We start from the raw sequence: 54,909 nt of genomic DNA, 5'->3' as shown, positions 1-54,909 counted from the left end.
GTATCACGAGGGGTGCGCGGCTGACCGCCGTCGCAGCCGCTCTTGTGGCCGCCTCCGCGCTTGCGGCCCCCAGCGCCGTGGCCGAACCCCACGACGGCGCCCGGGCGACCACCGCCCAGCTGGCCCAGGTGAGCGACGCCGTCCTGGACGCCAATGTGCCCGGCACCGCCTGGTACACGGACGCGAAGACCGGCAAGCTGGTCGTCACGGCCGACTCCACCGTGTCGGCGGCAGAGCTCGCCCGGATCAAGGAGGCCGCGGGCAGCCGCGCCGACGCCCTTGAGGTCAAGCGCACGCCGGGCCGGTTCAACAAGCTCATCGCGGGCGGCCAGGCCATCTACGCGGGCGGCGGCCGCTGCTCTCTGGGCTTCAACGTCCGCAGCGGCAGCACGTACTACGCCCTTACGGCCGGGCACTGCACCAACATCGGCAGCACCTGGTACACCAACTCGGCCAACACCACCCTGCTCGGCACCCGGACGGGGTCCAGCTTCCCGGGCAACGACTACGGCATCATCCGCCACTCCAACGCCTCGGCGGCGGACGGCCGCGTGTACCTGTACAACGGCAGCTACCGTGACATCACGGCCGCCGGCAACGCGTACGTCGGCCAGTCCGTCCAGCGCAGCGGCAGCACGACGGGCCTGCGTGGCGGCTCGGTCACCGGTCTGAACGCGACGGTCAACTATGGCAACGGCGATGTCGTCTACGGCCTGATCCAGACCAACGTCTGCGCCGAGCCGGGCGACAGCGGTGGCGCCATGTTCTCGGGCAGCACCGCGCTGGGCCTCACCTCCGGCGGCAGCGGCAACTGCTCCAGTGGCGGCACCACGTTCTTCCAGCCCGTCACGGAGGCGCTGAGCGCCTATGGCGTGAGCGTCTTCTAGACGCGCTCGCCCCGCCGGTTATCCGGCATCCGGGACCGGCGGTCCGCCTCGCGGCGGGCCGCCGGTTTTCGCGTGCGCACCGCCGGATCGGGGCACTGCGGCGGCTCGTCGGCCGTGCGGGCGCCGGCCGGCAGGAAATCAATGCGGGAAATCGATGCCGGAATCGGGGCCGGAGTCAATCTCGCAGTCGATGACCGGGCGTCCTGTCGGGAGAATTTCGCATTTCGGGGCATCGCTGCGGCCACGGCGGTCAGACGTAGACGTATGGCAGTGGATTCCGAACGCAACGATGACATGCGCGGCAAGGACGCACTGGTCGGCATCAAGCCCCGCGTCCAGGTCGAAGGGGCGTACCGGCGGCTGGAGCACGCGGTCGCCGCCCCCGGCCTGCGGACGCCCTTCTCCATGGGCGCCCTGGCGGCCTACGGCTGGGCGCTGGGGCGGGTCACCGAGGCCCCGGTGACGGGAGCCGTCGGCACGGGGCGCGTACCGTCCAGCCACCTGCTCACGGCCGAGCTGGACGCGGCCGTGGTGCAGCTGGCGGACCCGACCGAGAGCCTGGAGCGCGTGGACCACGTCCGCGGGGTGCACGACGCGCTGGCGTGGGTGTGCGGGCTCGTCGACGAACAGCCGTGACCGCCCGCGCGCCACGCCCCGGTCATATGGAGGCCGTGGGCGGGAAGGCCATGCCCGAGTACGCCGATGGCCCGCCCGCGCCCCGGAAGTCCATGGCCCGTGTCACCTGCCTGAGGGTCTCCTCGGCCGTCCGGCGGACGTCGGCGGGAACATCGCCGCGCTCTTCGATGAGGCTGTCGTAGATCGGCGCGTCGCCTCGCACAGCGGAGTCCATGTCGAAATACCTTTCCGAAGACGTCTGTTGATCGCTCACCGCCGCTGCGGGCAGCGGTGGACGAGTGTACGGGTCATGATCGGATGAAGTGCGCGCAGCCCGTCCCTGCGGCCCTCGAAGTGGTCATGGGTGCCATCGTGGCAGGCGCCACTGACAACGCGGACCCGGCGCCCGGCTAGCAGGCGCCGCCCCATGGCGCAATCCCCTCGCCTCCGCCCGGAGCGGGCCGGAGTGTGGTGCTCACGGCCATTCCGGCCGGTATCCCGGCGGCTCTACGGTGCGCTCACCGCCACCGCATGCCACCGAGGAGCCGCCATGCCCGCGCCATTCCCCTGCCGTACGGCAGCCAGGACCCGAACCGGTACCAGCACAGGTACCGGCACCGGCACCGGTACCGCAGCCACCGCGTCGGGACGGTGGCGTCAGGCGCCGCTCCCCGCCCTGGCCGTCCTCGCCCTCACGGCCGGCACCGCCCTGACCGCGCCCACGCCGACCGCGCACGCAGGGGCCGCGCCCGCACAGGCCGCGCCCGCAACCGCCGCGCACGAGCGGCCGCCGGAAAGCCGCTGCTCCGCCTCGTCCGGCGCCCTGCCCCGGGTTCCGGGAGCGGCGTACCAGCGGGCCGTGTGCCTGGACGAGCTGACCACCGCCGGGACCGTGGCCTCCGGCCATACCGATCCGGCGGACTGGGCGGGCCTGACGCCGAAGGGCCTGGCCACCCCGAGCGGCGTGCCCGGCGTCCAGATCGACGGCTACTTCCCCGACACCTCCGCCACCAACACCAACCACGGCTGGAAACACGACTCCCAGTTCGTCATCCGGCTGCCCGATCGGTGGAACGGCGGCCTGGTCGTCTCCGGCACACCGGGCAACCGGGAGCAGTACGCCAACGACCGCGCCATCGGCGACTGGGTGCTCTCCCGGGGGTACGCGTTCGCCGCCACCGACAAGGGCAACACGGGTACCGCGTTCCACCGCGACGGGAAACGGCCCGGGGACGCCATCGCCGAGTGGAACACCCGCCTGACCCAGCTCACCCGCGCCGCCCGCGCGGTGGCCGCCCGGCACTACCACCGGCCACCAGCCCGTACCCTCGCCACCGGCATGTCCAACGGCGGTTACCTCGTGCGCTGGCAGCTGGAGAACCATCCGGAGCTGTACGACGGCGGTGTCGACTGGGAGGGCACGCTGTGGCGCCCGGACGGGCCGAACCTCCTGACCTTCCTGCCGCCGGCGCTGCGCCACTACCCGGCCGTGGCCTCGGGCGGCCCCGCGGCGGGGCCCGCCCGCGCCGCGCTGCACGCCGCGGGTTATCCGGCCGGTTCGGAGTTCCTGTGGCCGTACCATCACACGTACTACTGGGACCTCACGCAGCGCATCTACCGCGAGGAACTGGACCCCGGCTTCGACGGGGCGAGGGAGGCGGGCACGCCGTACTGCGCTCCGGGCACCGCCGCCTGTGACGCCGACTACGACTACGGGGCCCGGCCCGCCGAGGTACGCCGGGCCGTGGAGCGCATCGCCCTGACGGGCCGGATCGGCAAACCGCTGATCACCGTGCACGGCACCCTCGATGTCCTGCTGCCCATCGGCCAGGACTCCGATGTCTACGCCGACATGGTGCGCGACGCCGGACGAGGCGGCCTGCACCGCTACTACCGCATCGAGGGCGCCACTCACACCGATGCCCTGGCCGATGCCTTTCCCGACCGGCTCCGCCCCCTGGTGCCGTGCCACCGCTCGGCCTTCACAGCCCTGGAGGACTGGCTCACCCACGGCCACCGGCCGCCGGCCGGCCGCACCGTGCCGATGCCGCGCGGGGCCGATCCGGCCACCCTCCTGACGAGTTGCCGCCTCTGACGCCGACGGCGTACGCCAACCACATGATTACCGGGCAGTAGCTGGAACGTCTCGTTCCGTCCATCATTGAGCAGGAGCATGCCAACATCTTGATCGGATCCCTTCTTCCCCACAGGGAGTGAGCCCCCCATGCACGCAGCTCGATGGAGAACACGCGTGGCGATGACCATGGCCACCGTCGCCGTCACCACGGCCACCTCGGCGACCACCGCCACCGCCGCCACCGAAGCCCCGGCCGCCCCGTCCGCCCCGTCCGCCCCGGCGGCCACCGCCGCCACCGCTGCCGCGAGCGCCACGACCACGGCCGCCCCGGCACCCGTGGACTACGGCGCCTGGCAGCGTGATGTGGCGGCCGTCATCGCCCAGGCCCGCCCCTACATCGAGCAGCGCACCTCCTCCCCCGCCGGCCAGAGCCCCGCCGGGGAGCGGATGGCGATCGTCCTCGACATCGACAACACGTCGCTGGAGACCGACTTCCACTACTTCTGGGAGTACCCGACCCCGGCTGTCGGGCCCGTCCGTGACCTGGCCCGGTACGCGGACTCCCGCGGCGTGGACGTCTTCTTCGTCACCGCGCGGCCCGGCATCCTCCACGCGCCCACCTCGTACAACCTCACCCGGGCCGGCTACCCCGTCGACGGTCTGTACGTACGCGACCTCCCGGACCTGTTCGACGAGGTGAGCGCGTACAAGACCGCCAAGCGCGGCGAGATCGAGGCGAAGGGGTACACGATCATCGCCAACATCGGCAACAGGGCCACGGACCTGGTCGGCGGCCACGCCGAGAAGACGTTCAAGCTGCCGGACTACGACGGCCGCCTGTCCTGACCCGTGCCCGGCAGGCCGCGGACACCTCGGCCGGGGGGAGGCGTCCGGCCGAGGCGTCCGGCCGAGGCGTCCGGCCGAGGCGTCCATTCGGGCCCTCCCCCGCTCCGGCCCGAACCCCGGCGCCCGCCGCCGGGTATGCGAGGTGCATGTCCCAGAAGTCTCCCGGTGCCGAGGGCGGGGCCCGCGCATGGTGGTTCGGGCGGCTGCACGGCGCCTTTCACGGCTCGGCCGCCGGGCGCGGCTGGCGGCGGGGCACCGACCTGGAACTGATGCACCGCTCGATGGGGTTCGCCGCGCTCGGGCTGCTGACGCTGGTGCCGCTGCTGATCGTGGTGGCGGCGGCGGACCCGGCGGGCGGGCAGGGGTTCGCGCAGTGGCTCTCGGACGGTCTCGGGGTCGCGGAGGCCTCGACGGACGAGGTGGAGCGGCTGTTCGCGCCACCGGGCGCGGCGCTGGAGTCCACCACCGGCTTCGGTATCGCCGCGCTGGCGGCGTTCGGTCTGACCTTCGGCGGCGTGGTCCAGACGGGCTACGAGAAGGTGTGGGAACTGCCCGCCGCCCGCTGGCACACCATGTGGCGCCACCTGGTCTGGCTCGCGCTGCTCATCGGCTTCCTCCTGCTGTCGGCGGACGTCGCCTCCCAGCCGGCGGCCGGCGGTGACCTGGTCTGGCGCATGGTGGTCGGCGTACTGAGCACGGTGGTGTTCTTCTGGTGGTCGCAGCGGCTGCTGCTGGGGGGACGGCTGCCCTGGCGCGCCCTGCTGCCGGGCGCGGTGGTGACCGTGATCGGGCTGGCCGGACTGCGGGGCTTCTCGCGCCTGGTCTTCTCCCCGCTGATCGCCTCCAACGCCGTGGCGTACGGCCCGGTCGGCACGATGCTGGTCGTCCAGTCCTGGCTCGTCGGCGTCGGCTTCGTCGTCTTCGGTGGCGCGCTGGTGGGCCGGCTGCTGTACGAGGAGCGCTGGCACCTGGCCCGGATGCTGCGGCGAGCACGCGGTCGGCTGCGGGGGCGACTGCGCGGGCGGCTGCGCCTGCGCCCGCCACGGCGGCGCCCATGAGCCGGACGGGTCCGGACGCAGGACTCGCCTCCGTAAAGAGTGCGAGGATGGACACCGGGCAAACGGGACAGAGAACCACCTGCGGCACATCCGCATCACTGGTGACACCGGGACGGTTTTGCACATGAACAGGAAGCCGACAGCGACCTCGGAGTCGGGGCAGGCCCAGGAGGCGGGACAGACGTCCACCGGGACGGTGTACGGCGCCCCCTGCTGGGTCAGCCTGATGACCCGCGATCTCCACGCCGCGCAGGACTTCTACGGTGCGGTGATGGGGTGGGAGTTCCGCCCGGCGCGGCTGGGCAAGGAATTCAGCGTCGCCCTCGCCGACGGCAAGCCCGTCGCCGGAATCGGCGCCCTGGCGTCGGCCCTCCAGGTGGCCGTCGCGTGGACTCCGTACTTCGCCGTCCAGAACGCCGACGAGACCGCCGCCCGTATCCGCGAGCGCAGCGGCACGGTGGCCGTCGGGCCGGTCGCGTTCGTGCTGGGGCGGGGCGCCCTGGCGGCGGACCGGGACGGCGCGGTGTTCGGCATCTGGGAGGGCCAGTTGCTCTCCGGCTGGGAGACGTGGCGTGCGGCGGCCCCCGCCTGGATCAGGCTCCAGACGCGGGACGCGTTCGAGGCCGCGATCTTCTACGGGGAAGTCTTCGACTGGGCGTGCGGGCGCCCCGGCTGCTGCGACGTCGTGTACGAGGAGGACGAGGTGGTCCTGCTCAGCGGCGGTCATGTGGCCGCCCGGCTCAGTTCCGGCGCCCTCGAAGCCGCGCCCGATCCCATGGTCCGGCCCCGCTGGCAGGTGCACTTCGTGGTCGGCGACGTCGACGCGTGCGTGGAGGCGGCGCGGCGGCACGGCGGCAGCATCGTCCACCATGACCCGGGCGCCCAGGCCACCCTCCGCGACCCCGACGGGGGGCTGTTCACCGTTACCACCCGCACGTCGGCGGAATGACTTTTTCCGATCTCGTGTACGCCGGTCTGGGCGTCGGCGCGCTGGCGGCCGCCGTCCTGCCGAGGGTGGTCTTCACCCGCCCGGTCTCGATGCCGATGGTGTTCCTCGCCGCGGGGGTCATCGCCCACCTGCTGCCCTTGCCGGCGGCGCCGGTCGATCCGGTGGGCGACCGGCTGTGGGCGGAACACCTCACCGAGGCCTGCGTGATCGTGTCCCTGATGGGTGCGGGACTGGCGATCAACCGGCCGATGGGACTGCGCTCGTGGGCGGGCACCTGGCGGCTGCTGGGCATCACCATGCCGCTGACCATCGCGGTGACGGCACTGCTCGCCTGGACGCTGCTGGACTGGCCGCCCGCCGCGGCCCTGCTGCTGGGTGCGGTCCTGGCGCCCACGGATCCGGTGCTGGCCTCCGAGGTGCGGGTGGGGGAGCCGACCGATTCCGAGGACGACGAGGACGAGGTGCGCTTCACGCTCACCAGCGAGGCGGGCCTCAACGACGGGCTCGCCTTCCCCTTCGTCCTCGCGGCCGTGGCGCTGGCCGCCTCGGCGGGGGCGGGCTGGTCGGCGGGGTGGATCGGCGAGTGGGCCCTGAGCGACGTCCTGGGAAAGGTGGCGGTCGGGCTGGTGGCGGGCGTGGCGGTGGGCCGGCTGCTCGGGTGGATGTTCTTCCGCGCCAGGCCGGCGGCGCTGCGGCTGTCGGAGCACATGGAGGGCTTCGTGGCCCTGGGCGCCACCTTCCTGGCGTACGGGGTCACCGAACTGCTGCACGGCTACGGCTTCCTGGCGGTGTTCGTCACCGCCTGCACCCTGCGCGCCGCCGAACGCAGCCACGGGTACCACAAGGTGCTCCACGAGTTCACCGAACAGGTCGAGCGGCTGCTCACCGCCTTCCTGCTGTTCCTGCTCGGCGCGTACGTCGCCGCCGGCGGGCTCGCGGCCCTGACGTGGCAGGCGGCGGCCGTCGCCCTGCTGCTGGTGCTCGTCGTCCGCCCGGTCACCGGGTGGCTGGCGCAGCTGGGCTTCGGTGCGGGGCCGCGCGAGCGGGTGGTCACGGCGGTGTTCGGGCTGCGCGGCATCGGGTCGCTGTACTACCTCGCGTACGCCCTCGGGCACGACGACTTCGGCGGGCTGGAGCGGCAGTTGTGGGCCGCTGTGGCGTTCACCGTCCTCGCCTCCGTCGTCCTGCACGGGGTGGCGGCGACACCGGTCATCGGCCGCCTCGACCGCATGCGGGCCAGGGCGGCACCCGGCGATCCGCCCTGAGGCTACGGACGGAAGCGCTCCAGCAGGACGCGGCGCTCGGCCTCCTCGCGTTCGAGGACGTCGGCCAGGACGGCGGTGTCGCGGCTGCCGCTGATCGCGTCACGTACCAGCGTCGCCAGCGCGTCCGGCGGCAACGCCTCGGCCTGGGTGGTGGACGTGCCGGGGAAGGAGCGCCGGTCGCCGGCCTTCACAGGGGCCGTGGGCAGGCCGAGTTCGGCGACCTGGCGCTCGGTGACGGCCAGGCGGTCGAACTCCATCGTCACGTCGGGGGCGTCGAGCGCGGCGAAGGCCGTGATGTCCTCGGCCAGTGCCGTGAACAGGTGCAGTCCACCCGGGTCCCAGTCGTTGATCACCAAGATGCGTACGGTGGCGTGGCCGCCCACGGCCGCCCGCCGGGCGGCGGCGCGCTTGCCGGACAGCCCGCCGGCGCCCGCGTACACCGGCACGCCCCACGGGTCGGTGACGGCGGCCAGCTGCGGCACCAGGCCCGCCGTGTCGCACCACACCTCCAGCCTGGCCTCCTGGCCCGCCTGGCGGTCGAGCCGGAAGCCGCGGGCGGCGTCGAGCTGCGCCCGGCGGAACCCGTCGGGGCCGTCGTAGGCGACGGGTTCCACGGCGGCTTCCGTGTCGTCGCGGATCGCCAGCCATGAGATACGGCCGGAGCGGCGGGCCATGCCGAGGAGCTCGACGAGGCGTTTGTAGGTCCGCTCCTGTTTCGCGAGCACACCGCCGACGACGGCCGCATACCATATCTGACGTATCGTCAGAGGTAAGTGTGCGGCGTATCTGCCGAGGATCAGCTCGACGGCCGTCAGCAACTCCAGCGTCGCGGGGCGTGGTTGCCAGTCCGGCTGGTATCCGCGAGGACGTCTGTCCGGCACCGCTGCCCCCTTCACACCGATCATGCGCGGCGGGACGCTTAGGCGTCCCGCGCCCTCCTTCCTTTCGGTCTGCCCAGGAGCGGCCGCCTCGTCACCCCGTGACCGTGCGGGATCGAAGCAGCTCCGGACCGTGTCACCCGTGTGGGTGGCGACCGGCGAGCCATCGCCTGCGGGGGCGCTCCGGCACGACGGGCCGGTGATGATGCGGCGGTGATCCCCGTACGCGCCACCCGGCCCACCGCACCCGCCCCACGGGCCCCGATGGTCCTGCCCGCCCCCCTCGTCCCGCCCGTCCCGCTCGTCGTGCTTCTCCTGCTCCTCCTGCTGTCGGCGCTGCTGCCGGGGGCCGCACCGGCCACCGCCCGTCCGGCCACCGCCCGTCCGGCCCCGGGCCTCGCGGCCCACGGGACCCCCGAGGCACGGCAGCGCGAGACGACCGCCGACGAGCGGCGCGTCGCGCGGGAGCTGACGGCGCTGCGGGCGCGGCCCGGCGCGCTGCGCGCGTTCTTCCGGGCCCTGCCCAAGGGCGGTGACCTGCACAACCACCTGTTCGGGGCCGCCTCCACCGAGTTCCTGATCGAGCTCGCGGGGCGGGACGGGCTGTGCGTCGAGCTGCGGACGATGACGGCCCGCCAGCCGCCGTGCGCTCCGGGTACGCGGCCGGCGGCGGACGCGCGCGGGGACGCCCGGTTCCGGTCGCGCATCGTCCGGGCGTGGTCGATGCAGGACTTCCCCCGGGGCACACCGGGGCACGACCACTTTTTCGCCACGTTCGGCAGGTTCGCGGAGGTGGCGCGGCGGGGCCATGGGCGGGTGCTGGCCGAGGTGGCGGGCTCCGTGGCCCGCCAGGGTCAGGTGTACCTGGAGACGATGGTGTCGCCGGTCGCCGGGGAGGCGGAACGGCTCGCCGACGAGGTCGGATTCGACCCGGACCTGGGCCGGCTGCACCGCGAGCTGCTGGCCGGCGGGCGGATGGACCGGCTGGTGCGGCTGGCCCGCGCGGAGGCCGACGCGGGTGACGCGCAGTTCCGCGAGGCGGCGCGCTGCGGGACGTCGCGGCCGGGCCCCGGCTGCGGCCTGGCCGTGCGGTTCATCTCCCAGGCGTACCGCGAAAGCCCGCCGGAGCGGGTGTTCACGCAGCTGGTCCTCGGGATGGAACTCGCGGAGCGGGACGCCCGGTTCGTCGCGGTGAACCTGGTCCAGCCGGAGGACGGCGAGCGGGCGCTGCGCGACTACCGGCTGCACATGTCGATGCTGAACCTGCTGCACCGCCGCTACCCGCGGGCCCACATCACGCTCCACGCGGGTGAGCTGGTGCCGGGCCTGGTGAAGCCGCACGAGCTGACCTTCCACATCGGGGAGGCGGTACGCACGGGCCGGGCCGAGCGGATCGGGCACGGGGTGTCCCTGTGGTACGAGGCCGGCCGGTCGGGGCTGCTGCGCACCATGCGGGAGCGGCGCGTCGCCGTCGAGACGCCCCTCACCAGCAACGAGCAGATCCTCGGCGTACGGGGCGCGGAGCACCCCTTCCTGACCTACCGGCGCCACGGCGTCCCGGTGGTCCTGGCGACCGACGACCCGGGGGTGTCGCGTACCGACATCAGCCGCGAGTACCAGCGGGCGGCGGTGACGTACGGGCTCGGGTATCCGGAGCTGAAGGACCTCGCGCGTGACTCGCTGGAGTACGCGTTCCTGCCGGGGCGCAGCCTGTGGCGGACCGTCACCGGCCGGCACGCCTACACACCCGTACCCGCCTGCGCGCCCGCCCGGCCCGGCGCCGCGGCTCCCGGGCCGGGATGCGCGCGGTTCCTGCGGCAGAGCCCGAAGGCGGCCGTGCAGTGGCGCCAGGAGGCGGCGTTCGCCGCGTTCGAGCGACGTTCCTGGAAACCTGTCCCCCGCTGATCAGCTCGCCTTGCGGCCCGCGAGGGGCGCGGTCTGCATGCCCGCGCCGCGCCGCATGCCGCGCAGCATGTCCCCGATCGCCTCCAGTGCGGTGCGCTGGGGGTTCCAGCCCAGTTCCTCGCGGGCGCGGGTGCTGTCCAGCAGCGGCAGGCGCAGCACGGCGTCGAAGAGCTGCGGGGAGGCCGGGATCAGGTGCAGGCCCCACCCCGCGGCGAGCGCGGCGCGGGCGGCCGGGCGCGGCAGCCGTACGACACGGGCGTCGAGGAGCCGGGCGAGCGCGCCGGCGTCGATGACCGGCTCGGCGGCCAGGTTGAAGGCGCCGCTGACCTCCTTGGTGACGGCGAGCCGGTAGGCCTGGGCCGCGTCGTCGGTGTGCAGCGCCTGGAACCGCAGCCCGGGGATGTCCGGTACGACGGGGATGGTCCTGGGCCCGGCCAGCGGTCCGGGCACGAACCGGCCCGCGAAGATCCGCCGCTGCTCGCTCCCGGACTCCTCCTTGAACAGGAACGCCGGGCGCATCCGGACCACCCGCACACCGGGGTTGCGGGGCTCGAAGGCGTCGAGGACCCGTTCCAGATAGGCCTTCTCGCGACAGTACGCGGCCTCCGGCCAGCCGTGCGTGGGCCAGGACTCGTCGACCGCGCCGACCTTCGGGCCCGGCGAGTACGCGCCCACGGACGAGGCGTGGACCAGCACGGGTACGCCCGCGGCGGCGACGTCCCGGAACACCTGGAGGCTGCCGTGCACATTGGTCCGCCAGGTCGCCGCGGGGTTGTGCGTCGGCTGGAAGGCCCAGGCCAGGTGGATCACGGCGTCGGCGCCCTCGAAGTGCCTGACGAGGTCGGTCTCCTCGCGGAGGTCGACCGGTGCCCAGTCGGTCTTCGGCGGCGACCAGCCGGGCAGCCGGCGGGCCAGCCCGAGGATGGAGGAGATCTGCGGGTCGTCCGCGAGGGCCGCCACGACGCTGGTACCGACATTTCCGGTGGCTCCGGTGACGACGACCCTCTTGCCGGCGTTCATACTCACGGTTCCTGCCCTCCGACGGTTCGGCGTGGTCCCGGCCGGCGTGCCGGGGAGGTCCGGGTACCCGCTGCGCGGCGGTCCACGTCGCGGGCCTACCGGCGCATGACGGCGGCGACGGAAGGGCACCATGGGACGCGGGGGCAGGCACGCGAGAAGGGAAGCCTTGGCGGATGCGAGTGAACCTCACGGGCAGAACGGCACTGGTGACCGGCTCCACCCAGGGCATCGGCGCGGCGATCACCACCGCCCTGGCGCGCTCCGGGGCGACGGTGGCGGTCAACGGGCGTACGTCGGACACGGTCACCGCCGCGGTGAAGCGGCTGCGGGCGGAGGTCCCCGATGCCGAGGTGGTGCCGGTGGCCGCGGACATCGCGACCGACGAGGGCGCGGAACTGGCCGTGGAGTTGCTGCCCGAGGTGGACATCCTGGTCAACAACCTGGGCATCTTCGAGCCGCGGCCCGCCCTGGAGATCACGGACGAGGAGTGGCGGCGGTACTTCGAGGTGAACGTGCTCGCGGCGGTGCGGCTGACCCGTGCGTACCTGCCGGGCATGAAGAGCCGCGGCTGGGGCCGGGTGCAGTACATCGCCAGCGACTCCGCGGTGGTGATCCCGGCCGAGATGATCCACTACGGCATGTCGAAGACGGCGCTGCTCGCGGTGAGCCGCGGTTTCGCCAAGGAGGCAGCCGGGACGGGCGTCACGGTCAACTCGGTCATCGCGGGACCCACCCATACGGGTGGTGTCGAGGACTTCGTGTACGAGCTGGTGGACCGGGCCCTGCCGTGGGACGAGGCGCAGCGCGTGTTCATGCGCGAGCACCGGCCGCAGTCCCTGCTCCAGCGGCTGATCGAGCCGGAGGAGATCGCGCACATGGTGGTGTACCTGAGCTCCCCGCAGGCGTCGGCGACCACCGGCGGAGCGGTCCGCGTGGACGGCGGCTACGTGGACTCCATCCTGCCGTGATCGCGCGACGGCACAGGCGGGCGCGGAGCGGGGCTCCGAACGGTTGCCCGGGCGGACATCCGGCCGGGTTGGCCGGTTCTCGCCGGGCCTTTGGCATATGCCATGAGCACCACCGTATCGAGTGTTGCCAAACCACTTACAGCCCGTCTTCGCCTGTGCGACAGTCGTTATCGGTCCTTACTTTCAGACCCTGGCCGCCGCGCCCGTATCGGAGTACGACATGCCGTCCCATCTGTTCGCGGACCGTCCCGCCCCCCAGCCGCCCGAGCGGGGCACGGTGGACGCCCTCATCTCGCAGACCCGCCGGCTGCGCGGAGACGTCGATGCCGTACGCCGGGACGCCGTGGCGGACGAGGACGACCCGCAGGGCCGCTGGCAGCGCGCGCTGTGCGACCTCGCCGTCCACCAACTCGACGACCTCGGCGCTCAGTTGGGGCAGCTCAAGGCAGGTCTGCCCGATGGCGCCGAAGAGCCGGCGGAGCCTTACGGGGCCGTGGACACCGATGACGTCCGCGACGACCTCCATGAGGAGCGGCCGCCCACGGGCTCGCTGCTCAGCCGGGTCGGCAGTGCGGAGTGGAATCTGCTGACCGACGAGGTGAGCTGGTCCGACGAGCTCTACGTGATCTTCGGCCGCTCACCCGAGTCCGGCCCGATGACCCTGGACGAGCTTCCCTCCATGGTGTTCGCCGAGGACCAGGGGCTGCTCACCGCGATGGTGACGGACTGTCTGATCGACGGGAAGCCGATCGACGGCGAGTTCCGGATCGTCCGTGCCGACGGGCGCGTGCGCACGCTCCACATGATGGGCGAGCCCGTCCTCGACACGGACGGTTGCACCGCGTCGATGTGGGCGGTTTTACGGGACGTCAGCGAACTGCGCCGCAGCGAGCGGGCCGTGCGCGAATCGCGGAACTCGCTCCAGCGCCGCCAGCACATCGAGCAGACCGAGCACCGGATGGCCGTGGAGATCCACGAGGCGGTCCTGCCGCCGTGGCGCAACTCCACCGGCTACCCCCGGGGCGGGCCCGCCGGACTCGACCTGGCGGGACAGTTCCTGCCGTCCGGCGCCGGCGCGATGCTCGGCGGCGACTGGTACGACGCGCTGGAGCTGCCCGACGGGGACGCCCTGCTGACCGTGGGCGACCTGACCGGGCACGGGGTGTCCGCGACGTCCACGATGGCGATGCTGCTGGGAGCGCTGCGCGGGCTGGCCGTGGCCGGAATCCGGCCCGGCCCCCTGATGGGCCACCTCAACCAGGTGCTGGACTCCTCCTCGCAGCCCGCCCTGGGCAGCGCGGTGTGCTGCCGCTACAACGCGCGGGCCAGGACGCTCAGTTGGGCGCAGGCGGGCCACCCCGCCCCGCTGCTGTTCCGCGGCGGGACGGGGCAGGCGCTGGCGCGGCCGGACGGGGCGCTGCTCGGCGCGACCGCCGGCGCGGTGTACGAGCAGGCCGAAGTCCGGCTACTGCCCGGGGACCTGCTGGTGCTGCACACGGACGGGCTCACCCACGGGCCGGGTGCGGGCACGCCGGGGCGCTCGGACGCCTCTGGTCTCTCGGACGCCTCTGGTAGGGACAGGTTGCTGGACATGGCACCGCGGTTCGCCCGGGCGCGCGATGCGCAGGAGTGTGTGCGCCTGGTGGTGGAGGAGTTCGGCGAGTCGGCCCGTGAGGGCGGGGCCTGTGTCATGGTCGCCAAGGTCGACGGCCGGGCGTGAGCAACGGTCAGGGCGGTCCTGAGCCCTACGGTCCGTAAGCCCTCCGGCTCGTAAGCCCTCCGACTCGAAGGCGGTCGGTGCCGTCGGTCTCTCCGCCGGGCTCTGCGTTGGTCTTTGCGTCGGTCTTCTCGTGCTGGATTCCTGGATGCCCTAGATTCCGGTGTTCCTCGGCCTCTTGCCGGTCTGCTTCGGCATGGCCAGCTGGATCTCCTCGCGGAGGTCCTCGATCTTCGAGTAGCCCGCGTACTGCCCGGTGAGCCGGTACATCTCACGCAGCCGGTCCCAGGTGCGGTGGGAGGAGGTCTCGCCCATCGACATCAGGGCGAGCCTGGCGTACCGGTCGGCCTGTTCGGGGTCGTCCGCGATGAAACAGGCCGACGCCATGGACAGGAAGTCGAAGATCTTCGAGCGCTGGGTGGCCTCGGTGCGCAGGGCGAGCGCCTTCTGCGCGAAGTGCTGGGCCTGCCTGGCGGCCGCCGGTTCGTGCTCGGCCAGGGTGCGGTAGGCCAGGGCCTGCATCCCGTACAGATCCTCCTTCCTGAAGGTCTGCATCCAGCTCGGCAGTGGCACATCCCTCTTGTCCGACACGAAGAGCTCCTCCGCCTCGCCCAGGGTGCGCCGCATCGCCTGGCCGCGGCCCATGGCCGCCTGCGCCCAGGCCTCGATGGTGTGCAGCATGGCCTGCGTACGGGGCAGGATCTCCTCGCCCGAGCCAGACCGGGCGAGCTTCATCAGGTCGAGGGCCTCGTCGGGCCGGCCCAGGTGGACCATCTGGCGGGCGGCGCGGGAGAGGGCCTCCCCGGCGCGGGGCCGGTCCCCGCCCTCGCGGGCCGCGTGGGCGGCGATGACGAAATATTTCTGGGCGGTGGGCTCCAGGCCCACGTCGTGGGACATCCACCCGGCCAGGACCGCCAGGTTGGCGGCGACACCCCACAGGCGGCGCTGGAGGTGGTCGGGGTGGCGGTAGGCGAGCATGCCGCCCACCTCGTTGAGCTGGCCGACGACGGCCTTGCGCTGGAGCCCGCCGCCACGGGCGGCGTCCCAGGCGCGGAAGACTTCGACGGAGCGCTCCAGCGCCTCGATCTCCTGCGACCCGATGGGGGCGGCCTCGTAGCGGTCGAACCCGGCGGGATCGGCGTGCAGGGGATCGTCGAGGCGCGGAGCGTCGGCGGCGAGAGCGGGGTCGGTGTGGAGCCAGTCGTGCATGGCGCTGGTGAGTGCGGAGCCTGCGGCGAGCGCGGCGCCCGCGCCCACCAAGCCGCGTCGGTTGAGCATGAGGTCCATTCCCGTGAATTCGGTGAGGACCGCGGCCGTACGCTCGGGCGCCCAGGGCAGCCCGTCAGGGTTGTCGGTTTTCCTGACGTCCCGCCGCTTCCCGGCGCGCCCGTGCCGTACGAACCCGAGGTCCTCGATGGTCACGACACGGCCGAGTCGCTCGGTGAACAGAGCTGCCAGCACTCGTGGCACGGGATCGCGCGGGGTCTCCCCCATGTCGATCCAGCGCCGTACCCGCGAGGTGTCGGTCGCCAGCTGCGGATGGCCCATGGCCGCCGCCTGCCGGTTCACGAGTCTTGCGAGTTCGCCCTTGGACCAGCCGGCCAGGCCGAACAGGTCTGCAAGGCGGGTGTTGGGTTGTCCGGTCACAACAAGCCCCCAGGTTCTCGGCTGAGTTGACAGTAACCCGCTGTCATAGGGCTGGCGACTATTCGCCAGGGTTCGCCAGGGTCCGCCAGATGGTGTGCCACCCGCGCCCGGGTGTCAGGTAGGAAAGCGCCACCCCGTTCCGGCAACCGGCCCTCATTCCCCAGGGTGTCGGCCGGTTGCCGGGACGGGGCAGCGTACGTAACTCGTCGGCACACGAAGGGATCTGTCTCGCCCATGTACACAGCATCGTCCTCCGTGTCCGCCCCGCCCCGGCCGCAAGCACGCACCGTCCCGGCCGGCAGCGGACCGTACCTGGATCCCGCGCAGGCGGGCCGGGCGCGGCGCTGGGCGGGGGCGGTGGCCGGACCGCTCAGCGGGAGAATCGACTTGTCCGGTCCCCAGGGCGCTCAGCTGCGGAAGGCGATCGCTTCGGTCCACCGGATCTGCCCGGAGTTCAACCCGGTGCAGGTGATGCGGCGCAGTGGCCGCTCGGTCCTGCTCGTCGGATCGACCGGGCGCGCCACCGCGGTCGCCAAGTGTTTACTGGACCACTCCCCCGCGTGGGTCGAGCGGTTGCGGCACGAGATCGCCGCGTACCGCACCTTCGTACGGCACCGCCCGCCGGTGCGCGTGCCGCGGCTGATCGCCGCCGATCCCGACAACTGCACGCTGGTGATCGAGCGGATGCCCGGCCGGGCGGCGGCCCTCACGCGGCACCCGGTGGAGGCGCCGCCCCGTGCCGATGTGCGGGCCGCGCTCGGCGCGATCGCCCGGCTCAACGGGTGGCGGCCGCCCGCCGGGACGTTCGACGCCCCGCTGGACTACGGGTCACGGATCTCCCGCTACCACGAGCTCGGCCTCTTCACCGACCGGGACCGCGACGACCTGCAGAAGCTGCTGCGGGGCCTGGCGCACGCGGGCGGGCGGCAGGGCATGGGGCAGTTCTGCCACGGTGACGCCCTGCTCTCCAACATCCTGCTGTCGCCGACCGGTCCGGTCCTCGTCGACTGGGAGCACGCCGGCTGGTACCTGCCGGGGTACGACCTCGCGACGCTGTGGGCGGTGCTGGGCGACGCGCCGGCGGCCCGGCGCCACATCAGCCAGTTGGCCCAGTCGGCGGGGCCGGCGGCGCGGGACGCGTTCCTGGTGAACCTGATGCTGGTGCTGACCCGCGAGATCCGCAACTACGAGACCGCCGTGCAGCGCACGATACGCGAGGCTCCGCCGGCCGGTTCGGTGCCGGCCCAGCCCGGTGCGGTGTCGACCGGGGAGGAACAGCGGCTGCTGCTGAGGCGGCTGCACGATGACTGCGCACTGGCACGGCGGGCCGTGCGCGCGGCGGTCGGCACGCGCTGACCGCCCCACGAGGGGGAAGTGCGCTGTGCGCCCGGTGCCGACACACCGGACGCACAGCGCACTGTCGGTTTCACGGGACCGTTACGGGGGCCGTACGGGGGCGCTGCGGTGGCCGTTGCGGTGGCCGTTGCGGGCGGCCGGGTTTATCGACCACAGGGCAGGCAACGCGGTCACATGTCCCGCTGCCACGCGGGAGATGCGAAAACCTATGGGAGGTCGAGAATGGGAATCATCGCGTGGATCATCATCGGTCTGCTCGCCGGGGCCATCGCGAAGGCGCTGATGCCGGGCAGGGACCCGGGCGGCATCCTGGTGACCATGCTGATCGGCATCGTCGGCGGCCTCCTCGGTGGCTGGCTGGGCAAGGTCATCTTCGGCGTGCAGTCGATAGACGGCTTCTTCGACCTGTCCACCTGGATCGCCGCGATCGTCGGATCGGTGATCGTTCTCGCCCTCTACCGGCTCTTCACGGGGCGGGGGCACCGGGCGCACGCCTGACCCTCGGCGCCCGGCGTGAACGAGGACGCGGGCTTCGCGGGAGTACGAGAAGAAAGGCCGTCGACATGAGCGTTCCCGGCGCGAGAGCCCTTCCGGCTGCCGGGGCTGTGATGCCCTCATGACCCTGTCGCAGATCCCGGACGTGGCGTCGCTCAAGGCGTTCATCGAGCGGGAGATCGCGACACTGCGGGCGGAGGTCCGCCGCCAGGCGGAGACGGCCGGAACCGCGGAGCCCTCGCCGGGCCGTACCCCTGGCGAGGGCTCGGTCGTGCCGTCACCGGAAGCCGGGGGCGCCACCCGGGCCGCGCAGTGCCCGTGCGGCCAGGGCAGCGGCGCTCCGCACACGTGCGTCGACGCGGGTGAAGGGCACGACCCGTGGAGGTGCCTGTGCGCCGCGCTGCCGGCCATTCCCGTCTCGGCCGCGCTGCTGACCCCCGTACGGGACGCGTCCGGCGAGATCACCGACTTCATCATCCGCGCCGGCAACCACATCCGTTCGGTCGAGTGGCTGGTCTCACCGGACCAGCAGGTGGGCCAGGCGTTCTTCGGCCAGGCCCGCCAGGGGGCCGCCGCCAGCGGGCTGCTGGCCGCGCTGAAGAAGGTCATGGCGACCGGACGGTCCCTGAACGGCCTCGTCGTGGACTACACCGAGGAGCGGTACGGCAGGCTCCGGCGCGTACAGCTCGTGCATTACGCGTCGTCGTGCGGCGACCGGGTGCTGACGACCTGGCGTCCGGTACGCAGTCAGGCCGAGCTCCTGACCATCGACGCGCAGCACCTGGCGTCCATGGGGTGGGGCCGCTGGGACCTGCTGTCCGGGGCGGTCACCTGGTCGGAGGGGCTTCAGCGGATCTTCCGCGCGGACCCCGCGCTGCCCTGGTCCCTGCTGGAACTGTGCGACGCGCTGGTGTCGGCGGACGTGGGGCCGTTCGGCGAGTTCATCTCCTCGGTACTGGCCGGTGAGGAACCCGCCTGGACGCGGATCCGGTTCCTGGTGCTGGGCGAGATCCGTACGCTCGACCTGCTGGGCCGCCCGGTCGCGGGCACGGACGGCCGGCCCTGGGCGCTGCAGATCGTGGCCCGTGACCTCACTCCCCAGATGCGCAGCCGCCGGCGGCTGGTGGAGAAGCAGGTGGAGACCGAGCAGCTGCGGCAGCAGGCCGCGGCGGAGCGGCACGTGGCCTCGGCGTTGCGCGAGGCGCTGCTGCCGACGTACTCGGAGGGGCTGGCGGAGCTGGGCCTGACCGTGGCGGCTGCCTACCTGCCCGCCGAGCCGGACGCCGCGGTGGGCGGTGACTGGTACAAGTGCCGGCCGCTGCCGAGCGGCGACCGGGCCCTGATCGCCATCGGGGACGCGAGCGGGCACGGCTTGGAGGCGGTCGCCCGGATGGCCCAGCAGCGTCACGCGGTGGCGGGACTGGCGCAGACGGGTGCCAGCGCCGGGGACATCACCACCTGGCTCAACGAGCTGGTGAGCAGCGACCCCACCGCTTCGACGGCCACGATGGCGGTGGGCCACATCGGTGGGGACCGGGTCTTCCGGTGGACGTGCGCCGGTCACCCGGCGCCACTGCTGCTGCGCGGCGGTCACGCGTTCGCCCTGCCGACGGAACACCGCGGGCCACTGCTGGGGGCGCTGCCCGGCCATGCGTACGAGACCGCGGACTTCCCGCTGGAGCGGGGCGATGTGCTGCTGTTCTACACGGACGGGGTGGTCGAGCGGCGCGGCCAGGACATCTCTGAGGGCATCAACGCGCTGACGGCCTCACTGAGGGCGAGCGCGGGCCTGCCACCGCAGCGGATCGTCGACCGGCTCACCGAGGAGTACCAGCGCGGCACCCATGACGACGACGCGTGTCTGCTGGCCGTCCGCGTCGACTGAGCGATCGGGCGTGATGGGTGTGCGGGCGTGATGGGTGTGCGGGCGTGATCGGTGTGCGGGCGTGATGGGTGTGCGGGCGTGATGGGTGTGCTCCGGTGACGTGCCGGAGGCCGGCGTCGCGCGTGGGCCTTACGCCCGGGGGTGCGACCGCCGGGCACTGGCGTTCATATGACTAATCCTGCCTTTGGCGTAGGGCCCAGCGGCAGGGGTAGAGAGTGGCGCGGTACGCCCACCCTCGTGGAAAGGCCCTGCGCGCATGGCACAGCCCTTCACCCTGCCGGATTTCTATGTGCCGTATCCGGCACGCCTCAATCCCCATGTCGAGACGGCGCGCTCCCACACCAAGGGCTGGGCGCGCCGGATGGGGATGCTGGAGGGCTCCGGGATCTGGGAGGAGCGCGACCTCGACTCCCATGACTACGCCCTGCTGTGCGCGTACACCCATCCGGACTGCGACGCCGAAGCGCTGTCCCTGGTCACCGACTGGTACGTGTGGGTGTTCTTCTTCGACGACCACTTCCTGGAGGTGTTCAAGCGCACCCAGGACCTGGCCGGCGGCAAGGCCTACCTGGAGCGGATGCCGGCGTTCATGCCGATGGACCTGGCCCAGGGCATCCCCGAGCCGGCCAACCCGGTGGAGGCCGGGCTCGCCGACCTGTGGACCCGGACCGTGCCGAGCATGTCACCGGCCTGGCGGGCCCGGTTCGCGGAGGCCACTGAGCACCTGCTCAACGAGTCCCTGTGGGAGCTCGCCAACATCAACGAGGGGCGCATCGCCAACCCCGTCGAGTACATCGAGATGCGCCGCAAGGTGGGCGGCGCGCCGTGGTCGGCGGGGCTGGTGGAGTACGCGGCGAGCGCCGAGGTTCCGGAGGCGGTGGCGGACTCCCGGCCGCTGCGGGTACTGCGGGACGCGTTCGCCGACGCCGTGCATCTGCGCAACGACCTCTTCTCGTACCAGCGGGAGGTCGAGGACGAGGGCGAGAACAGCAATGGCGTCCTGGTGCTGGAGAGGTTCCTCGGCTGTACGACGCAGGAGGCGGCCGAGGCGGTCAACGATCTGCTGACCTCGCGGTTGCAGCAGTTCGAGAACACGGCGCTCACCGAGGTGCCGGGGCTGTGCCTGGAGAAGGGCCTGAGCCCCGAGGAGTGCGCCTCGGTCGCGGCGTACACCAAGGGGCTCCAGGACTGGCAGTCCGGAGGCCACGAATGGCACCTGCGCTCCAGCCGCTACATGAACGAAGGTGCGGGCGGGGGCCGTTCACTGTTCAGTGGGGTCCTGGGCACCTCGGCGCTGGACATCCGGACGTTGTTCGGACGCCCGGCCGCCGCGCGGGTGCGCGGCCTCACCCATGTGCCGCACCAGCGCGTCGGCCCGTCGCTGCTGCCGGAGTTCGACCTGCCGTACCCGCTGACGCTCAGCCCGCACCACGAGGAGGCCCGCGCCCGGTCCCTCGCCTGGGCGGCCCGGATGGGGCTGCTCGGCGACATCTGGGACGAGCCGATGCTGGCCGGGTTCGACTTCGCGCTGTGCTCGGCCGGGCTCGACCCGGACGCCACCGTCGAGGAGCTGGAGCTCAGCGCCGAGTGGCTGACCTGGGGGACGTACGGAGACGACTACTACCCGCTCGCGTTCGGCCGGCCGCGCGACCTCGCCGGGGCGAAGGCCGCCACCGAGCGCCTCAAGGCCTGCATGCCCGTGGACGACCCGGCGGCCGGGGCGGCGGGTGCGGTGAGCCCGATGGAGCGGGCCCTCGCCGATCTCTGGGCACGCACCGCGGGGCCGATGGGCGCCGGGGCGCGGGCGTCGCTGCGGCGGGCGATGGACGTCATGCTGGAGAGCTGGCTGTGGGAACTGCACAACATGGCCCAGCACCGCGTGCCCGATCCGGTCGACTACATCGAGATGCGGCGCCTCACGTTCGGCTCCGACCTCACGATGAGCCTGGCGCGGCTGCGGCACGAGCACGGCCTTCCGCCGGAGATCTTCCGGAGCGGGACGGTGCGCGCCCTGGAGAACTCCGCGGCGGACTACGCCGCGCTGCTCAATGACCTCATCTCGTACCAGAAGGAGATCGAGGTCGAGGGCGAGTTGCACAACGGTGTACTGGTGGTGCAGACCTTCTTCAACTGCGACTATCCGACCGGCGTGGCGATCATCGACGATCTGATGCGGAGCCGGCTGCGTCAGTTCGAGCACATCAAGCGCCATGAACTGCCCGTGCTGTGCGAGGAGTTCGGGCTGGAGGAGAAGGGCAGGGCGGCGCTGGACGCGTATGTGCGGGAGCTGGAGGACTGGCTCGCCGGCATCCTCAACTGGCACCGCAACGTACGCCGCTACCGGGACGAGGACGTCCGCTCGGGCGCGGGTACGGCGGCGCTGCGCGGCGGGGACGTGGCGGGAGCCGCCGGTTCGGCGGGCGGAGGTCCGGCGGGGGCGGGCTCGGTGGGGTCGGCTGTGGCCCACAGGGGCCCGGTGGGGACCGGGCTGCCGACCGGGCCGGTGGGGTTGGGGACCTCGGCGGCCCGGGTGACGGAGCTGTTCACGTCCCGGTAGGGGTCAGGAAGGGCGGACGCCGCGGAGCTGGTCCAGTTCGCGGCGTTCGCGCTTGGTGGGGCGGCCGGTGCCGCGGTCGCGGACGCCGGCCAGTGCGATGTGCTCCCGGGGCGGCGGGGGCGGGCTGTTGTCGACGTACGCCTCGGCGGCGACCGGCGCGCCGACCCGCTTGGCGATCACCCGCTTCACCTCCACGATGCGCTCGCGGCCCGCGTGGAACAGCCGTACCTCGTCGCCCGGTTTGACGGGCTGGGCCGGTTTGGCCCGCTCGCCGTTGACCCGGACGTGCCCGGCCCGGCACGCGGAGGCGGCCTGCGAGCGCGTCTTGGTGAGCCGTACCGCCCAGATCCAGCTGTCGACGCGTGCGGTCGCCTGCGGGTTGTGCTCGTCCGCCGCCATGGTGGCTCAGCCCTGCTGGAAGAGTTCCGCGGGCAGCGGCTTGAGCAGCGCGTAGAGGTCGTCCGTGATCGGCCGGTCCCAGCTCGCGATGGTGACCAGCACATTGTCGCTGCGGTCGAACTGCACGCAGGAGATCCGGCTCTCGGACAACTTCAGGCGGCGCACGATGAGCAGGTTGTCGCCCTGCATCACCGGCACCTCCTCGGTCTCCACCACCTCGACCGGCTCGTCGTTCTCCAGCGCGGCGAGGAGCTGGGCGACCTCGAACGGGATCTGGCCCTCCGCGAGCTCGCGGGCCGGCGATCCTTCGGGCAGGTTGCCGATGATCATCGCGGGGCCCCGGCCGCCGAACAGGTCGTACCGGAGGAAGACGCCCTGGCAGGTGCCGTCGGGGGCGGGGAGCAGACCGGCGCCGAGATTGCCGGGCCAGTCGCCCGGGTCCATGGCCAGGACGTCGAAGTCCGGGCCGGCGGGTGTGGCGGCGCTGCGGCGGCGGAGGAAGGACATACCGCCATGGTACGTGCCCGGGCCGGTCGAACGGCGCCCGGGCCCGCGCGCCCGAGCCGCCGGAACGGCGCCCGCGACGCCCCGCGCCAAGGCCAGGGTGCACCGCTTCGGGCGACACCGGGCGGCGCGTGCGGTGCGTGCGGTGCGTACGGCGCGTAGGGCGCGTACGGGCGCGGGGTCAGGCGGAGCGCTCGGCCAGGTGCCGCAGCGCCGTGAGGGCCTCGCCGGCGCGCGCGTGGTCGACGAAGAGGTGATCGTGGTGGAAACCCGCCACGACATTGCAGCTCAGACCCGCCTCGGCGAGCTCCCGGGAGACCGCAGCGGTCAGCCCCACGGCGTCGAGGGCCGAGTGGACGCGCAGAGTGATCCAGCCGGCCACGTAGTCGTACGGGAGCGAGGCCGCGTCCGCCTCCTCCTGCCGTACCACCAGGGTGAGGCCCTCGGACTCGGTGACGGTGACGACGGGGTGCAGTCCGGGCGGCACGACGGCACCGTCGATGGTGGCGAACACGTAGCGCCCGGGGTTGAGCTCCGGCCGCATGGTGGCCAGCAACCGGGTCAGGTCACGCTCTGGAGTCATGATCAGCACCCTAGCGCCGGGTACCGGGCGTTGCTCGGGCGTTGACGTACGCCGCGGCCTGCCGGTCGCGGTGGTGACCGGCAGGCCCGTCGGCGACGAGCCCCGCGTACGCGCCCTGAAGCGGCCGGGCCGGGGGCTGCCGTGGGTCAGGTGAGGTCGAACTCCCCTTCCCTGGCGTTGAGTACGAAGGCACGCCACTCGGCCGGGGTGAAGATCAGCGACGGACTCTCCGGACGGCCGCCGTTGCGCATCGCGATGAATCCCTCGACGAAGGCGATCTGGACGTCACCCCGCCCGTGACTGCCCGATTGCCAGTCCGCTTTGCTGAGGTCGAGGTCCGGCTTGTTCCAGCCCGCGAGCTGCTGCTGGGCGGTGATGCTGTTGGCCACGTGCCTGCTCCTCCCGGTTCGTCGTCCGCGCTCAGACTAGCCATCGGGGCCGGTCGCGGACAGGGCGCGCCGGGCGCTGCGGATGCGGGCGGTGGTCCGCGCCGGTGGCTGCTGCCGGTGGATGGGAATCCTGAGGGCTCGGCTCCTCGGAACCGCGCCCGGAGGACCCCCTCGGGTCTCCTGAGGGGGAGCCCCTGGGGGGCCGGCCTGAACGGCCCCATCCCGACCGCCGCCGTCTGCGGGGCGTCGCGGGGCTTGTTCCGCCGCCGGACGCCGTCTGCCGGCGTCCTGCGCTGCGGGAGGCCGCCGGTGCGGGGCGCCGGGGGGCGGGGTGCGGCGCGCGGGTCGGCGCGATCAGTCGCGTACCGGGGCGTTGAGGAACGCGGCGACGGTGCGGGTGAAGGCGCCCGGGTCGTCCCGCCACGGATAGTGCGCCGCGCCGGGTTGCACGGCCGGCCGCCCGTGGGGGAAGAGCGCGGCCAGCTCGGCGGCGCGGGCGGGCGTGGGGCCGCCGTCGTACTCGCCCGCGAGGACGAGCACGGGTGCGGTGACCGTGGCGAGGGCGGTACGCGTGGCGTCGGGGTCGCCGAGGGCGCCGTTCGCGTAGTAGAGGCGCGCCGGGGCCCCGTCGCTCGCGGCGTGCGCCTGCGCGTCGCGCCCGTCCGGGTCGGTCGCCTTGATGCCGACGGCGCGGGTGCCGCCGGTGACGAGGACGAGGCCGGCGAGGCGCTGGGGGTGCGCGGCGGCGTAGAGGACGGCGAGGGTGGCGCCCGCGGAGTGGCCGAGGAGGTCGATCCGCGCCAGGCCGAGGTGCTCGCGCAGGGCCTCGACGTCGGCGATCTGCCGGTCGCAGCGGTACGTGGCCGGGTCGGCCGGCTCCCGGGAGTCGCCGGTGCCGCGCGGGTCCAGCAGGATCAGGCGGCGGTGCGCCGTCAGGCCGCCCAGGGCGCCGAGGTAGGCGGAGGCACGCAGGGGGCCGCCGGGCAGGCAGAGGAGTGGGGTGCCCTCTCCGCGTACGTGGTAGGCGAGTTGGGTCCCGTCGCATGCGCTGAACGTCGGCATGGCCGCGATCCTCACAGCGGCCGCTGGTCCCGGCAAGGGAGAAAGTGGCGTCCGGCCCCTTGCCATCGGGCGGGCGAGTTGACTTAGCTGATCCCGAAGATCTCGACCGAATGATCGGTCGCCCGGTTTGGGGCGTGTTGAGGACGGACGGGAGAGCGGCGGATGACGGATGTGCTCGGCGCCGGGGAGCGGCTCGGCCGTGAGGAGCTCGGGGCGTTGCAGCTCGAACGCCTGCGGGCCACCTTGCACCACGCGTACGAGAACGTGGCGTTCTACCGGCAGGCGTTCGACACGGCGGGGCTGCGCCCCGAGGACTGCCGTACGCTCGCCGATCTCGCCCGCTTTCCGTTCACCACCAAGGCCGATCTGCGCGACAACTACCCGTTCGGGATGTTCGCGGTCGAGCAGTCGCGGGTACGGCGGGTCCACGCGTCGAGCGGGACGACCGGACGGCCCACCGTCGTCGGGTACACCGACCGTGACCTGGACACCTGGGCGGACGTGGTGGCACGGTCGATCCGCGCGGCGGGCGGGCGTCCCGGCCACACCGTGCATGTGGCGTACGGGTACGGGCTGTTCACCGGCGGACTCGGGGCGCATTACGGGGCCGAGCGGCTGGGGTGCACGGTCGTGCCGGCGTCCGGTGGCATGACGGCGCGTCAGGTCCAGCTGATCCAGGACTTCCGGCCCGACATCATCATGGTGACGCCGTCGTACATGCTGACGCTGCTCGACGAGTTCGAGCGGCAGGGTGTCGATCCCCGGTCGACCTCGCTGAAGGTGGGCATCTTCGGCGCGGAGCCGTGGACGGAGGAGATGCGGCGGGAGATCGAGGAACGGTTCGCCATCGACGCGGTGGACATATACGGGCTGTCGGAGGTCATGGGCCCGGGCGTCGCGCAGGAGTGCGTGGAAGCCAAGGGCGGCCTGCACGTCTGGGAGGACCACTTCTATCCGGAGGTCGTGGATCCGTTCACGGGCGAGGTGCTGCCGGACGGGGAGCGCGGCGAGCTGGTGTTCACCTCGCTCACCAAGGAGGCGATGCCGGTGATCCGGTACCGCACGCGGGACCTGACGCGGCTGCTGCCCGGGACGGCGCGGACCTTCCGGCGGATGGAGAAGGTCACGGGGCGCAGCGACGACATGGTGATCCTGCGGGGTGTGAACCTCTTCCCCACGCAGATCGAGGAGATCGTGCTCCGTACGCCGGGACTCGCCCCGCACTTCCAGCTCCGGCTCACCCGCGAGGGCCGGCTGGACGCCCTGACCGTGCGCGCCGAGGCGCGGCCGGACGCGACCGGCGAGGTACGCGCAGAGGCGGCGCGCGCGGTGGCGGCGGCCGTGAAGGACGGCATCGGGGTATCGGTGGCCGTCGAGGTGGTCGACCCCGAGACACTGGAGCGGTCGGTCGGCAAGCTCAAGCGCATCGTGGACCTGCGCCCCGCGCCGTAACGCGAAAACGCGTGGACAGTGCCCTGCTACGACCGGCATCGTCCGGGCTCATGAACACGCACGGAATGCTGGCCCTGGCGCCGCAGTACACCACGACGGGCGAGTTGCTCGCCGCTGCGGCGGAGCGCCGGGGCATGCGGGTCGAGGTGCTTCCCGCCCACGGCAGCGCGGCCGCGGTGCCGGCGGGGCGGGAGTGCCACTACTACGGTGGCCCCCTGTTCGCGGCCGGGGTCGTGGACGACCTCGCGGTCGCGCTGCTGGAACCGGCCGACGGCTGGCTCGCCACGCTTCCGTTCGCGTACACGCGCCGGCGCGTCGCCGAGGTCACGCTGGGTGACGCGCGTCGGCTGACCCGGCCGGCTTTCGTCAAGCCGCCCAGCGACAAGAGCTTTCCGGCCGCCGTGTACGCCGACGGGGGCCGGCTGCCCGGAGACCCGGACCTGCCGTCGGACACGCCGGTGCTGGTCAGCGACGTGGTGACGTGGGAGGCGGAGTTCCGGCTGTTCGTGCTGGACGGCCGGGTCCTTACGGGGTCGCAGTACGCGGCCTTCGGCCGGCTCGACGCGGTACCGCTCGACGGTCACCGCCACCGGGACGCGGCCTTGGACTTCGCGGCGGACCTCCTCGGCGCGTGCGGCGACACGCTGCCCAGCGCGGTCGTGGTGGACGTGGGACTGCTGACGGCCCCCGAGGCCGGAGCACCGGAGGGGTGGGCCGTGGTGGAGGCCAACATGGCCTGGTTCAGCAACTGTTACGCCGCCGACCCGGACCGTGCCCTGGACGTCGTCCTGCGCTCCGCCGGGCCTCGGGGGTGGCTGGCTGGGCGGGACCGGGGGTTCTGGCGCGGGTGAGGGGCGGCAGGGCGGGGGTCAGTGGGGTTCGGTGGGGAGGGGGGCGTGGAGCCAGGGGGCCGGGCCCGTTCCTTGCGTCCAGGCGTCGAGCGCCGAGCGGTCGACGCAGAGGATGCCGCACTGGGCGGCGTACTCGGCAGCCGGTTCGGTGAATTCGCTGGCGGTCACCACGGCGGCGACCTGGGCGTCGTGCACGGCGAAGCAGGTGCCGCCGAAGCGCTGCACGTCCTGGGAGCCGACCTTGTGGTCGGGACCGTACGCCTTGCACTGGATGACGACCCGCCGCCCGTCCGGGGCGGTGGCCACGACGTCCGCGCCCAGGTCGCCCGCGCCGCCGACGACCTCGACGCCCAGGCAGCCGTCCCGGACGCACAGCGCCGCGACGGAGTGCTCGAAGGTGTCCGGATCCATGGCCGCGTAGTCCTGGCACGCGGCCGCCCCGGCGGGGTCCACCACGAGCGCCGGTTCCCGCTCCGGATCGGCGACGCGGTCGGCCCGCCCGGCGCGCCGGCGGCCGGCGTGGGCCAGGGCCGCCGCCACGATCAGGGCGCCCGCCAGGGCCAGCGCGGCGGCGGGCACGTCGGAGGCGTCGCCGACCGCGGCCCGGGCCGTCACTCCCGTACCGCACAGGACGATGGCCACCAGCCCGAAGCCCAGCGCGAGGTCGCGCAGGCTGAAGGCGCGGCGGCGGTCGCCGGGGCGGGTGCGAGGGGCGGGGCGCGGCTTGCGGCCGGGTATCGCCATCTGCGGGGTTTCCCTTCTGGTGGCACCGGAACTGATCTTGCTCCTGGGCGTATGCCCCGTACTGCGGCGGTGGCACTCCCCCGGGTTCGCGCCGGTCGGACGCGCCGGCCGCACGCGCGGGCCGCCGAGGCGTGAGTCACCGGATCGGGGGCATGCGACCGGCATCCCCGGAGCCTTCGAGGGCTCCCGTGCGGCCGATGTCCGGCCGGGCGTGAAGAAAGGCGGTTGTCGACGTGCGCAGTGTGGGTGTCGAGGAGGAGCTCCTTCTGGTGGACGCCAGGACCGGTGAGCCGAGGGCGCTCTCGGCGGCGGTCCTTGCGGCTGCCTCGCTGGACCCTTCGGGCAACGAGGAGGTCTTCGAAAGCGAACTGCAGCGCCAGCAGCTGGAGTTCGCGACCCGCCCGCAGACCGCCATGGGCGACCTGGCGGACGAGATCCGGCGCTGGCGGGCGGAGGCGGCGCGGCACGCCGAACGGCTGGACGCGTCGGTCGCCGCGCTGGCGACCTCACCGCTGCCGGTGAATCCGTCCATCGGCACGGGCGAGCGCCACCAGTGGCTGAAGGAGCACTTCGGGCTGACGGCCCAGGAGCAGCTGACCTGTGGCTGCCACGTCCATGTGTCGGTGGAGTCGGACGAGGAGGGCGTGGCGGTCCTCGACCGTATCCGCCCCTGGCTCCCCGTGCTGCTGGCCATGAGCACCAACTCGCCGTTCTGGCAGGGGGAGGACAGCGGCTACCACAGTTATCGCAACCGGGTCTGGGGCCGCTGGCCCTCGGCGGGTCCCGTGGAGGTCTTCGGGTCCGCCGACCGCTACCACGAACAGGTCAACGACATGGTGGCGAGCGGTGTGCTGCGCGACGAGGGGATGGTCTACTTCGACGCCCGCCTCTCCCACTCGTACCCCACCGTCGAGATCCGGGTGGCCGACGTCTGCCTGGACCCCTCCACGACGGTGCTGCTGGCCACGCTGATCCGCGCCCTGGTGGAGACGGCGGCGCGCGAGTGGCGTGAGGGTGTGCCGCCCACGCGGCACGGAGTCGCGCTGCTGCGGCTGGCGGCGTGGCGGGCCGCGCGGTCGGGCCTGGAGGACCACCTCGTCCACCCGGTCACCATGCGTCCCGCACCGGCCGAGGCCGTGGTGCGGGCCCTGTTCGACCATGTGCGGGACGCCCTGGAGGACAGCGGCGACGTGGTGGCGGCCCAGGAGTCGCTGGCCGCCCTGCTCAAGACGGGCAACGGCGCCCGCATCCAGCGGGAGTTGCTGCGGACTACGGGCAGTCTGCGCGAGGTGGTCGCCGAGTGCGTGCGGCGCACGCGCGGCTGAGCCCCCTGGTGGGGGCTCAGCCCTTCGGTGGGGCTCAGCCGTTCGGGTTCAGGTCGCGCGGGCGGGTGAAGCGGTGCCACCAGTGGCGGCGGCGGGGGTGGACGTAGCGGCCCAGCCGCCGGCCGAGCAGCAGGTAACCGAGCAGGGCGCCGGTGCTGTTGAGGAGCACGTCGTCGATGTCGAAGGCGCGGCCCGTCACCAGGGCCCCCTGGACCAGCTCGACGAGCAGCATCACCACCGCCGTGAGGACCACGACCCGTGCCGTGCCGCGGGCGCGCGGGAACAGCACGGGCAGCAGCAGCCCGAAGGGTATGCCGAGGACGATGTTGCCGCCCAGTTGCTTGACGGTGTCACGGAAAGCGGGCTTGCCGAGATAGTCGCGAATGGAGTCACCGGGCCGCAGATTGCTGTGGGTGAGCGGCTCCGACACGGCGGAGGGTTCCAGCGTCAGACGGGCCAGCAGGGCGGCGAAGGCCACCATCGCGGCGAAGGCCAGCACCACCGCCACCAGCCGTGCGGGCCGGCTCAGCCGCGGCCCCCCGCGCGTCTGCGGAGCTTCGTCGGTGGCCTTCGGCGTCCTGTCTCGCCCGGCGGTCCGTGGCATCACAACTCCCCTGACGGTAGCGGCTTACGCGTACACGTCCGGTTACCCGGGGCCGGGGACGGCATGCGGGCGTCCTCGCCGGCCCCGCGACGAGGGCCGTGCGGGTCAGGGGCTGAAGGACAGGAACACGAAGGCGGCGAAGAGGGACAGGTGAACGCCGCCCTGGAGGAGTGTGGCTCGTCCGGGCACCACGGTCAGGGCGCTCACCACGGCGGTGAGCGTGAGCAGCACCAGGTGCAGCGGGCCGAGACCCAGCACCAGCGGCCCGGGCAGCCAGACGGAGGCGAGCGCGATCGCCGGGATGGTCAGGCCGATGCTGGCGATGGCGGAGCCGTACGCCAGGGGAGGCTGGTCTGTACGCGCTCCCGGCGGGCGGCGCGGACGGCCTGCGCCGAGCGGTTCACCGACGCGGTGCGCGACGACCTCGGCGTGGTGCACGGCGGACAGGACGGATCCGATCAGGCAGAGCCCCACGACGGCGACGACCGGGCCGGGCAGCTCCCGCCCCCAGCCGATGGCCAGGACGAGTACGGCGGCCACCGGCGCCCAGGTTCCACGGCACGACCACGACCTGGTCGTCGTCCTCATAGATGATCCGCCCGGGGTCGGAGGACTCCACTCGCTCGCACGCCACTCCGTGAGCGGTCAGAAGCTCCAGATAGCCGGCGGCACGGTCCACGAGGTGCGTGGCCGTGGCCTTGAACCATGCCACGGCGCCGGGATGCAGGTGTGGATCGTAGACGGTGGGGTCCACGTATGACGGGTTGGTGAAGTGGGCGTCGTACCAGTCGTTGCCGGCCCACCAGAACCGGTACTCCTCTTCGCTCAGCTTCCCCTCCCGCGCCAGACCATTGGCCAGGGCGAAGATGCCGGGAAAGCTCCGCGTGGGCTGTGGGTGGTTTCCTGGAACCTCACGAACAACGCCTCGCCCACAAGTCTCCTTCCGCTCGTCGCCACAAAGGCTACTGATGTTCCGTCAGGTTCCTTGTAGACGGGCGGTTCTTGACGGGGCGTGGGGGCGGTAAGAAAGTTTCACGTGGTGCGGGCGTTCCCGAAGGATTCTTTCAGGGCTTCAGGGAGGGTGGGCATGACGGAGGGGATGAGCCGTCGTCGGCTCGGTGGCGGGGTGCTGGCCCTGGGAGGTGCGCTGGTGATCGGGTCGGTTCCGGGCGCCGCGGCGGCGGACGCGGAGGGTGCGGGGGGTTCAGGCGGTGCGGCGCGGGGTGGCCGGCCGACGTTGCGGCGGGGTTCCGCCGAGCGGGCCGGGCTGCTGTCCGAGCCGCTGGACCGGCTGGTCGCCGACGCCGAGCGGTTCCTCGGCCCCTCCCCCAAGCACCCGTGGTACGCGGGGGCGGTGCTGCTGGCGGGGCGCGGCGGCACGGTGGCGCTGCACCGGGCCATCGGGCACGCGGTGCGCTACGCCGCGTACGACGAGAAGACCGACACGGGCGTGGAGTTGCCGCCCGAGCGGCGGATCGCGATGGCCGAGGACACGGTCTTCGACCTGGCGTCCGTCTCGAAGCTGTTCACGTCCGTCCTGGCCGTGCAGCAGATCGAGCGCGGGGCACTGGAGCTCGAGGGCAAGGTCACCGCGTACCTGCCGGAGTTCGGGGGCGGCGGCAAGCAGGACATCACGGTACGTCAGCTGCTCACGCACACCTCCGGTCTGCGCGCCTGGATGCCGCTGTACAAGGAGCCGACACGCGAGGGGAAGCTGCGGCTGCTGTGGCAGGAGGCCCCGGCGAACCCGCCCGGCAGCCGCTACCTCTACTCCGACCTCAATCTGATCGCGCTCCAGCTGATCCTGGAGGAGATCACCGGTCGCTCTTTGGACGTACTGCTCCACCGCGAGATCACCGCCCCCCTGGGGATGCACCGCACTCGTTTCAATCCGCCCGCCTCCTGGAAGCCGAAGATCGCCGCCACCGAGGACGCCCGGGCGCCCTGGTCGGGCCTCGACCGGGGCCTGGTGTGGGGGGAGGTCCACGACGAGAACGCGTACGGCTTCGGCGGTGTCGCGGGCCACGCCGGCGTCTTCTCCTGCGCCTGGGACCTGGCCGTCCTCGCCCGTACGCTGCTGAACGGCGGCGTCTACGGCCGCGCCCGCATTCTGGAGCCGGAGTCCGTGGACCTCATGTTCACCGACTTCAACACCGCGTTCCCCGGTGACGAGCACGGGCTGGGCTTCGAGCTCTACCAGCACTGGTACATGGGCGCCATGGCGACGCCGCGCACCGCGGGTCACACCGGTTTCACCGGCACCAGTCTGGTCATCGACCCGACGACCGACTCCTTCCTGGTGCTCCTCGGCAACTCGGTTCACCCGGTACGCAGTTGGCGCTCCGGCTCGGCGCCGCGCGTGGCCGCCGCCGACCAGCTGGCGCGCGCCGTCGCCGTACGCCCCGCGCACGGGCGCACCGCCTGGTTCGGCGGCATGGCCTCGGCCACGGCGGCGACGCTGACCCTGCCCGAGCTGACGCCCCGCTCACCACGTCCCCGGCTGCGGTGCTCGGTGTGGTGGGACACCGAGCCGGGCTCGGACGGCCTGTTCCTGGAGGCGTCCGGCGACTCGGGGGCGACGTGGCGGCCGGTGCCGTTCGTGACCGTGCGCCACGGACAGCCGGCCCGGCCGCACCCGGCAGGGTCGGTGACGGGCTGGTCGGGCCGGCTCTGGCACCGGCTGGAGGCGGACCTGTCGGCGTGGCGGGAGACGCCGGTACGGCTGCGCTGGCGGTACGTGACGGACCCGCGCTACGTCGGGCGGGGGGTGTACGTGGACGGCATCCGGGTCCAGGACGGCTCCCGGACGCTCTTCGACGAGGCCCGGCCCGAGGACGCCGGCCGTATCGAGGCGTACGGATGGAGTGCGTCGGCGGACTGAGGACCCATGCGGGGATGCGGGGGGTCTTCTGCGGCGTGAGACTGGGACCAGGGGATCACTCGGCGAGGAGGATGACCCTATGTCCGTGATGGACAAGCTCAAGCAGATGCTCAAGGGCCATGAGGGGCAGGTCGGCAAGGGCGTCGACAAGGGCGGCGATCAGGTCGACAAGAGGACCCAGGGCAAGTACAGCGACCAGGTCGACACCGCCCAGGACAAGCTGCGCAACGAGTACGGCAACGACCCCGACCAGGGGCCGCCGCCGCCCACCCGGACCTGACCGTCCGGCGCGCCCAGCACCTGACGACACCACCTCGTCCCCGGCGGTCCTGCCCCACGGCCGCCGGGGACGAGGCGTGTCCGCGCCCTCCCGGCTCTCTGCCGCCTCTCTGCCGGCGCTCTGCCCCGGCCGGACGCGATACGCCGGACGCGATACGACGGCGTTCGGTTTCCTGGCCGCGGCTCCCGCCGCCGCTCACGACCCCGGCGTCGAGGGCTGCTGGGTGTCCGGCGGCCATGTGCAGACCGGCAAGGTTCACGTGAACCACATCGAGGGCGGTTGCTTCGACGTCGGCTGAGCCTGAGCAGCGTCCCCGGATGGGCGCCCTCCGCGGCGCCCATCCGCATGTCGTCCCCCCGCTCGTCGTCCCCCCGCATCCCCCGCATGTCGGCGCCCCGCGCGTCTCAGCGGCCCAGCACCGCCATCGCCGCGTTGTGGCCCGGGACGCCGCTGACGCCGCCGCCCCGCACCGCGCCCGCACCGCACAGCAGCACATTGGCGTGCGCCGTCTCCACGCCCCAGCGGCCGGTGCCGCCGGTGGCGTACGGGAAGGCGAGGTCGCCGTGGAAGATGTGGCCGCCCGGCAACCGCAGGTCCCGCTGAAGGTCCAGCGGGGTCTTGGCCTCGATGCACGGGCGCCCGTCCGCGTCGAGGGCGAGGCAGTCGGCGATCGGCTCGTCCAGGTGCGTGTCGAGTTCGGCGAGCGTCGCCGTGAGGAGGGCGGCGCGCGCGGTGTCGTTGTCGGCGGTGAACAGCCGCGCCGGGGTGTGCAGGCCGAACAGCGTCAGCGTGTGGTGACCGCGTGCGGCGAGGTCGGGGCCGAGGATCGAGGGGTCGGTCAGCGAGTGGCAGTAGAGCTCCGAGGGCGGGGCGCTCGGCAGCCGCCCGGCGGCCGCCTCCCGGTAGGCTGCGGCCAACTGCCCGTACCCCTCGGACACATGGAAGGTCCCGGCGAACGCCTCGCGCGGGTCCACCGAGCGGTCGCGCAGCCGGGGCAGCCGCTTCAGCAGCATGTTGACCTTGAGCTGGGCGCCCTCGGCGGGCTCCGGCGCCGGGTCGCCGATGAGGGCGGCCAGCTCGTGCGGCGAGGCGCCGACCAGCACGTACCGGGCGGCGATCGTGCCCTCCCCGTCCGCCGTACGGAAGGTGACCTCGGCGGCCCGCCCGTCCGTCTCGATCCGGGTCGCCTCGTGCCCGGTGGCGATCTCGGCGCCCGCCGAGCGGGCCGCGTCCGCGAGGGCGCCGGTGAGGCTGCCCATGCCGCCGACCGGGACGTCCCAGTCTCCGGTGCCGCCGCCGATCACGTGGTAGAGGAAGCAGCGGTTCTGGACGAGGGACGGGTCGTGGGCGTCGGCGAACGTGCCGATCAGAGCGTCGGTGAGCACCACACCACGTACGAGATCGTCGTGGAAGTGCTCCTCGATCGCGACGCCGATGGGCTCCTCGAAGAGCATCCGCCACGCCTCGTCGTCCGCGATCCTGGCACGCAGCGCCTCTCGGGTGGGCAGCGGCTCGGTGAGGGTCGGGAAAACCCGTTCGGCGACCCTCCCCGTCATCGCGTGGAACCGCCGCCAGGCGGCGTGCGCGTCGTCCGAGCCGGTGAGCGCGGCGAACGAGTCGCGGGTGCGCCCGGCGCCCACCAACAGGCCACCGGCCCGCTCGTGGCGCTCCACCGGGGTGTACGAGGAGATGGCGCGCCGGCGGACGGTGAACCGCAGGTCCAGCTCCCGCACGATCTTCGGCGGCAGCAGGGACACCAGGTAGGAGTAGCGGGAGAGCCGGGCGTCGACCCCGGCGAAGGGGCGGGTGGAGACGGCGGCCCCACCGGTTGCGGGCAGGCGTTCCAGGACGAGGACGGAGCGCCCGGCGCGGGCGAGGTAGGCGGCGGCGACCAGTCCGTTGTGGCCGCCGCCGATGATGACGGCGTCGTACGGGCGCGGCGTTCGCGGTGCGGTCATGGCCCTTCGTAACACGCGCCGGCGCCGTGTTCCAGGGGCGGCATGGGGAGGGCGGTGCGGTCCGGGCGCGTGCCGCGTGCGCCGGGGCCGTGCGCATGTGCGGCGGGGCCGTGCGCGTGTGCGGCGGGGGCGGGGGTCCAGTCGCCGGTGAGGCCGGCCGCCGGGTCGGGCGGCCGGGTCGCGGGCGAGGCGGCGGTGCCGAGGGCTTTGAGGCCGGTGGTCATGCCGCGGGCCCACGGAGGCAGCTGGCGGGCGCCCGCGGGCGGGTGTGCCGGGGCGGGCGGTACGGGCGGTACGGGCGGCGGAAGCGGCCGGGAGGGATGGGCGCCGGTGGCGCCGGTGATACGGCGGCGGAGGTCGGCGGCGTCGTCGGGACGGGCCTCGGGCGTCTTGGCGAGCAGGTCGAGGACGATCCGCTCGAAGAAGGCGGGCAGTTCCGCCCGGTGGTCGCGCGGCGGCGTGGGCGCGGTGTCGCGGTGCCCGACGAGCACGCCCCAGGCGTCGTCGAGGTCGAAGGGCGGGGCGCCGGTGGCGATCTCGTACAGGACGCATCCCAGCGAGTACAGGTCGCTGCGGTGGTCGACGTGGCCGCCGCCGATCTGCTCGGGCGACATGTAATGCGGGGTGCCCATGGCGATGCCGGTGCCGGTGAGGCGGGAGGTGAAGCCGGCGTCGGCGTCGAGGCGGGCGATGCCGAAGTCGCAGATCTTCACGGTGCCGTCGGCCAGGCGCATGATGTTGGCGGGCTTGAGGTCCCGGTGCACGATGCCCTGCCGGTGGGTGTAGGCGAGGGCGTCGGCGACCTGGTCGGCGATGTCGACGACGTCGTGCACGGGCAGCGGGTGGTTCCCGTTGTCCTCCAGGAGCTGGCTGAGGTTGCGGCCTTCGAGGAGCTCCATGACGAGGTAGAGCAGGCCGTCCGACTCGCCGAAGTCGTGGACCACGGTGACGCCGCGGTGCTGGAGCGCGGCCGCGACACGGGCCTCGCGGCGGAAGCGCTCGCGCAGCATTTGTACGAGTTCCTCGTCCTGCCGCGGTCCCGGCGGCTTGAGGCACTTGACCGCGACCCGGCGGCCGAGCGATTCGTCGGTGGCCCGCCACACCTCCCCCATGCCCCCGCGCCCGATCACCTCGTGCAGCCGGTAGCGGCCCTGGAGCAGCCTGGTGTCCCCCCTGGTGTCCCCCATCGCGTGCCGTCGCCCCCGTCGCCTCGCTACGCCCTCCCCGGCCCGTCCAGTATGGCGGCCTCTCGGCGCGGTGGGTACGGGGCGGTGCCCGCGTGACGTGGGCGCACGGGTCGGGGTTGGCGCAGTGGTTGCCGCCGGCCGCGCGGGCCCGCGCGGCCTGCGGGGTGACCGGCGGAGGCCGTGGCGGCCGGGTCAGTCGGTGGACAGGGCTTCCAGGAGGTCGCCGACCTGGGGATCGGGAAGGCCGCGGGCGACGTCCGCCTGGGCGATCATGCCCACCAGGCGGTGGTCGTCGATCACCGGCAGCCTGCGCACCTTGTGCTGGGACATCGTGCGCAGCACCATCTGCGCGTCGTCGTCCGCGTCCACGTACACGACGTGGCCCTGGGCAAGATCGCCGGCCGTCGTCCTCGCCGGGTCCTTGCCGGCGCCGAGCACCTTCACCACGATGTCGCGGTCGGTCAGCATGCCCTTGAGCTTGTCGTCGGAGCCACAGATCGGCATCGCCCCGACGCCCAGCTGCGTCATCATCTCGGCGGCCTGGAGGACGGTGTCGCGCTCGTCCACGCAGTCGACGCCCTTGGTCATCAGCTGACGTGCGGTTGTCATGCCGGGTGCTCCTTCACAGGGCGATCACCACTGCCATCGCGGCGAACAGCGCCGCCACGAGGACGACGAGAAGCAGGATCAGCACCATCGGTGCCTTCGCCCAGCCGGTCGGCGGATTGTGCGTCTCCTGGGGCCCTGCTTCCGGCATGCTCGACTCGGCGGGCGGCGTGTCGCCCGCCGGGACGCTGCCACCGGCGTCGAGACCGGTGGTGCTGTCCGGGTCAGGGTCCGGGTTGGGGTGCGGGGTCTGGTCGGTCATGGCGTACGGGTAGGCACGGAGAGGCCTTTCATTCAGGTATGCGGCCTTTAATCGGTTTCGCGGCGGGTTCGCCGGCGGTGGCTGGTGTCGCACCACGGGTAGCGGCGGCTGCGGCGGCAGGTGCACACCGCGACCATGAAGCGGTCGGAGCACGCCGTGGTGCCGTCCGGGAGCTGGATCTCGACCGGCCCCTCCATCAGCAGGGGCCCCTCGGGGTCGACGACGACGCGCTCAGGTTCGCTGGGCACGGATCACCACCAGGTCCTCCTTGCGCTGACCGGGCGCTATCAGCCCGCGCTGTTCCAGCCACTCGGCGTGCCGGGCCATGACCGGCCCGAAGGGGATGGTGCTGCGCAGCTCGACGCGCGCGGACAGGCCACCCTCCTCCAGCCGGTCCAGCGTGGGCTCCACACCGCACAGCGACGACTGGACCAGGAGCAGCACCCCGTCGTCCCGCAGGAGCCCGGGGGCGTCGGCGCAGAGCCGGTCGAGGACCTGGCGCCCGTCGGCACCCGCGTTCCAGCTGCGGTCGGCGCCCCGGGCGCGGCCCGGCGACACCACGTACGGCGGGTTGGAGAGGATCAGGTCGAAACGCCGGCCCTTGACGGGTGTCGTCAGGTCCCCGTGGTGGACGGTGATCGGCAGCCCGAGGCGGCGGGCGTTGAGGCGCGCGGCGAGCACGGCCCGCCACGAGACGTCGACGGCGGTCACCCGGGCCGCTCCGCACTGGGCCGCCAGCACCGCGAGCGCACCGGTCCCGGTCCCCACGTCGAGCACGTCGGGCCGGGTCCGGCGGCGCACGCCGCACAGCTCACTGCGGACTGCCTCGGCGAGCAGTTCCGTGTCCTCCTGCGGCGCATAGACACCGCGCGGTCTGAGTAGGCGCATGCCCAGCGGGTACCTCCAAGATCGCCGACCAAACGTCCCGGCGGGCGTGTAAGGAGCAAGTGATGAGCCATGAGTCCGGATCCGGTTCCCTGTGGATGGAGTACGCCCCCGGGCCCGGCCGCCCGGCACTGGACGGTCCCGTGGAGACCGAGGTGGCCGTGGTGGGCGGTGGGATCGCGGGCCTGTGCACGGCCTGGGAGCTGGCCCGCGCCGGGCACCGGGTGGCGCTGCTGGAGGCGGACCGTATCGCCTCGGGCGTGACCGGCCACACCACGGCGAAGCTGTCGGCGCTGCACGGCCTGGCGTACGCGCAGATCCGCTCCGTGCACGGCGTGCGGGGCGCGCGGTTGTACGCCCACTCCCAGCAGACCGCCGTCGACCACGTGGCCGAGGTGTGCGACGAGCTGGGCATCGACTGCGACCTGGAGCGGCTGCCCGCGTACACGTACACCGAGGATCCGGCGGAGACGGACCTGCTGCGTGAGGAGGCGCAGGCGGCTCGGGAGGCGGGGCTGGACGCCTCGTACGTGACGGACGTGCCGCTGCCCTTCCCGGTGGCGGGCGCGGTCCGGGTGGAGAACCAGGCGCAGTTCCATCCGCGCAAGTACCTGCTGGCGCTGGCCGCCGACCTGGAGGCGCTCAGCGGCGGGATCTTCGAGCGGACCCGGGTGACGGGGCTGACGGAGGGCCCGTCGTGCGAGCTGACCACGAGCGGCGGGCACACGGTCAAGGCCCGCGACGTCGTCATCGCCACGCACTATCCGGTCTTCGACCGGGCGCTGCTGTTCACGCGGCTGGAGCCCAAGCGGGAGCTGGTGGTGGCCGGGCCGATGCCGGCCGGGCGGGACCCGGGCGGAGTGTTCCTGACGCCCGACGGCGCCACGCGCTCGGTGCGGACGGCGCCGTACGACGAGGGCCGTCGGATGCTGATCATCACCGGCGAGAAGTTCACGCCGGGCACGGAGGGCGAGGGCGAGGTCGGCCGGCGGTTCGAGAGGCTGGCGTCCTGGGCGCGGGAGCGCTTCCCCGGCGTGGAGCTCACCCATCGCTGGGCGACGCAGGACAACTACACGACGGACCGGGTGCCGTATGTGGGGAGGCTGCACGCGGGCTCCCGGCACACGTACGTGGCGAGCGGGTTCGCCGGCTGGGGCATGAGCAGCGGAGTGATGGCGGGCAGCCTGCTGGCGTCCCGGATCCGCGGCCGTGAGCCCGCCTGGACGAGCCTGTACGACCCGGTACGGCTGCATCCGGTGAAGGAGGCGCCCGCGATGCTGCGGCTCCAGGCCCAGGTGGGCAAGCACTTCATCGGCGACCGGCTGCCGGGCGCGCACGCCGACTCGACGGCCGACATCCCCAGGGGCGGCGGCGCGGTCGTACGGATCGGGGGGCGGCGCCTGGCCGTGCACCGCAACCAGGCGGGGTCGCTGCACGCGGTGTCGGCGCGCTGTACGCACCTGGGCTGCATCGTGCACTTCAACGACGAGGAGTGCGCCTGGGAGTGCCCGTGCCACGGGTCGCGGTTCGACGTGGAGGGCAAGGTGACGCAGGGGCCCGCGCTGAAGCCCCTGGAACGGTTCGACGTGGAGGAGAACGTGGAGGGCACCATGGAGGACAACGTGAAGGAGGAAGACCGATGACGGCACCGGCTCCCCTGCCCGAGGCGCGGGGCCCACTGTCCGCGGCGGTACGGCAGGTGCTGCTCGGCGGTGCGGCGCCGGAGGTGACCGTGGCCGGGGCCGACCCTCTGGGCGAGGATCTCCAGCTGGCGCTGTACCTCGCGTACGAACCGCACTACCGGGCCCTGGAGGGCGTCGACGGTGAGCGTGAGTGGGACCCGGCGCTGCTGGGCCTGCGCCGGCCCATGGAGCGCGCCTTCCTGGCGGCGCTGCGTGAGGCCGTACCGGGGGACGACGACGCGGAGGCGGCGCTGGAGCCGCTGCTCGTGGAGCCGGTCGACGGGCACGGGGTGTCCCACCGGCTGATGGAGGAGGGCACCTGGGAGTGGATGCGGGAGTATCTGGCGCACCGCTCGCTGTACCAGCTCAAGGAGTCCGATCCACAGGCGTGGCTGATCCCCCGGCTGGAGGGGCAGGCGAAGGCGTCGCTGGTGGCGGTGGCGTTCGACGAGTTCGGGGCGGGACGCGGTGAGCGGGTGCACGCCCGGCTGTTCGCGGAGCTCATGGAGGGGGCCGGGCTTGACGCCTCGTACGGCCGTTATCTGGACCTCGCCCCGGCCACCACACTGGCCACGGTGAACGTGATGTCGCTGTTCGGGCTGCACAGGTCGCTGCGGGGTGCGGCGGCCGGGAACTTCGCCGTCCTGGAGATCACCTCGCCGCCGGGCGCCCGGCGGATGGCGAAGGCGCTGGAGCGGCTGGGCGCCGAGGAGCGGTGTGTCCGGTTCTTCACGGAACACATCGAGGCGGACGCGGTGCACGAGCAGGTGATGCGCCGGGACGTGCTCGGCGACCTGCTGGCCCGGGAGCCGGAGCTGGCGGCGGATGTCGCGTTCGGAATCCGGGCGACGGTCTGGCTGGACACGCGCTGGGAGGACCGGGTGCTCACGGCATGGGACCACGGCCGGCCGTCCCTGCGCGGCCCGCTGCCGGCGTGAAGGGTGGTCGGCGGTGCTCCGCCCGCCGCATCGCGGGGCGGCGCCGCGCGGTGGCCGCGTGAGCGGAGGGTGCTGCGACGGCTCGCGCCCCGTTACGTGGGCATGGGCGTCGGGCCACGCGGCTGCCGGCCCGTTGGTGTCGCCGTGTGCGGGGTCGGTGGCCGCGTGGCCCGTGCGGTGGGCCGGGTCAGGGGAGCAGTTCGTCGAGGGCGGCCTTGCCCTTCTCGGCCAGCCTGCGCTCGGCCCAGGCCAGGTTCTTCGGGGTGACGTCACGTCCTGACGCGAGGACCAGGTCTTCCGCGTTGAATTCGCCTTCGGCACCGCTGTGCAGAAGCCGGTCGGGCGTGACGCCCTCTCGCTGGGAGGTCGAATCGGGCTCAGCGTTCATGCCGCCTCCTTGTTCGTCCTGCAGTCATTGTCGTCGCCGGGTACCCGGAACGCATCCCCTGCACCGACCGGATCAATCAGGACGTCCAGCAGGCCCCTGCCGGGGGTGTCCGGCAGGGGCCGTGTGGTCAGCGGTAGCTGATGTCCGCCGCCGTGTAACGGCAGTACGTGCCGTCGGGGCCACTGCCCGTCTGGACCGGCTCCGCGCCGGTGTTGTTGCCGGTGAACCGCACGCACGGCTTGATCTTCTTGTTGCTGTCGCCGTAGACGCGGATGTTGCGGAGGGTGGCGGTGTCGCCGTAGTTGGTGTTGATGCCGACCAGGGACTGGCCCGGAGCGGTCACGTCCACGTTGTCCACGACGATGGTGCGCTTGTACTGGGTGGAGCAGTTGCCGCACGAGCGGACGAGCTTGCCGAAGTCGGCGACCTGGAACCCGGTGATGGTCAGCTTGCCCGCGCCGTTGAACTGGAAGACCTTGTCGGACGCCTTCCTGGCGCCGCCGCCGGTGACGGTGTAGACCGCGCTCGCCGACTTGCCCTTGAAGGTGGCGGCGTCCTCGCCGACGTCCTCCCACCAGACGTTCTGGAGGGTGCAGCTGCCCATGCAGTGGACGCCGTCCGCGGCCGGGGAGCCGAGGATGACGTTCTTCAGGACGGCGCCGTCCCTCAGCTTGAAGACCGGCGGCTGGCTCTCGCTCTGGCCTCCGCTGCCGAGGTCGCCGGTGCCGTAGTGGCGCTGCATGCCACCGTCGTAGCTGACGGGGACGTCGATGGTGGCCGCTACGGGCTTGCTGCCGTTGGGCGTCGGCCAGGCTGCCGCGGCTCCGGCCGTCGAGAGCGCCCCGTTGGTGACGAGGGCGGCTCCGGTGAGGGCGACCGCGCCGGTCAGCGCGGCGATGGCGCGGCGCTTCAGACGGCGCTTGGAGGCCGCGTCGGCTCGTTGGCTCATGTGTCCCGTTTCCTTCGATGTGGGGGTGAGACCTTGCGCCTGCTGGTCGTCACCGCCACCCGAAGGGTTGCCGCCCGGTTGCCGCAAAGTGTCGAGCACGTTTACGGGGCGAAGTCGCCCCGTACGGTGGCCTTCTGGCCGCCGGCGGCCGTGCTGGTGATGGCGTAGCGGTCCCCGGTGGCGTCGCGGCCGCCCTCGGCGTGGTTGTACTGGGCCGCGAAGACGTGCCGGCCGGCCGGGACGGTACGGCCGGGCCTGAGCGTCCAGGTGTAGCGCAGGGCGCCCTTGTCCTCGCGTACGGAGACGGTGAAGTCCCCGGCGGGCCGGGTGCGCCAGTGGCCGGTGTCGGCGATGCCGCCGGTCTGGACGACGCGCAGGTCGACGGTGAGGGCGGTGAGCGGCTCGCTGGTGGTGACCGTGAGGTTGCTCTGGGCCCAGAAGCGGTTGCTGTGCGGGTCGATGACACCCTCGGCCCGTACGCGAACGGGGTGGGGCGGGGTGGCCACCGTCGCGGCGGGACCCTCGTCCTGGAGTACGGAGGCGACCGTGTAGCCGCCGACGGCGAGGACCGCGGCGGCGGCGGTGGCTCCGGCGACGCGCAGCCACGGGGTGCGCGGGGAGGGGCGGCGGGGCGCCGGGGCGCCATCGGCGGGCGGGCGGGCCATGCCGCGTTCGACGCGCGCGAGGATGCGGGCGCGGTCGGGGCGGTGCGCGTGGGCCGCTTCCCGCAGGTGCTTCCTCAGCTCGTCCATGACTCCCTCCCTCCCACCAGGTGTGACGCCGCCCTGCTGTCCAGCATCCGTTCGAGCTGGGCCATGGCCTTGGACGTCTGGCTCTTCACCGTACCCACCGAGATTCCGAGCGCGAGAGCGGTGTCCCGTTCGGAGAGGTCGAAGGCGTGGCGCAGCACGACGCAGGCGCGTTTGCGGAACGGCAGGCGGCGCAGCGCGCCCTGGACGTCGACGACGGAGGGTATGTCGGGGTCGTCGACGTGCCCGGAGTGCTGCGACCAGAACAGGGCGATGCGGCGGCGTTCGCGTACGGCGCTGCGGATGCGGGTGCGGGCGAGGTTGGCGACGACTCCACGCGCGTAGGCGGCGGGGTGGTCGGCGGCGCGGACGCGGTCCCAGCGGTGCCACAGGGCGAGCAGGGCGTCGGCCGCGAGATCGTCGGCGGCGTCGGCCTCGCCCGTCAGGAGGTGGGCGAGGCGGGCCAGTTCGGCGTAGTGCCGCTCGAAGAACGCGTGGAACTCCGTGACGGCGTCATCGGCGGATGTCTCCACGGCGGCCTCCCCCCTGCGCTTCGTCGCGCACGTGTCGCTGATGGTGCGGTACCTGACAGCCCCCTCCCCCTGCCGCCGGAGCGGGTGCGCGATACTAGCAAGCGCTTGTCATGCACCGAACGGTGTGTCCGGCTTTCCCTCTCCCGCGTCCGGTACCACCAGCAGGGAACCCGCCGGCGGTGCGGGGCGCGTCAGTCCCGTACGGGCGGTGGTGATGTAGAGGTCGCGCAGCCCCGGGCCGCCGAACGCGCAGGCGGTGGGGCGGCGCACGGGCAGCTCGACCACCCTGTCGAGCGTGCCGTCGGGGGTGTAGCGGCGGATGGCGGCGCCGTCCCAGAGGGCGACCCACACACAGCCCTCGGCGTCGACGGCGAGGCCGTCGGGGAAGCCGGCGCCGTGCTCGATTGTCGCGAACGGCCGCCGGTCCAGGGCCCGTCGCCCCTCCATGCGGCAGACGTCGACGCGCCGGGTGGCGCTGTCGACGTAGTACATGAGGGTGCCGTCCGGGCTCCAGCCGGTGCCGTTGCTGACGGCGACGGAGGGGAAGACCGTGGTGGTGGTTCCCTCGGGGGCGATACGGGTGAGGGTGCCGCCGCCGTCCGCCTCGTCGTAGCGCATGGTGCCCGCCCACAGCGCCCCGTCCGGGGCGACGGCCGCGTCATTGCCGCGCCGCCCGGGGACCGGGTCGTGGACCAGCCAGGAGAACGCCCCGTCGGCGTCGTACAGTCCGATGCCGTCCCTGAGGTTGACCACCAGTCCGCCGCCCGCCCGTGGTTTGGCCGCGCCGACGTGCTGTGCGGTGGCCATGACCGAGCGGTGACCGCCGGCCGGGTCGTAGGTGTGGACACGGGAGCCCAGGATGTCGACCCAGATGAGCCGTCCGGCGGCCGCGTCCCAGGTGGGGCCTTCGCCCAGCTCGGCGTACGCCCGGACGGCGACCTCCGCGCGCGTCACCGGACGCCGCCCCGGTGGCCGAGGCTCACGGACAGGTCGTCGGCGCCCTTGGCGACCAGCTCGGCGAGTTCGGTCTCGCGCTCCTCGCTCCAGCGGATCATGGGGACGGAGATGGACAGCGCGGCGACGACCCGGCCGGCGCTGTCGCGCACGGGGGCGGCGACGCAGCTGACGTCCGGGTTGGACTCGCGGTGCTCGATGGCGATGCCGCGCTCGCGGATCTCGGCGAGCGCGGCGCGCAGCTCATCGGGGTCGGTGAGGCTGTTGGGGGTCATGGCGGCCAGTTCGCGCCCGTCGATACGGGCGTCGAGCTCGTGCTGCGGCAGGGAGGCGAGCAGCATCTTGCCGACGGAGGTGCAGTGGGCGGGGAGCCGGCGCCCGGCCGCCGAGACCATGCGGACCGCGTGCGTGGAGTCGACCTTGGCGATGTAGATGACGTCCGTGTCCTCCAGGATGGCGACATGGACGGTCTCGTCGCAGGTCTCGGCGACCTCCCGGGCGACCCGCTGGCCCTCGGCGGCGAGGTCGAGCTGTTCGGCGTACCGGCTGCCGAGCTGGTAGGTGCGTACCCCGAGGCGGTAGCGTCCCGGCTGCTCGGGGACGGGCACCAGGTAGGAGCGGGCCGCCAGAGTGGTGAGCAGCTCGTGCACGGTGGTGCGCGGCAGCTGGAGCTTGCGGGTGACCTCCGGCGCGGAAAGGGTTCCGTCACCGGCCAGAAACAGTTCCAGGATGTCGAGCGCCCTGGTCACAGCGGGGACAAGACGTCCCATACCGTCCACCCACCCCTTCGTTCGAAACTCCGGCCGATGACCGGTATGACGAACACAGGCTAACCACAGGCTACTTCACCCGGCAATGGGCGGGGGTGGTGGAAGCGCGCGCACCGGCCCGCACGAACCTCCGTCCGCCGTGCGCAAACCATTGACACCCCCGGGAGTGGCTGATTACGGTCACGCCAAGATTTCGAACGTGTGACGAAATACCGAACGAGCTCGAGAGGGCAACTGCCGTGCGCATCACGGGAATCAGCACTCATGTCGTCGGGACCCCCTGGCGCAATCTCACCTATGTACTGGTCCACACCGACGAGGGGCTCACCGGTGTCGGTGAGACGCGCATGCTGGGGCATACGGACGCGCTGCTCGGCTACCTCAAGGAGGCCGAGGCCAACCACATCGCCGGGTCCGACCCGTTCGCGGTGGAGGACCTCGTACGCCGCATGAAGTACGGCGACTACGGCCGGGCCGGCGAGATCGTCATGTCGGGCATCGCCGTCGTGGAGATGGCGTGCTGGGACATCAAGGGCAAGGCGCTGGGCGTGCCGGTCTGGCAGCTGCTCGGCGGAAAGGTGACGGACCGGGTCAAGGCGTACGCGAACGGCTGGTACACCACCGAACGCACCCCCGAGGCGTACCACAAGGCGGCACAGGAGGTCATGGCGCGCGGCTACCGGGCGCTGAAGATCGACCCCTTCGGGACGGGGCACTTCGAGCTGGACGCCGAGCAGACCCGCTACGCGGTGTCGCTGATCGAGGCGGTGCGGGACGCGATCGGGCCGGACGCGGAGCTGATGCTGGAGATGCACGGGCGGTTCAGCCCGGCCACGGCGGTCCGCCTCGCGAAGGACATGGCGCCGTTCAGCCCGGCCTGGCTGGAGGAGCCGGTGCCGCCGGAGAACCTCAAGGCGCTGGCGAAGGTCGCCGAGAAGGTGGACCTGCCGGTGGCGACGGGCGAGCGGATCCACGACCGGATCGAGTTCCGCGAGCTGTTCGAGTCACAGGCGGCCGACATCATCCAGCCCGACCTCGGGCACATCGGCGGCATCCTGGAGACCCGCAAGCTGGCGGCGACCGCCGAGACGCACTACATGCTGGTCGCCCCGCACAACGTGGGCGGCTCGGTGCTGACCGCGGCCTCGCTCCAACTGGCGGCCTGCACGCCGAACTTCAAGATCCTGGAGCACTTCAACGACTTCGCGGACGCGGAGATCAAGAAGGTGGTCAAGGGCGCGCCGCAGGTGGACCCGGAGACGGGCTGCTTCGAGGTGTCGCACGCCCCGGGCCTCGGCGTGGAGCTGGACGTGGACGCGGCGGCCGAATTCCCGCAGCAAAGGGCCCGGTTCGACCTGTGGGCCGAGGGCTGGGAGAAGCGGGCGCCCAAGTGAGCGGGCCCGTGAGCGGGCCGGTGAGCCGCGCGCTCGTGGTCGACCGGCCGGGCGCGCACCGGCTCGTCGAGCGGGCCGTGCCCGAGCCGGGTCCCGGCGAGGTCGTGGTACGGGTGGCCGCGGCCGGGATCTGCATGAGCGACCGCGAGGTCTACGACGGTCACCGCGACGCCGCGTATGTGCGCTACCCGGTGACCCCGGGCCATGAGTGGTCGGGGACCGTCGAGGCGGTGGGCGAGGGCGTGGACCCGGCGCTGACCGGGCGCAAGACGGTCGCCGAGGGGTTCCGGGCGTGCGGGGCCTGCGAGCGCTGCCGGTGCGGCGAGACGAGCCTGTGCTCCAGCGGTTACGCGGAGACCGGGTTCACCGAGCCGGGGGCCTTCGCCGACCACGTCACCCTGCCGGCCAGGCTGCTGCACCCGCTGAACGACGACGCCGACCTGCCGGCCGCGGCGCTGCTGGAGCCCGCCGCGGTGATCGCCGCCGCGGTACGGGCGGGGCGGCCGCGCCCCGGTGAACGGGTCGCGGTGGTGGGCGCGGGCACGCTCGGGCTGCTCGCCGTGCAGTTGCTGGCCGCCTCGTCGCCCGCCGAACTGACGGTGATCGACCCGCGGGCGGCGCGCGGCGAGCAGGCGCTGCGGTTCGGGGCGAGCCAGGCGGCGGCCCCGGCCGAGGCGGACGCGCTGAGCGGCCGCTTCGACCTGGTGGTGGAGACCGCGGGCGCTGCGACGACGGCGGCCTCCTCCTGCCTGCTGGCGCGCCGGGGCGGCCGGGTGGTGCTGACGGGGATGTTCACGCCCGGCGCCATCGGCATCGACCCGGTGCACCTGTCGCTGAGCCAGCTGGAGGTCCGCAGCGTCTTCGGCGCCCCCTCCTCGGCCTGGTCGGACGCGGTGCGAGCCTTCGGGCTCGGGCTGCTCGACCCGGCGCCGCTGATCACGCACGAGTTCCCGCTGGAGCGGTTCGCGGACGCCATCGCGCTGGTCGGCGGCGGCGACCCGAAGACCGGCAAGGTGCTGCTGCGCCCGTAGGCCCGAGGCCAGCGGCCCTGAGACCGGCCATGTGCCGTACGGCGGTACGGGGCGCCCTGACCGCCCCCGTACCGCCGTACACCCAACGGCCCGCACCACGTCCGACATACCGAACATAGGAGTCCTGTGACCGCCCCGTCCGTACCCCGCCGTCCCGGCTTGGAGGCCCTCGCCGCCATCGGCCACCCGGCCCCCGCCGTCGATCCGGCCGACACCTCGCCGCACGCCTTCCCCGATGGCGGCACCTGGCGCACCGAGATCCCCTCGGTCGAGGGTCCGGAGGCCCTGGCCGTCGTCCTCAAGGAGAGCTCCCGGCTCGACGTACCCATTCACCGGATCAGCCAGGGCAGCGGCATCTGGATGCTCACGGACGCCGAGATCACCGAGATGGTGGACTCCTGCGCCGAACGCGACATCGAGCTCTGCCTGTTCACCGGCCCGCGCGGCACCTGGGACATCGGGGCGGGCACCCGCACCGACTCCGGCGGCGCCGGGCTGCGCGCCCGTGGCCACGACGCGCTCGCGGGGTGCGTGGAGGACGCCTGCCGGGCCACCTCGCTCGGCGTGCGCTGCCTGCTCGTCGCGGACGAGGGCGTGCTGTGGACGCTGCACCGCCTGCGCGTGGCGGGGCGGCTGCCGGCCGACACCACCTTCAAGCTGTCCGCGCTGACGGGCCCGGTCAACCCGGCCTCGTACGCCGTGTACGAGGCCCTGGGCGCCGACTCCATCAACGTGCCCTCGGACCTGACCCTGGACCACCTGACCGAGATCCGCCTGGCCGGCCGGGCGCCGATGGACATGTACATCGAGGCGCCGGACGACCTCGGCGGCTACATCCGCATGTACGAGGCGGCCGAGCTGATCCGGCGCGGCGCCCCGCTCTACCTGAAGTTCGGCCTCAGCCGCTCCCCCGGCATCTACCCCTACGGAGCGCAGCTGCGCGAGACCGCGCTCGCGACCGCCCGCGAGCGGGTGCGCCGGGGGCGGCTGGTGCTCGATCTGCTGGCCCGGCACGGCGCGGACGGCGGCATGTCACCGCTCGGCGCGCGACTGCCGGGCGAACTGCGGCGTTTCCCCGTCCCGGAAGGCGACTGATCCATGCGCATCGCTCGTATCGTCACCGCGGCCACTCTGGCCGCGCTGCTCACCGCCTCGCTCACCGCCTGCGGCCAGGAGGCCAGGGGCGGCAGCCGCTACAAGCCCAAGGCCGGCGAGGGCGGCACCATCGGTCTCGCCATGCCCACCAAGTCCTCGGAGCGGTGGATCGCCGACGGCCGGAACATGGCCAAGCAGTTCCAGAAGGCCGGCTACGACACCGACCTCCAGTACGGCGACGACAAGGTCGAGAACCAGATCGCCCAGATAGAGAACATGATCACCAAGGGGCGCAAGCTGCTGGTGATCGCCGCGATCGACGGCTCCGCGCTCACCGAGGTGCTCCAGCGGGCGGAGGACGCGGGCATCCCCGTCATCTCCTACGACCGCCTCATCATGGGCACCGAGAACGTCGACTACTACGCGTCGTTCGACAACGAGCGGGTCGGCGAGCTGGAGGCCAGGTACATCGTCGAGGCGCTCAAGCTGGGCAAGCCCGCCAGGGGCACGGGCGACTCGTACAACATCGAGCTGTTCGCGGGCTCGCCGGACGACAACAACACCAAGTACTTCTGGAACGGCGCCATGAAGGTGCTCAAGCCGTACCTGGACACCGGCCAGCTCGTCGTACGCAGCAAGCAGACCCGGATGAACCAGGCGACCACGCTGCGCTGGGACGGCGGCACCGCGCAGAAGCGGATGGACGACCTGATCAGCAAGAACTACGGCGAGGAGCGCGTGGACGCGGTCCTCTCCCCGTACGACGGCATCTCCATCGGCATCATCTCCGCGCTCAAGAGCGCCGGTTACGGCACCAAGAGCCGGCCGCTGCCGGTGGTCACCGGGCAGGACGCGGAGCTGGCGTCGGTGAAGTCGATCATCCGGGGCGAGCAGACGCAGACCGTCTTCAAGGACACGCGCAAGCTCGCCGCGCAGGCGGTCACGATGGGCGACGCCGTCCTCAACGGCCGTAAGCCCGAGGTCAACAACACCACGGACTACCACAACGGCAAGAAGATCGTGCCGTCGTTCCTGCTGGACCCGGTCAGCATCGACAAGTCGAACACCCAGCTCCTCGTCTCCGAGGGCTACTTCACCGCCGGGCAGCTCTCGTGACGCGCCCGGTCCTGGAGATGCGCGGGATCACCAAGACCTTCCCCGGCGTCAAGGCGCTCTGCGAGGTGAACCTGACGGTGCGGGCCGGCGAGATCCACGCGATCTGCGGTGAGAACGGCGCGGGCAAGTCCACGCTGATGAAGGTGCTCAGCGGGGTGTACCCGCACGGCTCGTACGAGGGTGAGATCCGGTTCGAGGGCGAGCCGGTGGCCTTCAAGGACATCCGGGCCAGCGAGCGGCACGGCATCGTGATCATCCACCAGGAGCTGGCGCTCATCCCCTACCTGTCCATCGCCGAGAACATCTTCCTCGGCAACGAGCAGGCCAAGCGGGGCCTGATCGACTGGAACGACACGCTGCGCAGCGCGAGCCGGCTGCTCAGGCGCGTGGGGCTGCGCGAGAAACCGCAGACGCCGGTCGCCGACATCGGCGTGGGCAAGCAGCAGCTGGTGGAGATCGCCAAGGCGCTGTCCAAGGAGGTGAAGCTGCTCATCCTCGACGAGCCGACGGCCGCGCTCAACGACGAGGACAGCGCGAAGCTCCTCGATCTGATCCTGGAGCTGCGCGAACAGGGCATCGCCAGCATCATCATCTCGCACAAGCTGAACGAGATCCGGCGGATCGCCGACTCGGTGACGATCCTGCGCGACGGGCGGACCGTGGAGACGCTGACGGTGCGCCAGGCGCCCGAGGACGAGCCGCGGTTGTCGGAGGACCGCATCATCCGGGGCATGGTCGGCCGCGACCTCGACCAGCGCTTCCCCGACCGCACGCGCTACGAGGGCGAGGACGCCGGCCAGGTGGCGCTGAGCGTGCGGGGCTGGACGGTCCGCCACCCGGTCGACCACCAGCGCACGGTCGTCGACGATGTGTCGCTGACCGTGCGGCGCGGCGAGATCGTCGGCATCGCGGGCCTGATGGGCGCGGGCCGCACGGAGCTCGCGATGTCGGTCTTCGGGCGCAGTTACGGCCAGTACGTGGCCGGGACGGTCGAGGTCGGCGGGCGGGAGGTGGTGACGAGGACGGTGCCCGCGGCGATCGAGGCGGGGCTCGCGTACTGCACCGAGGACCGCAAGCAGTACGGGCTGAACCTCATCGACAACATCAACCGCAATATCTCGCTGGCCTCCCTGCCGGGCATGCGGCGGCGCGGCGTCGTGGACGAGCACCATGAGCGCCGTGTCGCCGAGCGCTACCGCACCACCATGAACATCAAGGCGCCCACCGTGTTCGAGCAGGTGGGGCGGCTGTCGGGCGGCAACCAGCAGAAGGTCGTCCTCAGCAAGTGGATCCACGCCGACCCCGAGGTGCTGATCCTGGACGAGCCGACGCGCGGCATCGACGTCGGCGCCAAGTACGAGATCTACACCGTCATCGACAAGCTCGCGGCGCAGGGCAAGGCCGTGCTGTTCATCTCCTCCGAACTGCCGGAGCTGCTCGGGATGTGCGACCGGATCTACACCATGGCCGAGGGCCGGCTGACCGGTGAGGTCTCCCGCGCCGAGGCCACCCAGGAAGTCCTGATGCGCCAGATGACCCAGAACAGAAGCTGAGGCACCGTCATGACCACCACGACCACTCCGCCGCGTGACGCGTCCGCGGCACCGTCCGGGCAGCGGCCATCGGCAGGCGCCGTGCTGCTCCAGGCACTGCGCGGCAACATGCGCCAGTACGGCATGCTCATCGCGCTGGCGTTCATCATCGTGCTGTTCCAGATCTGGACCGACGGCACGCTGCTGCTGCCCAACAACGTCTCCAACCTGATCCAGCAGAACGGCTACATCCTCATCCTGGCCATGGGCATGATGATCGTCATCATCGCCGGCCACATCGACCTGTCCGTGGGCTCGGTCGTCGCCTTCGTCGGCGCCATGTCGGCGGTGATGATGGTCAAGCACGACATGCCGTGGGTGCTGGCGCTGGTGCTGTCGCTGCTGATCGGTGCGGTGGCCGGTGCGTGGCAGGGCTACTTCATCGCCTACGTCGGCATTCCGTCGTTCATCGTGACGCTGGCGGGCATGCTGCTGTTCCGGGGGCTCACCCAGATCGTGCTGGAGGGCCAGTCGATCGCCCCCTTCCCCGAGGGCTTCCAGAACATCGCCAAGGGCTTCATCCCGGAGATGGGCCCGTACACGCAGTACCACAACCCGACGCTGCTGCTCGGTCTCGCCGCGGTGGTCTTCCTGCTGCTGCGCGAGTGGCGCGACCGCAGGCGGCAGCTGGCGTACGGGCTCGATGTGGTGCCGACCGGCATCTGGGTGGCCAAGTGCACGGCGATCACCGCGGCCGTCGTCGCGTTCACGCTGACCCTGGCCAGCTTCCACGGCGTGCCGGTGGTCATGCTGATCACGGGTGGGCTGCTGATCGGGCTGGGCTATGTGATGCGCAACGCGGTCATCGGGCGCCATGTGTACGCGCTGGGCGGCAACAAGGCGGCGGCGAAGCTGTCGGGCGTCAAGGACAAGCGGGTCACCTTCCTCGTCTTCGTCAACATGGGCGTGCTGGCGGCGCTGGCGGGCTGTGTGTACGCGGCGCGGCTGAACGCGGGCACCCCGCAGGCCGGCCTGAACTTCGAACTGGAGGCGATTGCCGCGTCGTTCATCGGCGGCGCCTCGATGAGCGGCGGCGTCGGCACCGTGATGGGCGCCGTGATCGGCGGCCTGGTGCTGGGCGTGCTGAACAACGGGATGTCCCTGGTCGGCATCGGCACGGACTACCAGCAGGTCATCAAGGGGCTGGTGCTGCTGGCGGCGGTCGGGTTCGACGTGTGGAACAAGCGCAAGGCCGGCAAGTGACCCCTCTCTCCTCGGGAGTTCGGATGGAAACGAGCAGACGTACGGTGCTGGCGGCCGCGGCCGCCACAGGACTCACGGTGGCCGCCGCGTCCACGGCGTACGCCGCGGACGGCGCGGACGGCGCACGGCAGGGAAGGAAGCCCGTGAAGGAACTCTTCGGCACGCTCCCCGACGGCACGAAGGTCCACCGCTGGACGCTGGAGAACGGGGGCACGCGGCTGAAGGTGCTGTCGTACGGCGGCATCGTGCAGTCGCTGGAGATACCCGACCGGCGCGGCCGGTACGCCAATGTGTCGCTCGGCTTCGACAACCTCGACGACTACCTGGGCGCGACGGCGTTCTTCGGCGCGCTGATCGGCCGGTACGGCAACCGCATCGCGGGCGGCCGGTTCACCCTGGACGGCACGAGCTACCAGCTGTCCGTCAACGACGGCGGGAACAGCCTGCACGGCGGGGCGCAGGGCTTCGACAAGCGCGTGTGGGACGTGGAGCCGTTCGCGGACACCACGGGCGTCGGGCTGGTGCTGCGGTATGTGAGCGTGGACGGCGAGATGGGCTATCCCGGTACGCTCAGGGTGAAGGTGACGTACACCCTCACCGGCCGGGGTGACTGGCGGATCGACTACGCGGCGACCACCGACCGGGCCACGGTGGTGAACCTGACCAACCACGCCTACTACAACCTCGCGGGCGAGGGCAGCGGTGACGTCCTGGGCCATGAGCTGCGGCTGGCCGCCTCCCGCTACACGCCGACCGACGCGACGCTGATCCCGACCGGTGAGCGGGCGAAGGTGGCGGGCACGCCGTTCGACTTCCGGCACGGCAAGCTCATCGGCGAGGACATCCGTACCGCCCATCCGCAGCTGGTGCTCGCCAAGGGGTACGACCACAACTGGGTGCTGGACAAGGGCATCACCGAGCGCCCCGAGCCGTTCGCGACGCTGCGCGACCCCGGGTCGGGCCGCACGATGCGGATCGCCACCACCGAGCCGGGCGTGCAGTTCTACTCGGGGAACTTCCTGGACGGCACCCTGGCGGGCCCGTCGCGGCGCACCTACCGGCAGGGCGACGGGCTGTGCCTGGAGACCCAGCACTTCCCCGACTCGCCGAACCAGCCGTCGTTCCCCTCGACGGTGCTGCGGCCGGGCGCCACCTACCGGTCGGCGACCGTCCACAGCTTCTCGGCGCGCTGATCCGCCCCGCGCTGACCGGGTAGCCGCGCATCAGTTCGGCGGCGTTGGCGAACTGCCAGCCGTAGATACCCGCCGCCAGGAACCGGTCGGCGTTGCCGGTCAGCGTGGTGAGCGTGGCCGACCAGGCGTTGAGGATGTCCCGGGCGGTGTCGCCGTGCTCGCGGGTGCCGCCGACACGCCGGCGCAGCGCGTTCTGGTAGGCGGCGTGGATGTCGTTGAAGAGGATGCCGTAGTTCTGCCCCGTGCCGCCCCGTACGACGGTGGCCTGCGGGTTGGCCTGCCACGTCGCCTGGGAGTGGCGGTTGGCGGTCAGCCGCTCCCAGCCGCCGAGCCAGGGCTGTGCCTTGGCGGCGACCCGCACCTTGGCACGGTTCAGGTCGCCGGCCGAGTGCGGCATGCCCGGGTGCGCGAAGGTGCGGGCGGGGGCCGGCCCGGGGCGCGGCGAGGGGGCGGGGGTGGGAGCGGACTGGCCGGCGAAGGCGGCGGCCGCACCGCCCGCGGCTCCGGCGACCGCGAGGCCGCTCGCGAGACGGATGAGACCGCGGCGGCTCATGCGGCGGTGCTTGTTGTCGTGACTCATGGGCGGCTCCTGCGGCTCTGACTCTGGCTTTTGGCTCGGGAATGGGCTGTGGAATGGGCTCTGGAACGGGCCTGACACACAGGAGGCGCCGGAGCCGCACGCCGATAACAGAAACTTCGGAAACCCGAAAACCACGTGCGGCACCGGGAGGGGTGGCTCACCCGGTCCGGGAGCGTCGTTGCGCCGAGTGCCACGCCCGCCTGGTGGGCCCGCCGGGAGCACCGCAGCGTGAGGGGACAGGCCGGGAATCCGTCACCCGCGCCTCCCCCCGAACGAGGACGGGCCATGCAGGAATCAGTCATCGACGGCGCGCGCCACGGCGGCGGGCCGCGCGCACCCCTCCAGGAGAGCAGGGACCCGCGCGCGGGCACTCACGCGGCGCCGTGGCTGGCGGGCGTCGCCGCCGCGTTCACGCTCGCCCATCTCCTCCTGGTCGCCCCGGGCCTGGGGCTCGGCTGGGACGAGACCGTCTACGTCAGCCAGGTCAGCCGCCAGGCACCGGCGGCGTTCTTCAGCGCGCCGCGCGCCCGGGGCATCACATTCCTCGTCGCCCCCGTCACCTTGCTGACGAGCTCCGTCCTGGCGCTGCGCGTGTACCTGGCCGTGCTCGCCGGTTGCGGGCTGTTCCTCGCCCTGTGGGCGTGG

The 54,909-nt window shown here is 72.6% G+C and carries 52 protein-coding genes and 4 pseudogenes (2 of these 56 running past the window's edge); 31 read left to right on the top strand and 25 right to left on the bottom strand.

What is annotated here, in order from left to right:
* Both QWM81_RS04395 and QWM81_RS04390 read left to right on the top strand, forming a co-directional pair.
* A protein-coding gene (locus QWM81_RS04395; protein WP_290110151.1) for a S1 family peptidase crosses the window boundary here: on the top strand, nt 1-887 show its 3' portion. It extends 31 nt beyond the left edge of the window; only the last 887 of its 918 coding nucleotides appear in the window; its start codon lies off the left edge, out of view; its stop codon occupies nt 885-887.
* A 264-nt stretch (nt 888-1,151) separates the two neighbouring features.
* On the top strand, nt 1,152-1,523 hold the full coding sequence (locus tag QWM81_RS04390; RefSeq protein WP_290110150.1) for a hypothetical protein: 372 nt from the start codon (nt 1,152-1,154) through the stop codon (nt 1,521-1,523).
* A gap of 22 nt (nt 1,524-1,545) precedes the next feature.
* Here QWM81_RS04390 and QWM81_RS04385 read toward each other — a convergent pair whose 3' ends face one another.
* A complete protein-coding gene (locus tag QWM81_RS04385) occupies nt 1,546-1,737 on the bottom strand; it encodes a hypothetical protein (protein WP_290110149.1) in 192 nt (63 codons plus the stop codon).
* Between the two features lie 315 nt (nt 1,738-2,052).
* On the opposite strand from QWM81_RS04385, the gene QWM81_RS04380 reads away from it, so the two are divergent.
* The 5 genes from QWM81_RS04380 to QWM81_RS04360 all read left to right on the top strand — a co-directional run bounded on the left by QWM81_RS04380 (nt 2,053) and on the right by QWM81_RS04360 (nt 7,697).
* Entirely contained in the window at nt 2,053-3,597 is a 1,545-nt protein-coding gene (locus tag QWM81_RS04380; protein WP_290110148.1) for a 3-hydroxybutyrate oligomer hydrolase family protein, read from the top strand.
* 129 nt (nt 3,598-3,726) lie between these two features.
* Entirely contained in the window at nt 3,727-4,425 is a 699-nt protein-coding gene (locus tag QWM81_RS04375) for an HAD family acid phosphatase (protein ID WP_435372322.1), read from the top strand.
* Between the two features lie 146 nt (nt 4,426-4,571).
* Nucleotides 4,572-5,483 (top strand): YhjD/YihY/BrkB family envelope integrity protein, encoded by a 912-nt coding sequence (locus QWM81_RS04370; protein WP_290110147.1) that lies wholly within the window; start codon nt 4,572-4,574, stop codon nt 5,481-5,483.
* A gap of 124 nt (nt 5,484-5,607) precedes the next feature.
* Complete coding sequence (locus tag QWM81_RS04365) at nt 5,608-6,432, top strand: VOC family protein (protein WP_290110146.1); 825 nt, start codon at nt 5,608-5,610, stop codon at nt 6,430-6,432.
* Nucleotides 6,429-7,697: a cation:proton antiporter gene (locus QWM81_RS04360; protein WP_290110145.1), complete on the top strand. Its 1,269-nt coding sequence runs from the start codon at nt 6,429-6,431 to the stop codon at nt 7,695-7,697. The genes QWM81_RS04365 and QWM81_RS04360 overlap by 4 nt, the downstream gene beginning before the upstream one ends.
* Nucleotides 7,698-7,699: 2 nt before the next feature.
* On the opposite strand, the gene QWM81_RS04355 is transcribed toward QWM81_RS04360, so the two are convergent.
* The gene (locus QWM81_RS04355; protein WP_290110144.1) at nt 7,700-8,578 is read right to left on the bottom strand and encodes a hypothetical protein; all 879 of its coding nucleotides are present in this window, start codon (nt 8,576-8,578) and stop codon (nt 7,700-7,702) included.
* Nucleotides 8,579-8,839: 261 nt separating this feature from the next.
* Between QWM81_RS04355 and QWM81_RS04350 the strand changes: the two genes are divergently transcribed.
* Entirely contained in the window at nt 8,840-10,480 is a 1,641-nt protein-coding gene (locus tag QWM81_RS04350) for an adenosine deaminase family protein (RefSeq protein ID WP_290110286.1), read from the top strand.
* Here the strand turns inward: QWM81_RS04350 and QWM81_RS04345 are convergent, their stop codons facing one another.
* The gene (locus QWM81_RS04345; protein ID WP_290110143.1) at nt 10,481-11,506 is read right to left on the bottom strand and encodes an NAD-dependent epimerase/dehydratase family protein; all 1,026 of its coding nucleotides are present in this window, start codon (nt 11,504-11,506) and stop codon (nt 10,481-10,483) included. It abuts the gene before it with no gap.
* A 167-nt stretch (nt 11,507-11,673) separates the two neighbouring features.
* On the opposite strand from QWM81_RS04345, the gene QWM81_RS04340 reads away from it, so the two are divergent.
* Nucleotides 11,674-12,468: an SDR family NAD(P)-dependent oxidoreductase gene (locus QWM81_RS04340; RefSeq protein WP_290110142.1), complete on the top strand. Its 795-nt coding sequence runs from the start codon at nt 11,674-11,676 to the stop codon at nt 12,466-12,468.
* Between the two features lie 220 nt (nt 12,469-12,688).
* A complete protein-coding gene (locus QWM81_RS04335) occupies nt 12,689-14,188 on the top strand; it encodes a PP2C family protein-serine/threonine phosphatase (RefSeq protein WP_290110141.1) in 1,500 nt (499 codons plus the stop codon).
* A gap of 150 nt (nt 14,189-14,338) precedes the next feature.
* On the opposite strand, the gene QWM81_RS04330 is transcribed toward QWM81_RS04335, so the two are convergent.
* Nucleotides 14,339-15,832, bottom strand: coding sequence for a DNA-binding protein NsdB (locus QWM81_RS04330; protein ID WP_290110140.1), 1,494 nt, complete (start codon nt 15,830-15,832; stop codon nt 14,339-14,341).
* A 234-nt stretch (nt 15,833-16,066) separates the two neighbouring features.
* Between QWM81_RS04330 and QWM81_RS04325 the strand changes: the two genes are divergently transcribed.
* The 4 genes from QWM81_RS04325 to QWM81_RS04310 all read left to right on the top strand — a co-directional run bounded on the left by QWM81_RS04325 (nt 16,067) and on the right by QWM81_RS04310 (nt 22,125).
* Nucleotides 16,067-17,188, top strand: coding sequence for an aminoglycoside phosphotransferase family protein (locus QWM81_RS04325; RefSeq protein ID WP_290110139.1), 1,122 nt, complete (start codon nt 16,067-16,069; stop codon nt 17,186-17,188).
* Between the two features lie 222 nt (nt 17,189-17,410).
* The gene (locus QWM81_RS04320) at nt 17,411-17,686 is read left to right on the top strand and encodes a GlsB/YeaQ/YmgE family stress response membrane protein (protein WP_290110138.1); all 276 of its coding nucleotides are present in this window, start codon (nt 17,411-17,413) and stop codon (nt 17,684-17,686) included.
* A 118-nt stretch (nt 17,687-17,804) separates the two neighbouring features.
* Nucleotides 17,805-19,568, top strand: coding sequence for a PP2C family protein-serine/threonine phosphatase (locus tag QWM81_RS04315; protein WP_290110137.1), 1,764 nt, complete (start codon nt 17,805-17,807; stop codon nt 19,566-19,568).
* A 256-nt stretch (nt 19,569-19,824) separates the two neighbouring features.
* Nucleotides 19,825-22,125 (top strand): terpene synthase family protein, encoded by a 2,301-nt coding sequence (locus tag QWM81_RS04310; protein WP_290110136.1) that lies wholly within the window; start codon nt 19,825-19,827, stop codon nt 22,123-22,125.
* Between the two features lie 3 nt (nt 22,126-22,128).
* Here the strand turns inward: QWM81_RS04310 and QWM81_RS04305 are convergent, their stop codons facing one another.
* The 3 genes from QWM81_RS04305 to QWM81_RS04295 all read right to left on the bottom strand — a co-directional run bounded on the left by QWM81_RS04305 (nt 22,129) and on the right by QWM81_RS04295 (nt 23,611).
* A complete protein-coding gene (locus QWM81_RS04305) occupies nt 22,129-22,524 on the bottom strand; it encodes an RNA-binding S4 domain-containing protein (protein WP_290110135.1) in 396 nt (131 codons plus the stop codon).
* Between the two features lie 6 nt (nt 22,525-22,530).
* Nucleotides 22,531-23,031, bottom strand: coding sequence for a hypothetical protein (locus tag QWM81_RS04300; protein ID WP_290110134.1), 501 nt, complete (start codon nt 23,029-23,031; stop codon nt 22,531-22,533).
* 178 nt (nt 23,032-23,209) lie between these two features.
* The gene (locus QWM81_RS04295) at nt 23,210-23,611 is read right to left on the bottom strand and encodes an ACT domain-containing protein (RefSeq protein ID WP_290110133.1); all 402 of its coding nucleotides are present in this window, start codon (nt 23,609-23,611) and stop codon (nt 23,210-23,212) included.
* On the opposite strand from QWM81_RS04295, the gene QWM81_RS04290 reads away from it, so the two are divergent.
* Nucleotides 23,610-23,765 carry a hypothetical protein gene (locus QWM81_RS04290; protein WP_290110132.1) on the top strand — a complete coding sequence of 52 codons (156 nt, stop codon included), beginning with the start codon at nt 23,610-23,612 and terminating at the stop codon, nt 23,763-23,765. The two genes, QWM81_RS04295 and QWM81_RS04290, sit on opposite strands and share 2 nt — an antisense overlap.
* On the opposite strand, the gene QWM81_RS04285 is transcribed toward QWM81_RS04290, so the two are convergent.
* Together QWM81_RS04285 and QWM81_RS04280 are read right to left on the bottom strand one after the other, a co-directional pair.
* On the bottom strand, nt 23,758-24,000 hold the full coding sequence (locus tag QWM81_RS04285) for a DUF397 domain-containing protein (RefSeq protein WP_290110131.1): 243 nt from the start codon (nt 23,998-24,000) through the stop codon (nt 23,758-23,760). The genes QWM81_RS04290 and QWM81_RS04285 overlap by 8 nt on opposite strands.
* Nucleotides 24,001-24,360: 360 nt before the next feature.
* Nucleotides 24,361-25,062, bottom strand: a pseudogene (locus tag QWM81_RS04280) (alpha/beta fold hydrolase); the annotation flags it as partial.
* 162 nt (nt 25,063-25,224) lie between these two features.
* Here QWM81_RS04280 and paaK point away from each other — a divergent pair.
* The gene (paaK, locus tag QWM81_RS04275) at nt 25,225-26,514 is read left to right on the top strand and encodes a phenylacetate--CoA ligase PaaK (protein ID WP_290110129.1); all 1,290 of its coding nucleotides are present in this window, start codon (nt 25,225-25,227) and stop codon (nt 26,512-26,514) included.
* Nucleotides 26,515-26,564: 50 nt separating this feature from the next.
* A complete protein-coding gene (locus QWM81_RS04270) occupies nt 26,565-27,365 on the top strand; it encodes an ATP-grasp domain-containing protein (RefSeq protein ID WP_290110128.1) in 801 nt (266 codons plus the stop codon).
* 18 nt (nt 27,366-27,383) lie between these two features.
* On the opposite strand, the gene QWM81_RS04265 is transcribed toward QWM81_RS04270, so the two are convergent.
* Nucleotides 27,384-28,109, bottom strand: a complete 726-nt coding sequence (locus QWM81_RS04265) for a restriction endonuclease (RefSeq protein WP_290110127.1) — start codon at nt 28,107-28,109, stop codon at nt 27,384-27,386.
* Nucleotides 28,110-28,342: 233 nt separating this feature from the next.
* Here QWM81_RS04265 and QWM81_RS04260 point away from each other — a divergent pair, with 233 nt between their 5' ends.
* The gene (locus QWM81_RS04260) at nt 28,343-29,434 is read left to right on the top strand and encodes a glutamate--cysteine ligase 2 (RefSeq protein WP_290110126.1); all 1,092 of its coding nucleotides are present in this window, start codon (nt 28,343-28,345) and stop codon (nt 29,432-29,434) included.
* Between the two features lie 34 nt (nt 29,435-29,468).
* Here the strand turns inward: QWM81_RS04260 and QWM81_RS04255 are convergent, their stop codons facing one another.
* Together QWM81_RS04255 and QWM81_RS04250 are read right to left on the bottom strand one after the other, a co-directional pair.
* Nucleotides 29,469-30,038, bottom strand: a complete 570-nt coding sequence (locus QWM81_RS04255; protein WP_290110125.1) for a VanZ family protein — start codon at nt 30,036-30,038, stop codon at nt 29,469-29,471.
* A gap of 105 nt (nt 30,039-30,143) precedes the next feature.
* Nucleotides 30,144-30,424: pseudogene (locus QWM81_RS04250) on the bottom strand (calcium:cation antiporter family protein); the annotation flags it as partial.
* 701 nt (nt 30,425-31,125) lie between these two features.
* Here QWM81_RS04250 and QWM81_RS04240 point away from each other — a divergent pair.
* From QWM81_RS04240 to QWM81_RS04230, 3 genes are all read left to right on the top strand, one after another.
* Nucleotides 31,126-32,919: a serine hydrolase domain-containing protein gene (locus QWM81_RS04240; RefSeq protein ID WP_290110124.1), complete on the top strand. Its 1,794-nt coding sequence runs from the start codon at nt 31,126-31,128 to the stop codon at nt 32,917-32,919.
* Between the two features lie 79 nt (nt 32,920-32,998).
* On the top strand, nt 32,999-33,199 hold the full coding sequence (locus QWM81_RS04235; protein WP_290110123.1) for an antitoxin: 201 nt from the start codon (nt 32,999-33,001) through the stop codon (nt 33,197-33,199).
* Between the two features lie 76 nt (nt 33,200-33,275).
* Nucleotides 33,276-33,497, top strand: a complete 222-nt coding sequence (locus QWM81_RS04230) for a hypothetical protein (RefSeq protein ID WP_290110122.1) — start codon at nt 33,276-33,278, stop codon at nt 33,495-33,497.
* Nucleotides 33,498-33,603: 106 nt separating this feature from the next.
* On the opposite strand, the gene QWM81_RS04225 is transcribed toward QWM81_RS04230, so the two are convergent.
* The 6 genes and pseudogenes from QWM81_RS04225 to QWM81_RS04200 all read right to left on the bottom strand — a co-directional run bounded on the left by QWM81_RS04225 (nt 33,604) and on the right by QWM81_RS04200 (nt 38,100).
* Nucleotides 33,604-35,157 (bottom strand): phytoene desaturase family protein, encoded by a 1,554-nt coding sequence (locus QWM81_RS04225; protein WP_290110121.1) that lies wholly within the window; start codon nt 35,155-35,157, stop codon nt 33,604-33,606.
* 44 nt (nt 35,158-35,201) lie between these two features.
* Nucleotides 35,202-36,344 (bottom strand): annotated as a pseudogene (locus QWM81_RS04220) (serine/threonine-protein kinase); the annotation flags it as partial.
* 192 nt (nt 36,345-36,536) lie between these two features.
* Complete coding sequence (locus tag QWM81_RS04215) at nt 36,537-36,953, bottom strand: CBS domain-containing protein (RefSeq protein WP_290110120.1); 417 nt, start codon at nt 36,951-36,953, stop codon at nt 36,537-36,539.
* A 13-nt stretch (nt 36,954-36,966) separates the two neighbouring features.
* Entirely contained in the window at nt 36,967-37,212 is a 246-nt protein-coding gene (locus QWM81_RS04210; protein WP_290110119.1) for a DUF6480 family protein, read from the bottom strand.
* A gap of 47 nt (nt 37,213-37,259) precedes the next feature.
* Nucleotides 37,260-37,460: a CDGSH iron-sulfur domain-containing protein gene (locus tag QWM81_RS04205; RefSeq protein WP_290110118.1), complete on the bottom strand. Its 201-nt coding sequence runs from the start codon at nt 37,458-37,460 to the stop codon at nt 37,260-37,262.
* Nucleotides 37,444-38,100, bottom strand: coding sequence for a HemK2/MTQ2 family protein methyltransferase (locus QWM81_RS04200; protein ID WP_290110117.1), 657 nt, complete (start codon nt 38,098-38,100; stop codon nt 37,444-37,446). Before QWM81_RS04200 ends, QWM81_RS04205 begins: the two co-directional genes overlap by 17 nt.
* Nucleotides 38,101-38,162: 62 nt before the next feature.
* Here QWM81_RS04200 and QWM81_RS04195 point away from each other — a divergent pair, with 62 nt between their 5' ends.
* Together QWM81_RS04195 and QWM81_RS04190 are read left to right on the top strand one after the other, a co-directional pair.
* Nucleotides 38,163-39,740: an FAD-dependent oxidoreductase gene (locus tag QWM81_RS04195; RefSeq protein WP_290110116.1), complete on the top strand. Its 1,578-nt coding sequence runs from the start codon at nt 38,163-38,165 to the stop codon at nt 39,738-39,740.
* The gene (locus QWM81_RS04190; protein ID WP_290110115.1) at nt 39,737-40,717 is read left to right on the top strand and encodes an iron-containing redox enzyme family protein; all 981 of its coding nucleotides are present in this window, start codon (nt 39,737-39,739) and stop codon (nt 40,715-40,717) included. The genes QWM81_RS04195 and QWM81_RS04190 overlap by 4 nt, the downstream gene beginning before the upstream one ends.
* 187 nt (nt 40,718-40,904) lie before the next feature.
* Here QWM81_RS04190 and QWM81_RS04185 read toward each other — a convergent pair whose 3' ends face one another.
* From QWM81_RS04185 to QWM81_RS04160, 6 genes are all read right to left on the bottom strand, one after another.
* Nucleotides 40,905-41,105: a hypothetical protein gene (locus tag QWM81_RS04185; protein WP_290110114.1), complete on the bottom strand. Its 201-nt coding sequence runs from the start codon at nt 41,103-41,105 to the stop codon at nt 40,905-40,907.
* Between the two features lie 127 nt (nt 41,106-41,232).
* Nucleotides 41,233-42,054 carry a pectate lyase gene (locus tag QWM81_RS04180; RefSeq protein ID WP_290110113.1) on the bottom strand — a complete coding sequence of 274 codons (822 nt, stop codon included), beginning with the start codon at nt 42,052-42,054 and terminating at the stop codon, nt 41,233-41,235.
* A gap of 101 nt (nt 42,055-42,155) precedes the next feature.
* Nucleotides 42,156-42,806, bottom strand: coding sequence for a hypothetical protein (locus QWM81_RS04175; protein WP_290110112.1), 651 nt, complete (start codon nt 42,804-42,806; stop codon nt 42,156-42,158).
* Nucleotides 42,794-43,336: a SigE family RNA polymerase sigma factor gene (locus tag QWM81_RS04170; protein ID WP_290110111.1), complete on the bottom strand. Its 543-nt coding sequence runs from the start codon at nt 43,334-43,336 to the stop codon at nt 42,794-42,796. Before QWM81_RS04170 ends, QWM81_RS04175 begins: the two co-directional genes overlap by 13 nt.
* Nucleotides 43,337-43,444: 108 nt before the next feature.
* Entirely contained in the window at nt 43,445-44,290 is an 846-nt protein-coding gene (locus QWM81_RS04165) for an SMP-30/gluconolactonase/LRE family protein (protein ID WP_290110110.1), read from the bottom strand.
* Entirely contained in the window at nt 44,287-45,060 is a 774-nt protein-coding gene (locus tag QWM81_RS04160) for an IclR family transcriptional regulator (RefSeq protein ID WP_290110109.1), read from the bottom strand. Before QWM81_RS04160 ends, QWM81_RS04165 begins: the two co-directional genes overlap by 4 nt.
* Nucleotides 45,061-45,299: 239 nt before the next feature.
* Here QWM81_RS04160 and QWM81_RS04155 point away from each other — a divergent pair, with 239 nt between their 5' ends.
* The 7 genes from QWM81_RS04155 to QWM81_RS04125 all read left to right on the top strand — a co-directional run bounded on the left by QWM81_RS04155 (nt 45,300) and on the right by QWM81_RS04125 (nt 53,684).
* Nucleotides 45,300-46,454 (top strand): mandelate racemase/muconate lactonizing enzyme family protein, encoded by a 1,155-nt coding sequence (locus tag QWM81_RS04155; RefSeq protein ID WP_290110108.1) that lies wholly within the window; start codon nt 45,300-45,302, stop codon nt 46,452-46,454.
* Nucleotides 46,455-46,474: 20 nt separating this feature from the next.
* Complete coding sequence (locus QWM81_RS04150) at nt 46,475-47,485, top strand: zinc-dependent alcohol dehydrogenase (protein WP_290110285.1); 1,011 nt, start codon at nt 46,475-46,477, stop codon at nt 47,483-47,485.
* A gap of 126 nt (nt 47,486-47,611) precedes the next feature.
* Nucleotides 47,612-48,580 carry a hypothetical protein gene (locus QWM81_RS04145; RefSeq protein ID WP_290110106.1) on the top strand — a complete coding sequence of 323 codons (969 nt, stop codon included), beginning with the start codon at nt 47,612-47,614 and terminating at the stop codon, nt 48,578-48,580.
* 3 nt (nt 48,581-48,583) lie between these two features.
* A complete protein-coding gene (chvE, locus tag QWM81_RS04140) occupies nt 48,584-49,696 on the top strand; it encodes a multiple monosaccharide ABC transporter substrate-binding protein (protein WP_290110105.1) in 1,113 nt (370 codons plus the stop codon).
* On the top strand, nt 49,693-51,249 hold the full coding sequence (gene mmsA / locus QWM81_RS04135) for a multiple monosaccharide ABC transporter ATP-binding protein (protein ID WP_290110104.1): 1,557 nt from the start codon (nt 49,693-49,695) through the stop codon (nt 51,247-51,249). The genes chvE and mmsA overlap by 4 nt, the downstream gene beginning before the upstream one ends.
* A gap of 9 nt (nt 51,250-51,258) precedes the next feature.
* Complete coding sequence (gene mmsB, locus QWM81_RS04130) at nt 51,259-52,491, top strand: multiple monosaccharide ABC transporter permease (protein WP_290110103.1); 1,233 nt, start codon at nt 51,259-51,261, stop codon at nt 52,489-52,491.
* Nucleotides 52,492-52,514: 23 nt separating this feature from the next.
* Complete coding sequence (locus QWM81_RS04125; protein WP_290110102.1) at nt 52,515-53,684, top strand: aldose epimerase family protein; 1,170 nt, start codon at nt 52,515-52,517, stop codon at nt 53,682-53,684.
* A 19-nt stretch (nt 53,685-53,703) separates the two neighbouring features.
* Here QWM81_RS04125 and QWM81_RS04120 read toward each other — a convergent pair.
* Nucleotides 53,704-54,264 (bottom strand): annotated as a pseudogene (locus tag QWM81_RS04120) (alginate lyase family protein); the annotation flags it as partial.
* Between the two features lie 285 nt (nt 54,265-54,549).
* On the opposite strand from QWM81_RS04120, the gene QWM81_RS04115 reads away from it, so the two are divergent.
* Nucleotides 54,550-54,909, top strand: partial view of a hypothetical protein gene (locus tag QWM81_RS04115; protein ID WP_290110101.1) — the beginning only. 1,188 nt of this gene lie beyond the right edge of the window; 360 of the gene's 1,548 nt are visible here — the first part of the coding sequence; its start codon is at nt 54,550-54,552; its stop codon lies beyond the right edge, outside the window.

It is taken from the genome of Streptomyces ficellus (genome assembly GCF_030406405.1).
In the GTDB taxonomy this organism is placed as follows: Bacteria; Actinomycetota; Actinomycetes; order Streptomycetales; family Streptomycetaceae; genus Streptomyces; species Streptomyces ficellus_B.
Note: the sequence above shows the minus strand (reverse complement) of the source record. Positions and strands in the feature narration are given on the sequence as shown.

Bases quoted from the DNA above. Each gene is read 5' to 3' on its own strand.
- QWM81_RS04375 (WP_435372322.1), top strand. From the start codon at position 3,727: ATGCACGCAGCTCGATGGAGAACACGCGTGGCGATGACCATGGCCACC.
- QWM81_RS04160 (WP_290110109.1), bottom strand. From the start codon at position 45,060: ATGGGACGTCTTGTCCCCGCTGTGACCAGGGCGCTCGACATCCTGGAA.
- QWM81_RS04215 (WP_290110120.1), bottom strand. From the start codon at position 36,953: ATGACAACCGCACGTCAGCTGATGACCAAGGGCGTCGACTGCGTGGAC.
- QWM81_RS04240 (WP_290110124.1), top strand. From the start codon at position 31,126: ATGACGGAGGGGATGAGCCGTCGTCGGCTCGGTGGCGGGGTGCTGGCC.
- QWM81_RS04335 (WP_290110141.1), top strand. From the start codon at position 12,689: ATGCCGTCCCATCTGTTCGCGGACCGTCCCGCCCCCCAGCCGCCCGAG.
- QWM81_RS04195 (WP_290110116.1), top strand. From the start codon at position 38,163: ATGAGCCATGAGTCCGGATCCGGTTCCCTGTGGATGGAGTACGCCCCC.
- paaK (WP_290110129.1), top strand. From the start codon at position 25,225: ATGACGGATGTGCTCGGCGCCGGGGAGCGGCTCGGCCGTGAGGAGCTC.
- QWM81_RS04200 (WP_290110117.1), bottom strand. From the start codon at position 38,100: ATGCGCCTACTCAGACCGCGCGGTGTCTATGCGCCGCAGGAGGACACG.
- QWM81_RS04255 (WP_290110125.1), bottom strand. From the start codon at position 30,038: ATGCCACGGACCGCCGGGCGAGACAGGACGCCGAAGGCCACCGACGAA.
- QWM81_RS04225 (WP_290110121.1), bottom strand. From the start codon at position 35,157: ATGACCGCACCGCGAACGCCGCGCCCGTACGACGCCGTCATCATCGGC.
- QWM81_RS04390 (WP_290110150.1), top strand. From the start codon at position 1,152: ATGGCAGTGGATTCCGAACGCAACGATGACATGCGCGGCAAGGACGCA.
- QWM81_RS04300 (WP_290110134.1), bottom strand. From the start codon at position 23,031: ATGTCCTTCCTCCGCCGCCGCAGCGCCGCCACACCCGCCGGCCCGGAC.
- QWM81_RS04235 (WP_290110123.1), top strand. From the start codon at position 32,999: ATGTCCGTGATGGACAAGCTCAAGCAGATGCTCAAGGGCCATGAGGGG.
- QWM81_RS04175 (WP_290110112.1), bottom strand. From the start codon at position 42,806: ATGGACGAGCTGAGGAAGCACCTGCGGGAAGCGGCCCACGCGCACCGC.
- QWM81_RS04125 (WP_290110102.1), top strand. From the start codon at position 52,515: ATGGAAACGAGCAGACGTACGGTGCTGGCGGCCGCGGCCGCCACAGGA.
- QWM81_RS04265 (WP_290110127.1), bottom strand. From the start codon at position 28,109: ATGGCGATACCCGGCCGCAAGCCGCGCCCCGCCCCTCGCACCCGCCCC.
- QWM81_RS04340 (WP_290110142.1), top strand. From the start codon at position 11,674: ATGCGAGTGAACCTCACGGGCAGAACGGCACTGGTGACCGGCTCCACC.
- QWM81_RS04320 (WP_290110138.1), top strand. From the start codon at position 17,411: ATGGGAATCATCGCGTGGATCATCATCGGTCTGCTCGCCGGGGCCATC.
- QWM81_RS04380 (WP_290110148.1), top strand. From the start codon at position 2,053: ATGCCCGCGCCATTCCCCTGCCGTACGGCAGCCAGGACCCGAACCGGT.
- QWM81_RS04185 (WP_290110114.1), bottom strand. From the start codon at position 41,105: ATGAACGCTGAGCCCGATTCGACCTCCCAGCGAGAGGGCGTCACGCCC.
- chvE (WP_290110105.1), top strand. From the start codon at position 48,584: ATGCGCATCGCTCGTATCGTCACCGCGGCCACTCTGGCCGCGCTGCTC.
- QWM81_RS04370 (WP_290110147.1), top strand. From the start codon at position 4,572: ATGTCCCAGAAGTCTCCCGGTGCCGAGGGCGGGGCCCGCGCATGGTGG.
- QWM81_RS04210 (WP_290110119.1), bottom strand. From the start codon at position 37,212: ATGACCGACCAGACCCCGCACCCCAACCCGGACCCTGACCCGGACAGC.
- QWM81_RS04365 (WP_290110146.1), top strand. From the start codon at position 5,608: ATGAACAGGAAGCCGACAGCGACCTCGGAGTCGGGGCAGGCCCAGGAG.
- QWM81_RS04290 (WP_290110132.1), top strand. From the start codon at position 23,610: ATGATCAGCACCCTAGCGCCGGGTACCGGGCGTTGCTCGGGCGTTGAC.
- QWM81_RS04325 (WP_290110139.1), top strand. From the start codon at position 16,067: ATGTACACAGCATCGTCCTCCGTGTCCGCCCCGCCCCGGCCGCAAGCA.
- QWM81_RS04385 (WP_290110149.1), bottom strand. From the start codon at position 1,737: ATGGACTCCGCTGTGCGAGGCGACGCGCCGATCTACGACAGCCTCATC.
- QWM81_RS04270 (WP_290110128.1), top strand. From the start codon at position 26,565: ATGAACACGCACGGAATGCTGGCCCTGGCGCCGCAGTACACCACGACG.
- QWM81_RS04305 (WP_290110135.1), bottom strand. From the start codon at position 22,524: ATGGCGGCGGACGAGCACAACCCGCAGGCGACCGCACGCGTCGACAGC.
- QWM81_RS04360 (WP_290110145.1), top strand. From the start codon at position 6,429: ATGACTTTTTCCGATCTCGTGTACGCCGGTCTGGGCGTCGGCGCGCTG.
- mmsB (WP_290110103.1), top strand. From the start codon at position 51,259: ATGACCACCACGACCACTCCGCCGCGTGACGCGTCCGCGGCACCGTCC.
- QWM81_RS04315 (WP_290110137.1), top strand. From the start codon at position 17,805: ATGACCCTGTCGCAGATCCCGGACGTGGCGTCGCTCAAGGCGTTCATC.
- QWM81_RS04350 (WP_290110286.1), top strand. From the start codon at position 8,840: ATGGTCCTGCCCGCCCCCCTCGTCCCGCCCGTCCCGCTCGTCGTGCTT.
- QWM81_RS04180 (WP_290110113.1), bottom strand. From the start codon at position 42,054: ATGAGCCAACGAGCCGACGCGGCCTCCAAGCGCCGTCTGAAGCGCCGC.
- QWM81_RS04190 (WP_290110115.1), top strand. From the start codon at position 39,737: ATGACGGCACCGGCTCCCCTGCCCGAGGCGCGGGGCCCACTGTCCGCG.
- QWM81_RS04310 (WP_290110136.1), top strand. From the start codon at position 19,825: ATGGCACAGCCCTTCACCCTGCCGGATTTCTATGTGCCGTATCCGGCA.
- QWM81_RS04295 (WP_290110133.1), bottom strand. From the start codon at position 23,611: ATGACTCCAGAGCGTGACCTGACCCGGTTGCTGGCCACCATGCGGCCG.